39 protein-coding genes are annotated in these 40,989 nt (G+C 62.4%); 21 read left to right on the forward strand and 18 right to left on the reverse strand.

Annotated features, from left to right (window positions below; all coding sequences use genetic code 11):
- Positions 1 to 72 precede the first annotated feature (72 nt).
- Positions 73 to 1,077, forward strand: coding sequence for an LLM class flavin-dependent oxidoreductase (locus APH30_RS01250; protein WP_054911464.1), 1,005 nt, complete (start codon positions 73 to 75; stop codon positions 1,075 to 1,077).
- A gap of 37 nt (positions 1,078 to 1,114) precedes the next feature.
- Here the strand turns inward: APH30_RS01250 and APH30_RS01255 are convergent, their stop codons facing one another.
- Both APH30_RS01255 and APH30_RS01260 read right to left on the reverse strand, forming a co-directional pair.
- Complete coding sequence (locus APH30_RS01255; protein WP_029887970.1) at positions 1,115 to 1,336, reverse strand: DUF1161 domain-containing protein; 222 nt, start codon at positions 1,334 to 1,336, stop codon at positions 1,115 to 1,117.
- A 101-nt stretch (positions 1,337 to 1,437) separates the two neighbouring features.
- On the reverse strand, positions 1,438 to 1,653 hold the full coding sequence (locus APH30_RS01260) for a dodecin (protein ID WP_009682180.1): 216 nt from the start codon (positions 1,651 to 1,653) through the stop codon (positions 1,438 to 1,440).
- Between the two features lie 150 nt (positions 1,654 to 1,803).
- On the opposite strand from APH30_RS01260, the gene APH30_RS01265 reads away from it, so the two are divergent.
- Positions 1,804 to 2,127 carry a YqjD family protein gene (locus APH30_RS01265; RefSeq protein WP_009682179.1) on the forward strand — a complete coding sequence of 108 codons (324 nt, stop codon included), beginning with the start codon at positions 1,804 to 1,806 and terminating at the stop codon, positions 2,125 to 2,127.
- Here the strand turns inward: APH30_RS01265 and APH30_RS01270 are convergent.
- A complete protein-coding gene (locus tag APH30_RS01270; RefSeq protein ID WP_054911465.1) occupies positions 2,124 to 3,020 on the reverse strand; it encodes a LysR family transcriptional regulator in 897 nt (298 codons plus the stop codon). The genes APH30_RS01265 and APH30_RS01270 overlap by 4 nt on opposite strands.
- A gap of 108 nt (positions 3,021 to 3,128) precedes the next feature.
- Between APH30_RS01270 and trpB the strand changes: the two genes are divergently transcribed.
- The gene (gene trpB / locus APH30_RS01275; RefSeq protein WP_029887973.1) at positions 3,129 to 4,346 is read left to right on the forward strand and encodes a tryptophan synthase subunit beta; all 1,218 of its coding nucleotides are present in this window, start codon (positions 3,129 to 3,131) and stop codon (positions 4,344 to 4,346) included.
- Entirely contained in the window at positions 4,343 to 5,152 is an 810-nt protein-coding gene (trpA, locus tag APH30_RS01280) for a tryptophan synthase subunit alpha (protein ID WP_054911466.1), read from the forward strand. The genes trpB and trpA overlap by 4 nt, the downstream gene beginning before the upstream one ends.
- A gap of 120 nt (positions 5,153 to 5,272) precedes the next feature.
- On the opposite strand, the gene APH30_RS01285 is transcribed toward trpA, so the two are convergent.
- Together APH30_RS01285 and APH30_RS01290 are read right to left on the reverse strand one after the other, a co-directional pair.
- Positions 5,273 to 5,605: a DOPA 4,5-dioxygenase family protein gene (locus tag APH30_RS01285; RefSeq protein WP_009682330.1), complete on the reverse strand. Its 333-nt coding sequence runs from the start codon at positions 5,603 to 5,605 to the stop codon at positions 5,273 to 5,275.
- 48 nt (positions 5,606 to 5,653) lie between these two features.
- On the reverse strand, positions 5,654 to 6,553 hold the full coding sequence (locus APH30_RS01290) for a LysR family transcriptional regulator (protein WP_009682331.1): 900 nt from the start codon (positions 6,551 to 6,553) through the stop codon (positions 5,654 to 5,656).
- A 108-nt stretch (positions 6,554 to 6,661) separates the two neighbouring features.
- Between APH30_RS01290 and betC the strand changes: the two genes are divergently transcribed.
- From betC to APH30_RS01305, 3 genes are all read left to right on the forward strand, one after another.
- On the forward strand, positions 6,662 to 8,179 hold the full coding sequence (betC, locus tag APH30_RS01295) for a choline-sulfatase (protein WP_054911467.1): 1,518 nt from the start codon (positions 6,662 to 6,664) through the stop codon (positions 8,177 to 8,179).
- 12 nt (positions 8,180 to 8,191) lie between these two features.
- Positions 8,192 to 9,121, forward strand: coding sequence for a choline ABC transporter substrate-binding protein (gene choX, locus APH30_RS01300; RefSeq protein ID WP_029886703.1), 930 nt, complete (start codon positions 8,192 to 8,194; stop codon positions 9,119 to 9,121).
- 144 nt (positions 9,122 to 9,265) lie between these two features.
- Positions 9,266 to 10,831 carry a SulP family inorganic anion transporter gene (locus APH30_RS01305; RefSeq protein ID WP_054911468.1) on the forward strand — a complete coding sequence of 522 codons (1,566 nt, stop codon included), beginning with the start codon at positions 9,266 to 9,268 and terminating at the stop codon, positions 10,829 to 10,831.
- Positions 10,832 to 10,930: 99 nt separating this feature from the next.
- On the opposite strand, the gene aroE is transcribed toward APH30_RS01305, so the two are convergent.
- Positions 10,931 to 11,755, reverse strand: coding sequence for a shikimate dehydrogenase (gene aroE, locus APH30_RS01310; protein WP_054911469.1), 825 nt, complete (start codon positions 11,753 to 11,755; stop codon positions 10,931 to 10,933).
- Positions 11,756 to 11,780: 25 nt separating this feature from the next.
- Entirely contained in the window at positions 11,781 to 12,692 is a 912-nt protein-coding gene (gene hemF / locus APH30_RS01315) for an oxygen-dependent coproporphyrinogen oxidase (RefSeq protein ID WP_054911470.1), read from the reverse strand.
- A gap of 134 nt (positions 12,693 to 12,826) precedes the next feature.
- Between hemF and APH30_RS01320 the strand changes: the two genes are divergently transcribed.
- A complete protein-coding gene (locus APH30_RS01320) occupies positions 12,827 to 13,804 on the forward strand; it encodes an NADPH:quinone reductase (RefSeq protein WP_054911471.1) in 978 nt (325 codons plus the stop codon).
- 121 nt (positions 13,805 to 13,925) lie between these two features.
- Here the strand turns inward: APH30_RS01320 and APH30_RS01325 are convergent, their stop codons facing one another.
- The 4 genes from APH30_RS01325 to dprA form a co-directional block, all read right to left on the reverse strand.
- Positions 13,926 to 14,240 carry a hypothetical protein gene (locus APH30_RS01325; RefSeq protein ID WP_054911472.1) on the reverse strand — a complete coding sequence of 105 codons (315 nt, stop codon included), beginning with the start codon at positions 14,238 to 14,240 and terminating at the stop codon, positions 13,926 to 13,928.
- Positions 14,241 to 14,720: 480 nt separating this feature from the next.
- On the reverse strand, positions 14,721 to 15,224 hold the full coding sequence (locus APH30_RS01330; protein WP_256221929.1) for a hypothetical protein: 504 nt from the start codon (positions 15,222 to 15,224) through the stop codon (positions 14,721 to 14,723).
- A gap of 215 nt (positions 15,225 to 15,439) precedes the next feature.
- Positions 15,440 to 15,997 carry an L-threonylcarbamoyladenylate synthase gene (locus tag APH30_RS01335; protein WP_015268440.1) on the reverse strand — a complete coding sequence of 186 codons (558 nt, stop codon included), beginning with the start codon at positions 15,995 to 15,997 and terminating at the stop codon, positions 15,440 to 15,442.
- A gap of 41 nt (positions 15,998 to 16,038) precedes the next feature.
- Positions 16,039 to 17,136, reverse strand: a complete 1,098-nt coding sequence (gene dprA / locus APH30_RS01340) for a DNA-processing protein DprA (RefSeq protein ID WP_054911474.1) — start codon at positions 17,134 to 17,136, stop codon at positions 16,039 to 16,041.
- 1,237 nt (positions 17,137 to 18,373) lie between these two features.
- Here dprA and ltrA point away from each other — a divergent pair.
- From ltrA to APH30_RS01370, 6 genes are all read left to right on the forward strand, one after another.
- Positions 18,374 to 20,080 (forward strand): group II intron reverse transcriptase/maturase, encoded by a 1,707-nt coding sequence (gene ltrA, locus APH30_RS01345; RefSeq protein ID WP_054911475.1) that lies wholly within the window; start codon positions 18,374 to 18,376, stop codon positions 20,078 to 20,080.
- A 107-nt stretch (positions 20,081 to 20,187) separates the two neighbouring features.
- Positions 20,188 to 20,694, forward strand: coding sequence for a peptide deformylase (gene def / locus APH30_RS01350; protein ID WP_009682343.1), 507 nt, complete (start codon positions 20,188 to 20,190; stop codon positions 20,692 to 20,694).
- Positions 20,695 to 20,754: 60 nt separating this feature from the next.
- Entirely contained in the window at positions 20,755 to 21,687 is a 933-nt protein-coding gene (fmt, locus tag APH30_RS01355; RefSeq protein WP_054911476.1) for a methionyl-tRNA formyltransferase, read from the forward strand.
- A complete protein-coding gene (gene rsmB / locus APH30_RS01360) occupies positions 21,684 to 22,994 on the forward strand; it encodes a 16S rRNA (cytosine(967)-C(5))-methyltransferase RsmB (RefSeq protein ID WP_054911477.1) in 1,311 nt (436 codons plus the stop codon). Before fmt ends, rsmB begins: the two co-directional genes overlap by 4 nt.
- A gap of 23 nt (positions 22,995 to 23,017) precedes the next feature.
- Positions 23,018 to 24,391, forward strand: a complete 1,374-nt coding sequence (trkA, locus tag APH30_RS01365; RefSeq protein ID WP_009682347.1) for a Trk system potassium transporter TrkA — start codon at positions 23,018 to 23,020, stop codon at positions 24,389 to 24,391.
- Positions 24,392 to 24,402: 11 nt separating this feature from the next.
- Complete coding sequence (locus APH30_RS01370) at positions 24,403 to 24,711, forward strand: tetratricopeptide repeat protein (RefSeq protein WP_009682348.1); 309 nt, start codon at positions 24,403 to 24,405, stop codon at positions 24,709 to 24,711.
- Positions 24,712 to 24,879: 168 nt separating this feature from the next.
- Here the strand turns inward: APH30_RS01370 and APH30_RS01375 are convergent, their stop codons facing one another.
- Positions 24,880 to 25,767, reverse strand: a complete 888-nt coding sequence (locus APH30_RS01375; protein ID WP_009684691.1) for a lysophospholipid acyltransferase — start codon at positions 25,765 to 25,767, stop codon at positions 24,880 to 24,882.
- A 41-nt stretch (positions 25,768 to 25,808) separates the two neighbouring features.
- Entirely contained in the window at positions 25,809 to 26,360 is a 552-nt protein-coding gene (locus APH30_RS01380) for a DNA-3-methyladenine glycosylase I (RefSeq protein ID WP_054911478.1), read from the reverse strand.
- Between the two features lie 83 nt (positions 26,361 to 26,443).
- Here APH30_RS01380 and glyQ point away from each other — a divergent pair, with 83 nt between their 5' ends.
- From glyQ to APH30_RS01400, 4 genes are read left to right on the forward strand one after another with little or no spacing between them, the layout of a single operon-like run.
- A complete protein-coding gene (gene glyQ / locus APH30_RS01385; RefSeq protein ID WP_003253126.1) occupies positions 26,444 to 27,391 on the forward strand; it encodes a glycine--tRNA ligase subunit alpha in 948 nt (315 codons plus the stop codon).
- Positions 27,388 to 29,439, forward strand: a complete 2,052-nt coding sequence (gene glyS / locus APH30_RS01390) for a glycine--tRNA ligase subunit beta (RefSeq protein ID WP_054911479.1) — start codon at positions 27,388 to 27,390, stop codon at positions 29,437 to 29,439. The genes glyQ and glyS overlap by 4 nt, the downstream gene beginning before the upstream one ends.
- A 3-nt stretch (positions 29,440 to 29,442) precedes the next feature.
- Positions 29,443 to 29,970, forward strand: coding sequence for a D-glycero-beta-D-manno-heptose 1,7-bisphosphate 7-phosphatase (gene gmhB, locus APH30_RS01395; protein WP_009684688.1), 528 nt, complete (start codon positions 29,443 to 29,445; stop codon positions 29,968 to 29,970).
- Between the two features lie 46 nt (positions 29,971 to 30,016).
- Positions 30,017 to 30,802, forward strand: a complete 786-nt coding sequence (locus APH30_RS01400) for a 1-acyl-sn-glycerol-3-phosphate acyltransferase (RefSeq protein ID WP_054911480.1) — start codon at positions 30,017 to 30,019, stop codon at positions 30,800 to 30,802.
- Positions 30,803 to 31,125: 323 nt separating this feature from the next.
- Here APH30_RS01400 and APH30_RS01405 read toward each other — a convergent pair whose 3' ends face one another.
- Positions 31,126 to 32,745, reverse strand: coding sequence for an MFS transporter (locus APH30_RS01405; protein WP_054911481.1), 1,620 nt, complete (start codon positions 32,743 to 32,745; stop codon positions 31,126 to 31,128).
- A gap of 97 nt (positions 32,746 to 32,842) precedes the next feature.
- Positions 32,843 to 34,489 (reverse strand): GMC family oxidoreductase, encoded by a 1,647-nt coding sequence (locus APH30_RS01410; protein WP_054911482.1) that lies wholly within the window; start codon positions 34,487 to 34,489, stop codon positions 32,843 to 32,845.
- Between the two features lie 176 nt (positions 34,490 to 34,665).
- Here APH30_RS01410 and APH30_RS01415 point away from each other — a divergent pair, with 176 nt between their 5' ends.
- Positions 34,666 to 35,553, forward strand: coding sequence for a LysR family transcriptional regulator (locus APH30_RS01415; protein WP_054911483.1), 888 nt, complete (start codon positions 34,666 to 34,668; stop codon positions 35,551 to 35,553).
- On the opposite strand, the gene APH30_RS01420 is transcribed toward APH30_RS01415, so the two are convergent.
- Genes APH30_RS01420 through APH30_RS01430 form a run of 3 tightly spaced genes read right to left on the reverse strand, consistent with a single transcriptional unit; the run spans position 35,542 to position 38,552 of the window.
- Positions 35,542 to 36,360, reverse strand: coding sequence for a sulfite exporter TauE/SafE family protein (locus APH30_RS01420; protein WP_009684683.1), 819 nt, complete (start codon positions 36,358 to 36,360; stop codon positions 35,542 to 35,544). The two genes, APH30_RS01415 and APH30_RS01420, sit on opposite strands and share 12 nt — an antisense overlap.
- Entirely contained in the window at positions 36,357 to 37,628 is a 1,272-nt protein-coding gene (locus tag APH30_RS01425) for an FAD/NAD(P)-binding oxidoreductase (protein WP_054911484.1), read from the reverse strand. Before APH30_RS01425 ends, APH30_RS01420 begins: the two co-directional genes overlap by 4 nt.
- Before the next feature lie 39 nt (positions 37,629 to 37,667).
- On the reverse strand, positions 37,668 to 38,552 hold the full coding sequence (locus tag APH30_RS01430; RefSeq protein WP_054911485.1) for an MBL fold metallo-hydrolase: 885 nt from the start codon (positions 38,550 to 38,552) through the stop codon (positions 37,668 to 37,670).
- Positions 38,553 to 38,773: 221 nt separating this feature from the next.
- Between APH30_RS01430 and APH30_RS01435 the strand changes: the two genes are divergently transcribed.
- Positions 38,774 to 40,066: a sigma-54-dependent Fis family transcriptional regulator gene (locus tag APH30_RS01435; RefSeq protein ID WP_029886434.1), complete on the forward strand. Its 1,293-nt coding sequence runs from the start codon at positions 38,774 to 38,776 to the stop codon at positions 40,064 to 40,066.
- 141 nt (positions 40,067 to 40,207) lie between these two features.
- Positions 40,208 to 40,609, forward strand: a complete 402-nt coding sequence (locus tag APH30_RS01440) for an RcnB family protein (RefSeq protein ID WP_054911486.1) — start codon at positions 40,208 to 40,210, stop codon at positions 40,607 to 40,609.
- Positions 40,610 to 40,989: the final 380 nt, after the last annotated feature.

The following is a 40,989-nucleotide window of genomic DNA, read 5'->3' on the forward strand; positions in this document are numbered from 1 at the left end:
CCCATTGAATCCAACGATTACGCCCATACAGAGTCATAAAGGCCTCTGGCCAATCATTCTTGCGGAGGCCCCATGACGCAGCTAAGTGACCTGAAGATTTCCACCCTCGACCTTGTGCCCGTTCGCGCCGATGCCGGCCCGGCGCAGTCGCTGCGCAACTCGCTGGACCTGGCGCAGCACGTCGAACGCTTCGGCTACAACCGCTTCTGGGTGGCCGAACACCACAACATGGACGGCATCGCCAGCTCGGCGACCTCGGTGCTTATCGGCTACCTCGCCGGGGGCACTTCGAGCATTCGCGTAGGCTCCGGCGGGGTCATGCTGCCCAACCATGCGCCGTTGGTGATCGCCGAGCAGTTCGGCACCCTCGCCAGCCTGTACCCGGGGCGCATCGACCTCGGCCTTGGCCGTGCGCCAGGCTCCGACCAGATGACTGCATACGCCTTGCGCCGAGACCGCGCAGGTGGCCCGGACGATTTCCCGGACGACGTCGAAGAGCTGTCACGCTACCTTGGCCCCCGAACCGATGATCAAAAAGTGATCGCTGTGCCTGGGCACGACACCGATGTGCCCATGTGGCTGCTGGGCTCCAGCCTGTTCAGCGCGCAACTGGCCGGTATGCGCGGCATGCCCTATGCCTTCGCCTCGCACTTCGCGCCGCGTTACATGCACGAGGCAATCCGCGTGTATCGCAACCACTTCAAACCGTCCACCACGCTGGACAAACCCTATGTGATGCTGGGCATTCCCATGGTGGTTGCCGAAACCGATGAACAGGCCGAATACCTGGCCACTTCGGTGTACCAGCGCATTCTGGCGCTGATTCGCGGGCAGAGCCTGATGCAGAAAGCCCCGGTACCCAGCATGGACGGCTTATGGCTGCCCCATGAACGCGATGCGGTAGGCAGCTTCCTGGGGTTGGCGATGATCGGCAGCCCGCAGAAAGTACGCGCAAAAGTGGAGGTGTTGCTGGAGCAAACCGGGGCGGATGAGCTGATGTTTACCTGTGACCTGTACGAGCATGCAGACCGTATCCGCGCTTATGAGCTGCTGGCGCAGGCTTTGAAGAGCGAGTGAACCCCTTCGCGAGTGCCCCCGCGAAGGGGCCACCGCGTCAGCCGCGGCGGTAGACGATTTCCTTGGTGCCGCCTTCGCAGCTGCCGATCACCTTGCCCGCCGGGTCGCCCTTTTTGACGATCTCCAGCTTGTAGCCAACAACCCCCTTGGCATCGAGCTTGGCGGCAATTTCCGCTTTCAGCTCCTCGCAGGGTTTGCCCGCCGCCATCGCGCCACCGGCCAGCGTCATCAGGCCCAGCGCCAGTATCAGTTTGTTCATCACTTGCATTCCTTGTGCAGATGAAACCAGAAAGGGGCGCCCACCAGGGCGCACTGTTCCTAATACCCCATCAGTGCAACCTGTTCCAGCCTGGCTGTGTTTCAGCTATTGGCGATACGGAAGCCCACCTTCAACGTCACCTGGAAGTGCGCGACCTTGTTGTCGCGAATATGGCCACGGGTCTCGGCCACCTCGAACCACTCCATGTGCTTGATGCTCTGGCCGGCTTCGGCCAGGGCATTGTTGATCGCATCTTCGATACTGGTAGGCGAAGACCCCACCAGTTCGACCTTCTTGTAGGTGTGATGATCGGTCATGAGCGCTCTCCTTGGGTAACAGTGATATTCAGCCTGGCAGTGCGAGCCTGGTTTATCTGCGAGCTGTCATCAGGGGCGAAAGTTCGATCGCACTTTCGTGCAGCCCAAGGGTCGCAGTTCATAGAGTCCATACTGCAAAGGAGAGTCAACATGCCCCGCAATTCGCTGCGTAAAACATCCCTGGAAAGCATGGAAGCAGAGATCGAAAGCCTGCTGAAAAGCCTGGAAAGCCTGAAGCACGATGCCTCCGAAGAAACCCAGAAATCAGTCAAGGCCATGCGCAGCAACGCCGAGAGTGCCCTGCGCCATTCGCGCAGCCTGCTGAGCGATGCCTATGAGGAAGTCAAGGAGCGTACCCGCCAAACCGGCATCGCCACCCGCGACTATGCCCAGGAGCACCCGTACACCACTGCCGGTGTAGCCATCGGCGCTCTGGGCTTGCTGGCAGCTTACCTGCTGTGCAAGCGCAACTAAGCGCTCTGCCCTAGCAGTTCTGCCCGCAACCATTGCGCCAGTTGCTCGGCGCGCCCGTCTGCGGCGCGCCGAGGTACCCACAGCGCCAACGCCGCCGGGGTCGGTGAAAAGCCCCACGGCGCACTCAGGCGGCCCGCCCGCAGGTCATCGGCGACCAGAGGTTGCGGCGCAATCGCCACGCCCAGTCCCGCCACCGCAGCTTCCAACAGGTAATACAAGTGCTCGAAAGCCTGCCCGTAGTGCATGGCAGCCGGCTCCAGGCCCTGCTGCGCCGCCCAGGTCGGCCAAGCCTGTGGGCGCGAGGTGGTGTGCAACACGGCTTCTTCGAGCAAAGCTTTGGCTGGCGCCCCCAGCAAGCGCTGGTAACCGGCGAAGTGCGGGCTCAGCACCGGGCCGATTCGCTCCTCGGCCAACACATGCACCTGCATGTCTGCCGGCCACGGGGGCTCGGCATACACCAATAGCGCATCCAGCCCTGGCCGCCTTGGATCAAGGTCACCCTCACCGGCTGAAAGGTGCAGGCGCAGCTCTGGCAAGTCTGCCTGCAAGCGCCCCAACCGCGGGATGAACCAGCGCGCCAGCAGGCTGCCTGAACAACCCAGTACGAACGGGGCCTCGCGGGTATCGCGGCTCAGTTCGGCACATGCGCTGCGCAAGCGGTCGAACGCCTCGCCACTGGCATCGCGTAGGCGCAGGCCGGCATCTGTGAGTTTGATGCCACGCCCTTCCTTGACGAACAACGCCACCCCCAGATGCTCCTCAAGCACCTTGATCTGCCGGCTCACGGCACCATGGGTAACGTGCAACGCCTCGGCCGCCTGGCTGACACTGTTAAGCCTGGCAGTGGCCTCGAAAGCACGCAGGGCATTGAGGGGAGGGAGGTCGTGAGCCATTACCTGTGAGTTTTCCTGACAAGTTTGCGCAATCTTATCGGTTTTCAGCCGGGCCTGTCGTGGTTAGAGTAAAGCCCATCACTCATTGCCTACGCCCTGGAGCGCCCCATGACCCAGTCCCAATACCGCCCCGGCCCCGACGCCAATGGCCTGTTCGGCTCGTTCGGCGGCCGCTATGTGGCCGAAACCCTGATGCCACTGGTGCTGGACCTGGCCCGGGAATACGAAGCGGCCAAGGCCGACCCGCAATTCCTTGAAGAGCTGGCCTATTTCCAGCGCGACTACATCGGCCGCCCCAACCCGCTGTACTTCGCCGAGCGCCTGACCGAACACTGCGGCGGCGCCAAGATCTTCTTCAAGCGTGAAGAGCTCAACCACACCGGCGCGCACAAGGTGAACAACTGCATCGGCCAGGTGCTGCTGGCCAAGCGCATGGGCAAGAAACGCCTGATAGCCGAAACCGGCGCCGGCATGCACGGCGTAGCGACCGCTACCGTCGCTGCGCGCTTCGGCCTGCCCTGCGTGATCTACATGGGCGCCACCGATATCGAACGCCAGCAGGCCAACGTTTTCCGCATGAAGCTGCTGGGCGCCGAGATCGTTCCGGTTACCGCGGGCACCGGCACCCTCAAGGACGCCATGAACGAAGCGCTGCGCGACTGGGTGACCAACGTCGACGACACGTTCTACCTGATCGGCACCGTGGCGGGCCCGCACCCATACCCGGCAATGGTCCGCGACTTCCAGTCGATCATCGGCAAGGAAACCCGTGCCCAGTTGCAGGAAAAGGAAGGCCGCCTGCCGGACAGCCTGGTCGCCTGCGTGGGGGGTGGCTCCAACGCCATGGGCCTGTTCCATGAGTTCCTCGAAGAGCCAAGCGTCCAGATCATCGGCGTTGAAGCCGGCGGCCACGGTGTGCACACCGACAAGCATGCTGCCAGCCTGAACGGCGGTGTGCCCGGCGTACTGCACGGCAACCGCACCTATCTGTTGCAGGACGATGACGGCCAGATTACCGACGCTCACTCGATTTCGGCCGGCCTCGACTACCCGGGCATCGGCCCCGAGCATGCCTACCTGCATGAGGTGAAGCGCGTTGAATACGTCAGCATCACCGATGACGAAGCGCTGGATGCCTTCCACGCCACGTGCCGCCTGGAGGGCATCATCCCGGCCCTGGAAAGCGCTCACGCCCTGGCCGAGGCAATCAAGCGCGCCCCGCAGCTGCCCAAGGACCACCTGATGGTGATCTGCCTGTCGGGCCGCGGCGACAAAGACATGCAAACCGTCATGAGCCACATGGCCGCCCAGGAGAAACAGGCATGAGCCGTCTAGAACAACGCTTCGCCGAGTTGAAAGCCGAAGGCCGCTCGGCACTGGTCACCTTCGTTACCGCAGGCGACCCGGGCTATGACGCCTCGCTGCAGATCCTCAAGGGTCTGCCTGCTGCAGGCGCCGATGTGATCGAACTGGGCATGCCATTCACCGACCCGATGGCCGATGGCGTAGCCATCCAGCTCGCTACCCTGCGCGCGTTGGAAGCGGGCCAGAACCTGGTCAAGACCCTGCAGATGGTTCGTGAATTCCGTGTGGACAACCACACCACGCCGATCGTGCTGATGGGCTACTACAACCCGATCCACCGTTTTGGCGTGGAAGCGTTCGTGAATGAAGCCAAGCAGGCTGGCGTCGATGGCCTGATCATCGTCGACCTGCCGCCGGAGCACGATGCAGAACTGGCGACCCCGGCCCAGGCTGCAGGTATCGACTTCATTCGCCTGACCACCCCGACCACCGACGACGCGCGCCTGCCGCGTGTGCTGGCGCGCAGCTCCGGGTTCGTCTACTACGTGTCCGTGGCCGGTGTGACCGGGGCCGGCTCGGCGACCACCGAGCACGTGACCGAAGCCATTGCCCGCCTGCGTCGGCATACCGACCTGCCGATCAGCGTTGGCTTCGGCATTCGCACCCCAGAGCAGGCGGCGAACATCGCCCGGCTGGCCGATGGCGTGGTAGTGGGCTCGGCGCTGGTCGACAAGATTGCCCAGGCCAACACGGCCGAACAGGCGGTGAGCGATGTGTTGAGCCTGTGCTCGGCACTGGCGGAAGGGGTGCGCGGCGCCCGTCGCTGACCGGCGTCGCCTTCATCGCCGGCAAGCCAGCTCCCACAGCTACAGCGCCACCCTCAGGCCCTGTGAAATCCTTGTGGGAGCTGGCTTGCCAGCGATGAGCACAACACAAGCACTGAAGGTTCAGCCCCCAAAAACCGACAGGTTCAACGGCCTCACAGCCCCCATCCAGATCGCATGGTCCCGATGGTCCGCCAGTTCATCACCGGTCAGCGGGTGCATGAACACCACCAAACCCTGGCGATGCAGTGCCAACCAAGGCAACACCACCCCCACCACTTCCGGACCGAAAGCCAGCTGGCAGCTCCAGTCCGGGTGCGGGCCCACCGGCTTCTGGTGCATGCGCCCCATGCTCACGGGAAAGAGCCGCGCCGCTTCCTCACACAGCGCCCGAGCCTGCTCCAGGGTCGCTGCATCATAGTAAATGTGGGCGTGGTAACCCTTGATCCTCTGCACGGTACCTCCTGGGCCCAAAGCCCGCGTGACTCTGCGCCGAACTCACCCTTACCGGCTTCGCTCGTGCTCCAACCAACCTACGAATCGCTCGATCAACGCGCCCCGGCGTTTGCGCGGCGGCAACACCGCATAATAACCGCGTTCCGAGCGCAGGCTGCCCTCCAGTGGCCGGCAGAGCAAACCCTGCTCGACCAGCCCATCCACCAGGTGCCCCCAGCCAATCGCCACCCCTTGCCCGGCAATCGCCGCCTGTATCAGCAGCGTGTAGTTATCGAACCGCAGTTGCCCGGCTGGCGGTGGGCTGGCCACGCCAAACCCGCGAAATACACCCGCCCAGTCAAACCAGCGGCTGGCCTGCTCACCTTTGAGGTGCAACAACGGCAAGCGCTGCAAAGCCACGGCTGACATGGGTTTGCCATGAATCAGGCGGGGGCTGCACACCGGGAAAACCTCCTCATCGAACAACCAGCGGCTTTCGCCCTGATGAAAGCGCCCATCACCAAACAGCACGGCCACATCGATGTCCGGGCGCAACATGCCCTGGCTGCGCTCACCGGTCACCAGGCTGACATCCACGTGTGGATAAGCCTCGTGGAAGCGCTGCAGGCGCGGCATCAGCCAGAACGCCGCGAACGCGAAGTCGGTGGCCACCTGCAGCACTTCACGCTGGCCGCGCCCACTGACCTGGGCAATACCTTCGTCCATGGCCTGCAAACCTTGGTGCACATGCTCGAACAACAGCTGGCCGGCCTCGGTGAGTTCGATCCCGCGGTACACCCGATCGAACAGGCGTGTGCCCAACTGCGCCTCCAGCCGTTTTACCTGCTGGCTTACCGCAGGCTGGGTGGTGCCCAGCGCCAGGGCCGCCGCAGTGAAGCCACGCAAACGGGCCGCGGCCTCGAACACCCGCAACGTATCCAACGACAGTTCGGCAAAGCGCTCAAACATAAGCTTGGCTAATCCCAGTCATTGCCCGCCATGGGCTTTACCCATGTTATCCACAGTCGCATCTTGATAGGCAAGCGGTTCGCATAACCTTCAACGATGGAAGCCAGCATGACACGCCCGAATATCCTGTTCATCATGGCCGACCAAATGGCCGCACCCCTGCTGCCCATTTATAGGCCTTCACCCATTCAGATGCCGCACCTCAGCCGCCTGGCCGAGCAGGCCGTGGTGTTCGATTCAGCCTACTGCAACAGCCCGCTGTGTGCGCCGTCGCGCTTCACCCTGGTCAGCGGCCAGCTCCCAAGCCGCATCGGTGCCTACGACAATGCTGCCGATTTCCCCGCCGACGTACCGACCTACGCCCACTACCTGCGCCGCCTGGGCTACCGCACGGCGCTGTCGGGCAAGATGCATTTCTGCGGCCCGGACCAGCTGCATGGTTACGAGGAACGCCTGACCAGCGACATCTACCCGGCCGATTATGGCTGGGCAGTGAACTGGGATGAGCCGGATGTGCGCCCAAGCTGGTACCACAACATGTCCTCGGTACTGCAGGCAGGCCCCTGCGTGCGTACCAACCAGCTGGATTTCGACGAGGAGGTGGTGTTCAAGGCGCGCCAGTACCTCTACGACCACGTGCGCGAGAACGACGGCCGGCCGTTTTGCCTGACCGTGTCGATGACCCACCCACACGATCCGTACACCATTCCCAAGCACTACTGGGACCGCTATGAGGGTGTGGATATCCCCATGCCTGGTACCGAATTCAGCCAGGCAGAACTGGACCCGCATTCGCAGCGCCTGCTCAAGGTCTATGACCTGTGGAACAAACCGCTGCCCGTGGACAAGATCCGCGATGCACGCCGGGCCTATTTCGGCGCCTGCAGCTACATCGACGACAACATCGGCAAGCTGTTACAGACCTTGCAAGAGTGCGACCTGGCCGACGACACCCTGATCGTGTTCTCCGGCGACCACGGCGACATGCTCGGCGAGCGTGGCCTTTGGTACAAGATGCACTGGTTCGAGATGTCGGCGCGGGTGCCACTGCTGGTTCATGCACCGCAGCGCTTTGCCGCCAGCCGTGTCAGCGCCTCGGTATCGACCTGCGACCTGTTACCGACCCTGGTCGAATTGGCGGGCGGGGCTGTGGATAACACCCTGCATCTGGATGGCCGCTCACTGCTTGGCCACCTGCAAGGGCAGGGCGGCCACGACGAAGTGATCGGCGAATACATGGCCGAAGGCACTGTCGGGCCGCTGATGATGATCCGCCGCGGGCATTACAAATTCGTGTACGGCGAAGACGACCCTTGCCTACTCTATGATCTTGGCCGCGACCCGCACGAGCGGGAGAACCTCGCCAGCAGCCCGGACCACCAGGCGCTGCTGCAGGCGTTCGTCGAGGAAGCCCGACAGCGTTGGGACATGCCCAGGTTGCGCCAGCAGGTACTGGCCAGCCAGCGCCGTCGCCGCCTGGTGGCCGAAGCGCTGGCTACCGGCAAGCTGCACAGCTGGGACCATCAACCATGGGTAGATGCCAGCCAACAGTACATGCGTAACCACATTGATCTCGACGACCTCGAGCGCAAGGCACGTTACCCACAGCCCGCCCCCCTGGATTGAGAAGAGGCCGCCATGCACACGTTTTCCGCCGCCGTACTCACCCTGGCCTTGGGCCTGGGTACCACCCCGGCCCACGCCGCTGACGACGATGCACAATGCAGCACGGTAAAAATGGCCGACCCTGGCTGGAGCGACATAGCCACGACCAACGCCGTGGCCCGGCTGCTACTGGAAAGTCTGGGCTACCAGGTGAAGATCGACAGCCTGGCCGTGCCCATCATCTACGGTGGCCTGAAGGACGGCCGTGTGGATGCCTTCCTTGGCAATTGGATGCCGGCGCACCAGGGCTTTCATGACAAGTTCGTCGCCAATGGGGATGTGCAGCAGTTGTCGCGCAACCTGGAAGGCACCGAGTTCACCTTGGCCGTGCCGGACTACGTCTGGAATGCCGGGGTCAAGGATTTCGCCGACCTGCACAAGCACGCCGACCAGTTCGACAAGAAACTGTACGGCATTGGTTCCGGCGCACCGGCCAACCTGTCGCTCAAACAAATCATCGACAACAATGAGTTCGACCTTGGCCAGTGGAAACTGGTCGAATCCAGCGAGCAGGCGATGCTGACGCAGGTCGACCGCGCCGTGAAGAAGCAGCAATTCATCACCTTCCTCGGCTGGACGCCACACCCGATGAATGTGAAGCTGAAGATGCACTACCTCACGGGCGGGGAAAAATGGTTCGGTAGCAAAGGCCAGGTGTACACCCTGACGCGCAAGGGTTATCCACAAGCCTGCCCGAATGCGGCGAAGCTGCTGGGCAACCTGAAGTTCACACTGGACATGGAAAACAGCATCATGGCCCAGGTTGTGGACAAGAAGATCAGCTTCGACGACGCGGCCAGGGCTTGGGTCAAGACGCACCCCGAGTTACTGGAGGGGTGGTTGGCCGGGGTCACCACCAAAGCCGATGGCGATGCCCTGGAGGCCGTCAAAGCCAAACTATGAACTCACCAGCAATACACCTAACCTGTGGGAGCGGGCATGCCCGCGAACACCGGCAAAGCCGGTGCCATCTATAGCGGTGGCTTCTTCGCGGGCATGCCCGCTCCCACAGGTCAGGTGCATTAAATCAAGGATTGTGGATAACCCATGCATCGTATCATCCACCTGCTGCCATTCCTCGCCTGGCTCCCGCGCCAATCGGTCCGCAGCCTGCGCCAGGACCTGCTGGTGGGCCTGGGCGGTGCCATCCTCGCGCTCCCGCAGTCCATCGCCTATGCCCTGATCGCCGGCCTGCCTGCCGAATACGGCCTGTACGCCGCCATCGTGCCGGTATTGATCGCCTGCCTGTGGGGTTCGTCCTGGCACCTGATCTGCGGCCCGACCGCGGCCATCTCCATCGTGCTCTACGCCAGCATCAGCCCATTGGCCGTGGCTGGCAGTTCGGACTACATCACGCTGGTGCTGCTGCTCACCTTCCTCGGCGGGGTCTTTCAACTGCTGCTGGGGCTGCTGCGCTTCGGTGCGCTGGTCAATTTCGTCTCGCATTCCGTAGTGCTCGGCTTCACCCTTGGCGCCGCGGTCGTCATTGCCCTGGGGCAATTGCCCAACCTGCTGGGCATGGACCTGCCCAGCCAGGCCACGGCGCTGAAAACCGTACAGGACCTGGCCAACCATGCCGGCGAAATCAATGTGCCATCCTTGCTGTTGGGCCTGGCCACCGTGGTTATCGGTGTGGCGCTCAAACTCTGGCGCCCGCGTTGGCCCAGCCTGTTGATAAGCCTGATCGCGGTGAGCCTGCTGGCCTGGCTGCTGCCGGGCTGGTTTGGCCATGTGCCGAGGGTCGCGGCATTCACCGGCCAGCTTCCACCCTTGAGCCCGCTGCCCTTGCTGGACGTGGAGCTGATTCTGCGCCTGCTGCCCAGTGCCGTGGCGGTAGGTATGCTGGGGTTGGTCACCAGCCTGTCGATTGCCCGGTCGTTGTCGGCACGCTCGGAACAGCTGATCGACCCTGATCAGGAAATTCGCGCCCAGGGCGTGTCGAACATCGTTGGCGCGTTCTTCTCGGGTTACCTGTCTGCTGGCTCCTTCACCCGCTCGGGCCTGAGCTACGAAGCAGGTGCCCGCTCCCCCATGGCCGGGGTGTTTTCGGCGCTATGGGTGGCGCTGTTCGCCATCACCGGTGCTGGCTTGATCGCACAGTTGCCGATCCCCGCCATGGCCGGCAGCATACTGTTGATCTGCTGGGGGCTGGTGGACCGCCAAGCCATCCGCGCGCTGTTCCGGGTCAGCCGTTCGGAGTTCCTGGTAATGGCGCTGACGGCGGCGGCAACCTTGCTGCTGGAGTTGCAGACGGCGATCTATGCCGGGGTGCTGGCGTCGCTGTTCTTCTACCTCAAACGCACATCACGGCCACGGGTGCAGCAAAGCCGCGAGGGCGAAGCGGATGTGCTGCGGGTAGGTGGCTCAATCTTCTTTGGCGCGGCGCACTACCTGCAAGTACGTTTGCAGCTGTGCCAAGGCCCGCATGTGGTGATCGATGCGCGGCAGGTGAATTTCATCGACTACTCCGGTGTGGACATGTTGCACCGCGAGGCACGGCGCTTGCGGCGCCTGGGCGGGAGCCTGACCTTGCACCGGGCAAGGCCGCAGGTGATCGAGGAATTGCAGAAGCTGGAAGGGGCGCAGTTGTGCCCTATCCGGTTTGAGGAATGAGGTTGGGTTGAGATTAGGGGCTGCTTTGCAGCCCATCGCGACGCAAGGCCGCTCCCACAAGGGAAGGGTGTACGCCGACCCAACGCGGCCCCGGCAATTTCAGCCCCGAGCCAATTGCCGGCGCAACTCAGCCAACACCGGAGCGGTATCCGGCCGTACCCCACGCCAGATAAAGAACGCCTCAGCGGCCTGCTCAGCCAGCATCCCCAACCCATCCAGCACTTTGGCCGCGCCCAGCTTCTGCGCCCACTGGCAAAACGGCGTAGGTTCCTTGCCATACATCATGTCGTAGCAAACCGTGTGCCCTGCCTCGACCAAACTGTCGGCAATCGGCGGCAATTCCCCGGCCAAACTGGCTGAAGTGGCGTTGATGATCACATCCACCGGCTCCTGCAACCAGGCAAACCCGCTGGCCACCACCGGCCCCAGTTCATCGAACTCACGCGCCAGCTGCTCGGCCTTTTCCACGGTACGGTTGGCGATCACCAGCGATTGCGGCCTGTGCGCCAGGATCGGCTCCAGCACGCCACGCACTGCACCGCCGGCACCGAGAATCAAAATGCGCTTGCCCGTCAGCTCGACTCCGGCATTCACCGTCAGGTCACGCACCAGGCCGGCGCCATCGGTGTTGTCACCTTGCAAAGTGCCGTCAGCCAGCTTGCTCAGTGTGTTCACCGCGCCAGCGCGCTGGGCACGCGGGGTCAGGCTGTCGCACAGGCGGTAGGCCTCTTCCTTGAACGGCACGGTGACATTGCCGCCGCTGCCTTGCTTGAAGAAGCCGCGTGCGCAGTCGCTGAACTCATCCAGCGGCGCCAGCAGGGTGGCGTATTCCAGGTCCTGGCCGGTCTGCTCGGCAAACAGGCGGTGAATCAGCGGCGACTTGCTGTGGCCGATGGGGTTACCAAAAACGACGTACTGGTCCATGGCGGCTCCTTGGTTATCCACAGGCTTACTGGCCAAGCCAGTCGCGGTCTTGCAGGAAGTAGTCGGTCAGGCGCGCTTCTTCGCTGCCCGGTGCCGGCTTCCAGTCATAGCCCCAGCGCACCTGTGGCGGCAGCGACATGAGAATGGACTCGGTGCGCCCGCCCGACTGCAGGCCGAACAGGGTGCCGCGGTCGTAGACCAGGTTGAACTCCACGTAGCGGCCGCGGCGGTATTCCTGGAACTCACGCTGCTGCGGGGTATAGGGGGTGTGCTTGCGGCGCTGGACGATCGGCAGGTAGGCGTCGACATAGGCATCGCCAATGGCACGGATGAAGGCGAAGCAGGTTTCGAAGCCCCACTCGTTCAGGTCGTCGAAGAACAGCCCGCCAATGCCGCGTGGCTCGCCACGGTGCTTGAGGTGGAAGTAGCGGTCGCACCAGGCCTTGTAGCGCGGATACACATCGGCACCGAAGGGTGCACATGCCTGCTCGGCCACGCGGTGCCAGTGAATGCAGTCTTCCTCGACGCCGTAGTATGGGGTCAGGTCGAAACCGCCACCGAACCACCACACCGCCTCTTCACCTTCCTTCTCGGCAATGAAGAACCGCACATTGGCGTGCGAGGTGGGCACATGCGGGTTGTACGGGTGGATCACCAGCGACACGCCCAAGGCCTCGAAGCCCCGGCCCGCCAGCTCCGGGCGGTGGGCGCTGGCCGACGGCGGCAGGCCGGCGCCGAATACGTGGGAGAAGTTGACCCCGCCTTTCTCGATCAGCTTGCCCTCGCCGATCACCCGCGTACGCCCCCCGCCACCGGCTTCGCGCACCCAGGCATCCTCGACGAAGCGGGCACCGCCGTCTTCGTTTTCGAGGGCAGAGCAGATGCGGTCTTGCAGGTCGAGCAGGTAGGCTTTCACGGCCTCGGTGCGGCTAGTCATCGGGTCACCAGGAACGGGCAGGGAAGAATTCGCCGCGTAGCATAACACCGCCAGCGCGCGCGCCGCAGTTGACGGCGATCAAGCAAAGGCGTCCGATAGAAGGCCTTTCCCGATCCCGACTACAGGAGTACGAGATGGCCAAGCGTATCCAGTTCAGCCAGCATGGCGGCCCCGAAGTGCTGCAATTTGTGGAATTCGAACCCGCCCCGCCGGGGCCCCAGCAGGTGCGCGTGCGCAACCATGCGATCGGCCTGAACTTCATCGACACCTATTTCCGCAGCGGGCTGTATGCACCGCCATCACTGCCTTCGGGGCTGGGCACCGAAGCGGCCGGTGTGGTCGAGGCCGTGGGCGAAGGCGTGACCCGGCTGAAGGTGGGTGACCGCGTGGCCCATGCCGGCGGCCCGCTGGGCGCATACAGCGAGGTTCACACGCTGCCGGAGGCCAACCTGGTCAAGCTGCCCGACAACATCAGCTTCGAGCAGGCAGCGGCGGTGATGCTCAAGGGGTTGACCGTGCAGTACCTGCTGAAGCAAACCTACCAGGTGAAGGCGGGTGACGTGGTCCTGTTCCATGCGGCCGCCGGTGGCGTGGGTTCGCTGGCGTGCCAATGGGCGAAAGCGTTGGGTGCCAAGCTGATCGGCACTGTGAGTTCTGCCGAGAAGGCCGAGCGGGCCAAAGCGCTGGGCGCATGGGCGACCATCGATTACAGCCATGAAGACGTGGCCAAGCGGGTGCTGGAGTTGACCGACGGCAAGAAATGCCCGGTGGTGTACGACGGCGTTGGCGCCGATACCTGGCTGACCTCGCTGGACTGCCTGCAACCGCGCGGGCTGATGGTGAGCTTCGGTAATGCCTCGGGTGCGGTCAGCGGGGTGAACCTGGGAATTCTGGCGCAGAAGGGCTCGCTGTATGTGACCCGGCCGACCTTGGCAACCTATGCCAACAATGCCGAAAACACCCAGGCCATGGCCGATGACCTGTTTGCGATGATTGGCAGTGGCAAGCTGGTTGTGGATATCCAGCAGCAGTACCCGCTGAGCGAGGCGGCAAAGGCGCAGGCAGAGCTGTCGGCGCGGCGGACTGTAGGGTCGACAGTACTCATTCCCTGAGCCGTGCCCTGTGGGAGCGGGCATGCCCGCGAAGAAGCCACCGCGGTGGATGGCACCGGCTTTGCCGGTATTCGCGGGCGCGCCCGCTCCCACAGGTGCTGCGTCGGCTCTGAAAGCTGCGCTATGGCTGTGAGGGTCGGTTCGTCGGTGGCGGGGTCGACTCGATCCCATCGAGTATTGCCTCGACCACCCCCTCTGCCATTTCAATCGCATGCAGGTTCGACCAGAACATGCCACGGCCCTCTTCGCGCATGTAGTCCAGAGCTTTGTAGCCGGTTTCGTAGGCGCTGCGCAGGTACAGGGCTACATGGACCAGAGCGTCCTCGGCGAAAATGTTCGGGTTGACGGTGAAGAGTGGGTCATGGCCGGCGTCGCAGCGGCCGAACGGGCGGGTGGAGGTGCAGGGTAGGGGTGGATCGGGCACTATTTTTTTCATGGCTTGCTCCAGGCATGAGCTGGCGCCAAGCCGTTACCACACGGTTTAGGCGGCAGCTGTACGCGAGGTGGTAAACCGGGCTGGAGGCGCTCCCGGCAGGCACGAAGCCTCCCGCGCACAGCTGCCATAGCTGTGACGCCCCAAGCACATCCGGGTTACCACACCCGATCGCCAAGTTATTCGGCGACGGTTGAAGCCTAAGGGCAGAGGTTCCCACTGAGAAGGTGATGGCAGAGGACGCGGGTCGTAGGATATTTCCCAAGCCGCGAGCTGGACAGCCATTTTGGCAACAATCAGAAAACCCTGACTGCAATGGCGCGCCAGCATCAAGCGCTGCGCCGCGGGGAGGGTGAGGGGCGCCGCTTGACCATGAATGCTCGGAGGCGTAGCCTTTGCTCCTGAGGTTGTGCTGGTGCGCCGGTTGAGTTTCAAGTTATCCGGGCGAGTACATCCTTACCATTCAGGCCGCTCAAGCGGCCTTTATTTTTTGGGCTTGTTTCTATCCCCTTTAGGGATAATCGAATACAGCTCTGCCTTGGGCTTGCGAGCCGTCAGTTCAAAAATCGCCTCATCAAAAACTTCATTGCCATAGCCATCGTCACGACCAATCGTGCTGCGAAGAGCGGTCATGCGCGTGGCGTTTTTCCAGATTGATGTCGCCGCCAGTGCTGCCTCGATTTGCAAAATCATGTCATCAATGGTGTAGCCATCTCGAATCACACGGCTTCTGTAGGCATGGCTACCGATGAATACGATGCCCGGATCCTCAAGCAGCGGTAGTTCCTGCGCTTCTTTCTGCCTGTTTATCGCTTCAAATTGATCTGCGGTAAACCTGCCTATTTCCACCGATCTAACCCGGTTGTTGGACGCAAGCTGCTGCAGATCCGCCCTTATCAGATATTCGGCATTTTTGAATAGCGGCATTGCTTCGGATGCTCCCGCCGAATTGCGACGTGAGCAGGCTAGAGGCAGGGGTTCCAGCATGGAAGGTGATGACTTAGGACAGAGACAGTAGGAAGCTTCCCAATTGGCAAGATCGGGCAAATCAGAAATAGGTCTGACGATTAGTGTGGCCGCTTTGCGGCCCTTTCGCGACACAAGGCCGCTCCTACAGGCATAGCGCCAGGGCTGAAAGCTGCGCTGTACTTGTAGGAGCGGCCTTGTGTCGCGAAACGAGGGCGAAGCCCTCGCCAGCGGTATCAACCCGGCCGCACAACCTCACCGGTAGCCAGGTTGCGAATCACGCTCGGATTCTTCCGCCCCCCCAGCGCCCCACCCAGCACCAGGTCCAGCTGGCCATGGAAGTACTGCTCCACCCGCAATCGGGTCTTCGCCGCCGGGCGCCCGCCGGGGTTGCACGAGGTGGAAATCAACGGCCCCACCAGCGCGCACAGTTCGCGCACCACCGGGTGGTCACTGACCCGCAGCGCTACGGTGTCATGCTGCCCGGTCACCCACTCCGGCAACAGGTCCTGGTGCGGCACCAGCCAGGTATTGGGCCCCGGCCAGGTGCTGCCCATACGGTCGATCCAGTCCTCGGGGAAATCTTCGAACAAAAAGTCGAACTGGCGGATATTGTCGGCGACCAGGATCAGGCCTTTATCCACAGGCCGCGACTTCAGCGCCAGCAGGCGGTACACCGCGTCCTCGTTCCAGGGGTCGCAGCCCAGGCCCCAGACCGCTTCCGTTGGGTAGGCGATTACTGCGCCCGCCCGGATCTCACGTGCGGCTTGTTGCACACGAAAACTGCTTACCATTGCTGTTACTCCGCCTATGAACTTGCCTGTGCGCAGTGTACTTAGCCCGCGCGGGCAAACCAACGCCCGGCTTCATTGCTGACCCGCCCCTCCAGTTCCAGCTCGGTCAATTGCGCAAGCACTTCGGCCAGTGGCAACTCGCTGCAATGGGCCAGGCTTTCGCTGGTCTGGGGCGCCGCGTGCAGCAAGGCCAGCAGTGGGTGGTCGAACTTGTCCGCAACCGCAGGTGGCAGGTTCTGCCAGCCCTGCAGGCTTTCCATGATCTGCTCCACGGTTTCCACCAGCAGCGCGCCGTCGCGAATCAACTGGTGGCAGCCCTTGGCCCCAGGGTGGTGGATGGAGCCCGGAATGGCATACACCTCGCGGCCTTGTTCTGCCGCCAGCCGCGCCGTGATCAGCGAACCACTGGCCAGGCTGGCCTCGACCACCAGCACGCCCAGCGACAAGCCACTGATGATGCGGTTACGCCGGGGGAAGTTGCTGGGCTGTGGCCCGGCATCCAGCGGGTACTCGGAAACCAGCGCGCCGCCGCTGTCGATAATCGCCTGGGCCAGCGCGGTGTGCCGCTGTGGATAAAGTTTTTGCAGCCCTGTGCCGAGCACCGCGATCGTACCCCCACCGGCCTGTATTGCGGCCCGATGAGCGGCGCCATCGATACCCACTGCCAACCCGCTGGTAATCGTGAAACCGGCCTGTGCCAGGTAACGGGAAAACGCCGCGGCGGTATCGAGGGCTGGCGGTGAAGCGCGCCTGCTTCCCACAATTGCCAGCTGCGGGCGCTCGAGCAGGGCAGGGTCGCCGGCGACAAACAGCAATGGCGGGGCGTCATCGATTTCCCGCAGCAGCGGCGGGTAACCAGGTCCGTCAAACATCAGTAAATGCTGGCCCGGCTGCTCTAGCCAGGCCATCGCCGCCAGCGCTCCGTCGCGCACTTCGGCACTGCGCCGCGCGTCGATTGCTGCCTGGGGAATGCCCAACGCGCGCCAGGCGCCGGCGGGTGCGCACAGGGCAGAAGATGCGCTGCCAAACGCCTCCAGCAACGTGCAGAAACGCCGCAGGCCGGTGTCCGGCAAACGGTGCAGACGCAGCCGCGCCTCCAGTTCAGCCGGCGCAACAGGCGACGAATGGTGATTCGACATGGGGATCATCCTTGATCTGAAAAAGGGCCATCGGCGTGGCACAAGCTGTGGATAACTGTGTTGATAACGGTTTGACAACCTGTCTATCGAATAGCCGACAAGCAGGCCCTGAAAACCCTAGACGAGCTTTCACAGGTGCTGAAATCCACGTTTGCCTTTATTATGTGTGCTCAGGTGCGACACGCGTAGCGTGTCTCCTCCACCAAGCTGTATGGCCAGCTTGATGGGATTTCTGCAAGGAAATCGAATACTTGGGTATTCATCCCCAAGAAACAAAACCAACCCAGAAGTCCACTGCCTTCAAGGGCTTACCGCTGCGGCGGATGGCAAACCCCAAGGTCGTTCAGCTCTCGGTAGCACGACCGCAGAACCGGTACTCCCGGTTTTGGAGAGCCTCTTAGACTTAACCCACGCGGGAGTGTAGATCCCCGCAGGGGTCACCTCCTGCTCGTTTTCATTGCAGGAGGTAACAAATAACCGACCAACGGTCATTACCGTCTTGGCTCGGCTTTTCCTCAGGAGACATGAGCGGAAGCTCTGTCTGTCATTGTCCAACTGCCGCCCGCACGGAGCAGTAGCGGACTCGTTGTACGACCAACGGTAGCCTACGACGGCATGCACTACTGGCAACGGTGGTGTGTGAAGCCCGTCTGACAATGTAGCCCCCATCTCGGGTGCATTCTCTCCGCGAGGAGGGGTGCAGAGACTCGGAGCAGTGCCGGGTTAAGGCGCTAGGCTGACTGGTATGGGCAACATATGTGAACTACTGATAAACACCGTAAACATAGCCAAGCCAAAGCTGCTGACAGGCTTGAACCAAAAGGTACGTGATCGGTTATTCCCGTCTGAGCTGGGGATACGTCGTCTTCCGAGATCACCGGTGAAAAAGGTAGGTCCTAACCCAGTCGTGTGACAGACAGGGAACGTGGTAAGCCCGTATCGCTGCCCTTTGGGCAGGTGAACCGTAAGGAACACTGTTGGCGGTGCGGGTATGGGATCGCAGAGAAAGCGAACGCCAGGTTGTAATGGCTTGGATAGGGGTTGGAACATCACCCCACGGGAAACCGGGCAGACTTCTGCGTGGTCTTCTGCCGCAATGACTCTGACTGAGACCGTCTCATCAACTTCAGGGCTGGCTTCATTGGCCCTTGATCTTCCAACCCTGACGGGGTGCATACGCCCCTCAGGGGTACGTGCGCATTCCGCTCGGGTGGTATCACTTTGAGAGGAAAGCAGCATGAAAGAGCTTAGCCAGCAAGGTGAGCCTGCGCTTTCCGGCACTCCGCAACAATGGCACGACGTCGATTGGCGTCGGGTTCAACGGAATGTCCGGGAAATGCAGGTGCGAATTGCGAAGGCTTGTCGGGAAGGCAAATGGCGCAGGGTTAAATCCCTGCAACGAATGCTTACTCGCTCGAAGTCGGCCAGATACTTGGCTGTACGGAGAGTCACGGAAAATCAGGGAAGCCGTACGGCGGGAGTCGATAGGCAACTCTGGGACACACCCATCGCGAAATGGAACGCGGTTGGTCAGTTGAAGACGCGGGGTTACCGGGCTCGGCCACTACGGCGAGTCTACATCCCGAAGTCGGATGGACGGGAACGCCCATTGGGCATACCGACCATGACGGATAGGGCTATGCAAGCGCTGTATATGCTGGCCCTGTCTCCCATCGCCGAAACCCATGGCGATCCTAATAGCTACGGCTTCAGGATCGAACGTTGTACGGCGGATGCGATGGCGCAGCTCTTCCTGTGTCTTTCCAAACAGGCTTCCGCCTGTTGGGTTTTGGACGCAGACATCGAAGGGTTCTTCGACAACATCAACCACGAATGGCTGCTAAGGAATGCCCCTACGGATACCCGGATGCTTCAGCAGTGGTTAAAGGCTGGAGTCATCCACAAGGGGCAGTTGCACGCAACGGACGCAGGCACGCCACAAGGGGGAATTATCTCCCCGGTGTTGGCAAATCTGGCACTGGATGGTCTGGAAACACTCCTCAAGCAATACCTAGGAGTGGCAAGGGCGAAGAAACTGAAGGTGAATGTGGTGCGATACGCAGATGACTTCGTGATTACTGGCACCTCCTCGGAGGTGCTTGAGAACGAAGTAAAACCTTGGGTAGAACAGTTCCTCGCGACGCGAGGGCTGCGGTTGTCACTCAAGAAAACGCGTGTTGCTCACATCGACGAAGGCTTCGACTTCCTTGGATGGAGTTTCCGGAAATACGAAGGAACGTTACTGATCAAGCCGAGCAAGAAGAACGTTAAGGCGTTCTATAGCAAGGTTCGAGAGGTGATCGACTCTCACAAGACGGTGAGGCAGGACGACTTGATCCGAATGCTAAACCCGATGCTGAGAGGGTGGGCTCTGTACCACCAGCCAGTAGTTGCCAAACAAGCGTACAGCCGTATGGACAACAGAGTGTTTATCAAACTCTGGCGATGGGCAAAGAGGCGGCACCCAAACAAGTCCCTCGACTGGGTCAGGAAGAAGTATTTTCGGGCCTCAGGGGACAGGAAATGGGTGTTCGCGACCACAGTATTGGAGGAAAATGGGACGAAACGGGAGTTCGAGTTGTACTCGCTTGCGAGTACTCCGATCGAGCGGCACAGAAAGGTGAGTGGGGAATATAACCCCTACGATCCAGCCATGGAGGCCATGGGCGAGAAACTCCGGATGGACCGGATGCTGAATAAGCTGAAGTACCGGAAACAAATCGGAAATTTATTCGCCAGCCAGAACGGCCTGTGCCTGCTTTGCAAACAACCGATCACCAAGGAAACAGGGTGGCACGACCACCACATCATCCACCGGGCCGTAGACGGTGGTGACGCTTTGGCCAATCGGGTACTCTTGCATCCTAATTGTCACAACCAGCTCCACACGCGTGGTCTGCACGTGAGCAAACCGGCTTCCATTGGAAGCTTGGTGAAGGCTTGAGCCGTATGCGCTGAAAGGCGCACGTACGGTTCTTAGGGGGGAGCTGGCCAGTAATGGCCGGTTCCCACCCGACTTTTCAACCAAACGCACAGTGACTGCCTGACCTTATGGCCATCTTGAACATTCTCGAATTCCCCGACCCGCGCCTGCGCACCATCGCCAAGCCGGTGACGGTGTTCGACGACGCCCTGCGTCAGCTGATCGACGACATGTTTGAAACCATGTACGAAGCCCCCGGCATCGGCCTGGCCGCGACCCAGGTCAACGTGCACCAGCAGGTCGTGGTGATGGACCTCAGCGAAGACCGCAGCGAACCGCGGGTCTTCATCAACCCTACGGTCGAAGAGCTGACCGACGACATGGGCCAGTACCAGGAAGGTTGCCTGTCGGTGCCGGGCTTCTACGAGAACGTCGACCGCCCGCTGCGGGTACGGGTAAAAGCCCAGGACCGCGACGGCAAGCCGTTCGAGCTGGAGTGCGAAGGCTTGCTGGCGGTCTGCGTGCAGCACGAATTCGATCACCTCAACGGCAAGCTGTTCGTCGACTATCTGTCGCAGCTCAAACGCGACCGGATCAAGAAGAAACTGGAAAAGCAGCACCGCCAGCAAGCCTGATCCCCACCTTCCAGAAGGCTTGCTCCGGCAAGCCTTTTTCTTTTTTGAAGCGAGAACTCCATGCGCATCGTCTTTGCAGGCACCCCAGAGTTTGCTGCCGAACACCTCAAGGCCCTGCTCGACAGCCCTTACGAGATCGTGGCCGTCTACACCCAGCCTGACCGCCCTGCCGGCCGTGGCCAGAAGCTGATGCCCAGTGCGGTCAAGGCGCTGGCCGTGGCCCATGGCATCCCGGTACTGCAGCCGCAAACCCTGCGCAACGCCGAGGCGCAAGCTGAACTTGCCGCACTGCAGCCAGACTTGATGGTCGTGGTTGCCTACGGCCTGATTCTGCCGCAGGCGGTGCTGGATATCCCCCGCCTGGGCTGCATCAACAGCCACGCCTCCTTGCTGCCGCGCTGGCGCGGTGCAGCGCCGATCCAGCGTGCCGTGGAAGCCGGCGATACCGAAAGCGGTGTCACCGTGATGCGCATGGAAGCCGGCCTGGATACCGGCCCAATGCTGCTCAAGGTAACCACCCCGATCAGCGCCGAGGACACCGGCGGTAGCCTGCATGACCGCCTTGCGCAAATGGGCCCGCCCGCCGTCGTGCAAGCCATCGCCGGCCTGGCCGACGGGTCGCTGCAAGGCGAGGTGCAAAACGATGCCCTGGCCACTTATGCACACAAGCTGAACAAGGACGAAGCGCGCCTCGACTGGCGCCGCCCGGCCGTCGAACTGGAGCGCCTGATCCGTGCCTTCAACCCCTGGCCGGTGTGCCACAGCACCCTCGATGGCGAGAGCGTGAAGGTGTTGGCAGCCAACGCGGCAGCAGGCAAAGGTGAGCCGGGCGAGATCCTGTCCGCCAGTAAAGATGGCCTGGTGGTTGCCTGTGGTGACCAGGCACTGAGCCTGACCCGCCTGCAACTGCCCGGTGGCAAGGCGCTGAGCTTCAGCGACCTGTTCAACAGCCGCCGCGAGAAGTTCGCCGCCGGCAAGGTACTTGGCCAATGAACCCACGCCTCGCCGCCGCCCGTGCCCTTGCCGCTGTACTCAGCGGCAAGGCTTCATTGAACAGCTCGCTGCCGGCACAACTGGACAAGGTCGATGAGCGCGACCGCGGCCTGACCCAGGACCTGGCGTTCGGCACTGCACGCTGGCAGCCCCGGCTCGACCTGCTGGCCGCCCAGCTGCTGCAGAAGCCGTTCAAAGCCGCAGACGCCGATGTGCAGGCGCTGCTGCTGGTCGGCCTGTACCAGCTGTTCTACACCCGAATTCCGGCCCACGCCGCAATTGGCGAGACCGTAGGTTGTGCCGACAAACTGAAGAAACCCTGGGCCAAGGGCCTGCTCAATGCCGTGCTGCGCCGCGCCCAGCGCGAGGGCGAAGCACTGCTGGCCGGCATGGAGCGCGACCCCGTGGTACGCACCGCCCACCCGCGCTGGCTGCAAAAGGCGCTGAAGGCCTTCTGGCCAGAGCAGTGGGAGGCCATTTGCGCCGCCAACAATGCGCACCCGCCGATGATCTTGCGGGTCAACCGCCGTCATCACAGCCGTGACGCCTACCTGCGCCTGCTGGCCGACGCGGGCGTTGCCGCCAGCGCCTGCCACTACAGCCGCGATGGCATCGTGCTGGCCGAAGCCTGCGACGTACGTGGCCTGCCAGGCTTCGCCGAGGGCTGGGTGAGTGTGCAGGACGAAGCCGCGCAGTTGTCCGCTGACTTGCTGGAGCTGGCCGCCGGCCAACGCGTGCTCGACGCCTGTTGCGCGCCCGGCGGCAAAACCTGCCACCTGCTGGAAGCCGAACCAGGCCTGGCTCACCTGACAGCCATCGACCTTGAGGCCAAGCGCCTGACCCGGGTGCGCGAGAACCTCGACCGCCTGCAGCTCGATGCCGAGCTGATCGCCTGCGACGCCCGCGACACTGCCAGCTGGTGGGACGGCAAACCGTTCCAGCGCATCTTGCTGGACGCCCCCTGCTCGGCCACTGGCGTGATCCGCCGCCACCCGGATATCAAGCTGACCCGCCAGGCCGACGACATTCCGGCCCTGGCCGCCCTGCAAGGTGAACTGCTCGATGCCCTGTGGCCGACACTGGAAGTGGGCGGCATGCTGCTGTATGCCACGTGCTCCAGCCTGCCGACCGAGAACACGCAAGTGATCGAGGCCTTCCTCGCCCGCACCCCCGGCGCGCGGGAGCTGGACCTGGCCACCGAGGCCGGCCTGCGCCAGCCTTACGGCCGCCAGTTGCTGGCCCAGGAAGGCGGCCACGACGGGTTCTACTATGCCAAGCTGATCAAGATCGCCGCCTCGCGCGGGTAAGCACAAAGGGTAGGGAGTAGCGGATGAAAATCATCATCCTCGGCGCAGGGCAAGTGGGCGGTACGCTGGCAGAGCACCTGGCCAGCGAAGCCAACGACATTACCGTGGTCGATACCGACGGCGACCGCCTGCGCGACCTGGGCGACCGCCTGGACATCCGCACCGTGCAAGGCCGCGGCTCGCTGCCGACGGTGCTGCGCCAGGCCGGTGCCGACGACGCCGACATGCTGGTGGCGGTAACCAACAGCGACGAAACCAATATGGTTGCCTGCCAGGTGGCCTATTCGCTGTTCCACACCCCGACCAAGATTGCCCGGGTACGCGAGTCGGCCTACCTGACCCGTGAAGAGCTGTTCGACAATGACCACATCCCGGTCGACGTGCTGATCAGCCCCGAGCAGGTGGTGACCAACTACATCAGGCGCCTGATCGAACACCCAGGGTCGCTGCAGGTGATCGACTTCGCCGAAGGCAAGGCGCAGCTGGTGGCCGTGAAGGCTTACTACGGCGGGCCGCTGGTGGGCCAGCAACTGCGCCAGATCCGCGCGCACATGCCTAACGTGGATACCCGTGTGGCCGCCATTTTCCGCCGCGACCGGCCAATCACCCCGCGTGGCGACACGGTGATCGAAGCCGATGACGAGGTGTTCTTCATTGCCGCGAAAAAAGACATCCGGGCAGTGATGGGCGAGTTGCGTCGCATCGACCAGACCAACAAGCGCATCGTCATTGCCGGTGGTGGCCAAATTGGCGAGCGCCTGGCCGAAGCCATCGAAAGCCGCTATCAGGTGAAGATCATCGAGATGAGCCCGGCCCGCTGCCGGCACCTGTCCGATACGCTAGACAGCACCGTGGTGTTGCAGGGTAGCGCCTCGGACAGGGACCTGATGCTGGAAGAAAACATCGCCGACGCCGATATCTTCCTGGCCCTGACCAACGACGACGAAGCCAACATCATGTCGTCGCTGCTGGCCAAGCGCCTGGGTGCAGGCAAGGTGATGACCATCATCAACAACCCAGCCTACGTCGACCTGGTGCAGGGGGGTGAGATCGACATTGCCATCAGCCCGCAGCTGGCGACCATCGGCACCCTGCTGGCCCACGTGCGCCGGGGCGACATTGTCAGCGTGCACTCGCTGCGCCGTGGCGCAGCCGAAGCGATCGAGGCGGTGGCCCATGGCGATGCCAAGTCGAGCAAGGTCGTTGGCAAGGCGATAGCGGACATCAACCTGCCACCGGGTACCACGATCGGCGCGATCATCCGTGCCGAAGAGGTCATGATTGCCCACGACAACACCCTGATCGAATCGGGTGACCATGTGATCCTGTTCGTTGTGGATAAAAAGCACATTCGCGATGTGGAGAAGCTGTTCCACGTCGGCTTGAGTTTCTTCTAGGAGCAAAGGGCATGCGCGAGTCGCTGGAGAAGATGCTGGCCAAGGGTGTGGATAACCCGTTGCTGCGTTTCGGGCTGGGCAAGGCCTGGCTGGATGAAGGTAACGGGGCTGAAGCTGCGGTGCACCTGGCGCGCTGTGTAGAGCAGGACCCGAAGTACTCGGCAGCCTGGAAGCTGCTGGGCAAGGCCTGTCAGTTGCAGGGTGACCTGGCGGCGGCGCGCAAGGCCTGGGAGGATGGGATCGTGGCGGCACAGGCCCACGGGGACAAGCAGGCCGAGAAAGAGATGACCGTTTTTCTCAAGAAGCTGAACAAGGCTTGAGATAGCCGGGGCTGCTTTGCAGCCCATCGCAGGCAAGCCAGCTCCCACAGGGACCGCAGCAGGGCTGACAGCTGTTTGCCGCAAGATGTGCAGCGCCTGTAAGCCCTGATGCGATCCCTGTGGGAGCTGGCGTGCCAGCGAATGGGGCGCAGAGCGCCCCCAGAGATCTCAATACCAGCGCGGCTCGCCAGCCGGGCGCTTCTTGAAGCGCTTCATGCTCCACATGTACTGGCTCGGGTACTCGCGCACATAACGCTCGACCACCTTGCTCATCGCCGCCGCCGACTCATTCACGTCGGTGCTGTACATCGCTTGCGGCGCAGCTTCGAGAAACACCTTGAAACCCGAGCCATCCGGCAGGCGCAAGGCATGCAGGAACACCCCCACCGCCTTGCCGCCCGCCAGCATGTTCGGCACGAACTTGCTGGTCAGTGCCTGGGTACCGAGAAATGGCACGAACACGCCAGCCGATTCGGCCGGCTCCGGGTCAGCGGGGATGCCCACCTGGCCGCCCCGGCGCACCTCCTTGATCACGCTGAGAATGCCTTCCTTGGTCGAAGGCGCAACGCGGTTGCCCATCTGTACGCGCTGCTCACGCAGCAGGTCATCCACAGCCTTGAGCTTGGGCGGGCGGTAGAAAATGATCGGCTTGCACTGGTTGCAATAGAAGTGGTTGAGCACCTCCCAGTTACCCAGGTGGCTGGTGATGCCCACCACGCCCTTGCCAGAGGCCAGGGCTTGCTCCAGCACTTCCAGGCCGTGCACTTCCTTGACCAGTTCCAGCGAGCGCTGTGGCGGCCAGATCCAGGCACAGGCGCTTTCCACAAACGACTTGCCAATGTCCCGCAAGGCTTGGCCAACCAGTTGCTCACGGGCAACCGGGTCCATCTCGGGGAAACACTTGGCCAGGTTGATGCGCACCACGTTGCGTGAACCGTTGGGGATCTTCCACATCAGCCAGCCGATGCCGGCGCCCACGCGCTGTACAGCGCCCCAGGGCAGCTTGGCAAACAGGCGCAGCACCCCGACCATCAGGGCGCCCTTGAACTTTTCCACAGGCGAATTCCTTATTTCAGCAAGGCGCGCATTGTAACCCTTCAACGAACCAGGGCGGCGTAACGATCGCAATCGATGGTGTGGTCCATGACCATGCCGGTGGCTTGCATGAAGGCATAGCAGATGGTCGGGCCGACAAAGGTGAAGCCGGCTTTCTGCAGCGCCTTGCTCATGGCCTTGGCCTCATCGGTGACCGCCGGCACGTCAGCGCGGCCCTGGAAGTGATTGATCTTCGGGGCACCGCCCACGAACGACCACAGCCATTCGGCGGGGTTATCCACAGCCAGCCAGGCCTGCGCATTGCGCCGGGCAGCCTTGAGTTTGAGGCGGTTGCGGATGATCCCGGGGTCCTGCATCAGCGCTTCGATGCGTTCGTCGCTGAGGGTGGCCAGTTTGACCGGGTCGAACCCGTGCATCACCTCGCGGTAACGCTCGCGTTTGCGCAAAACGGTGATCCATGAAAGCCCGGCCTGGAACCCTTCGAGCAAAAGCATCTCGAACAGCAACGCCGGATCGCGCTGCGGCTTTCCCCATTCCTGGTCATGGTAGGCCTGGTACAACGGATCGTCGGTACACCAAAAGCAGCGTGGCATAAGGCTCCAATGAGTAGAGGGCGAGGCGAATCAGGTTATACTCCCGCTCTTTACATCCGCATCCCCAGATACAGGTGAATTTCGTGAGCCAGCCTACGCCAGCCGTGCGTACCTTCCAAGACCTGATCCTCGCCCTGCAAAACTACTGGGCAGCTCAAGGTTGTGTGGTGCTTCAGCCCTACGATATGGAAGTAGGCGCCGGCACTTTCCACACCGCAACGTTCCTGCGCGCCGTGGGTCCAGAAACCTGGAACGCCGCCTACGTGCAGCCTAGCCGTCGCCCTGCCGACGGGCGGTATGGCGAAAACCCCAACCGCCTGCAGCACTACTACCAGTTCCAGGTGGTGCTCAAGCCGAACCCGGCCAACTTCCAGGAGCTGTACCTGGGCTCGCTGAAAGCCATTGGCCTGGACCCGCTGGTGCACGACATTCGCTTTGTCGAAGACAACTGGGAATCGCCGACCCTCGGCGCCTGGGGCCTGGGCTGGGAAATCTGGCTGAACGGCATGGAAGTCACCCAGTTCACCTACTTCCAGCAGGTAGGTGGCATCGAGTGCTACCCGGTCACCGGTGAAATCACCTACGGCCTCGAACGCCTGGCCATGTACATCCAGGGCGTCGATTCGGTCTATGACCTGGTGTGGGCCGACGGCCCGTTCGGCAAGGTCACCTACGGTGACGTGTTCCACCAGAACGAGGTGGAGCAGTCGACCTATAACTTCGAACACGCCAACGTCGACAAGCTGTTCGAACTGTTCGACTTCTACGAAAGCGAAGCCAACCGCCTGATCAAGCTGGAGCTGCCGCTGCCGACCTATGAAATGGTGTTGAAGGCCTCGCATACCTTCAACCTGCTGGACGCCCGCCGCGCCATCTCGGTGACCGAGCGCCAGCGCTACATCCTGCGTGTGCGTACCCTGGCCCGGGACGTGGCGCAAAGCTATCTGCAAGCCCGCGCACGCCTGGGCTTCCCGATGGCCACCCCCGAACTGCGTGACGAAGTGTTGGCTAAGCTGGAGGCTGCACAATGAGTGCTCAAGATTTCCTGGTAGAACTGGGCACCGAAGAGCTGCCTCCCAAGGCCCTCGCCAGCCTCGGCGACGCCTTCCTGGCCGGCGTCGAAAAGGGCCTGCAGGCCGCTGGCCTGAACTACACCGGCAAGCAGGTCTATGCTGCGCCGCGTCGCCTGGCCGTGCTGATTCGCCAGCTGGACGTGCAGCAGCCTGACCGCAGCATCAACATCGACGGCCCCCCCCTGCAGGCTGCTTTCAAAGACGGCGAGCCGACCCAGGCTGCCCTGGGCTTTGCCAAGAAGTGCGGTGTAGAGCTGGCCGAAATCGACCAGAGCGGCCCCAAGCTGCGTTTCTCCCAGCACATCCCAGGCAAAGCGACCGTCGGCTTGCTGCCGACCATCGTCGAGGACTCGCTGAACGATCTGCCCATTCCCAAGCGCATGCGCTGGGCCGCCAGCCGTGAAGAGTTCGTGCGCCCGACCCAATGGCTGGTCATGCTGCTGGGCGACCAGGTGGTCGATTGCACCATCCTGTCGCAGAAGGCCGGCCGTGAATCCCGTGGCCACCGCTTCCACCACCCGGAAAACGTGCTCATCACTGCCCCCGCCAACTACGTCGAAGACCTGCGCAAAGCCTACGTGCTGGCCGACTTCGCCGAGCGCCGCGAGCTGATCAGCAAGCGTACCGCAGAGCTGGCCATGCAGCAGGAAGGTACGGCCATCGTGCCACCGGCGCTGCTGGACGAAGTGACCGCGCTGGTCGAGTGGCCGGTGCCGCTGGTGTGCTCGTTCGAGGAGCGTTTCCTCGAAGTGCCGCAGGAAGCCCTGATCACCACCATGCAGGACAACCAGAAGTACTTCTGCCTGCTGGACAGCGAAGGCAAGCTGCTGCCGCGCTTCATCACCGTGGCCAACGTTGAAAGCCGCGACCCGAAGCAGATCGTGCAAGGCAACGAGAAAGTCGTGCGCCCACGCCTGACCGACGCCGAATTCTTCTTCAAGCAGGACAAGAAGCAGCCGCTGGAAACCTTCAACGAGCGCCTCAAGAACGTGGTCTTCCAGGCTCAACTGGGCACTGTGTACGACAAGGCCGAGCGCGTTTCCAAACTGGCTGCCTTCATCGCCCCGCTGATCGGCGGCGACGCCCAGCGCGCCGGCCGGGCCGGCCTGCTGTCGAAATGCGACCTGGCCACTGAAATGGTCGGCGAATTCCCGGAGATGCAGGGTGTTGCCGGTTACTACTACGCGCTCAACGACGGTGAGCCGCAAGACGTTGCCCTGGCGCTGAACGAGCAGTACATGCCACGCGGTGCTGGTGCCGAGCTACCGCAAACCCTCACCGGTGCCGCCGTGGCCATCGCCGACAAGCTCGACACCCTGGTGGGCATCTTCGGCATCGGCATGCTGCCAACCGGCAGCAAAGACCCGTACGCCCTGCGCCGTGCAGCGCTGGGTGTGCTGCGTATCCTGATCGAGAAGCAGCTGGACCTGAACCTGACCGGTGCGGTGGAATTCGCGGTCAAGCAGTTCGGTGCCAAGGTCAAGGCTGCCGGCCTGGCCGAGCAGGTGCTGGAGTTCATCTTCGACCGCCTGCGTGCGCGTTACGAAGACGAAGGCATCGACGTGGCCACCTACCTGTCGGTACGTGCCCTGCAGCCAGGCTCGGCGCTGGACTTCGACCAGCGTGTACAGGCGGTGCAAGCGTTCCGCAAGCTGCCCGAAGCCGAGGCCCTGGCCGCGGTCAACAAGCGTGTGTCGAACCTGCTGAGCAAGGCCGAAGGCGCCATCGCCGAGCAGGTCGAGCCGAAGTACTTCGACAATGCCAACGAGTTCTCGCTGTACTCGGCCATCCAGCAGGCCGACCAGGCCGTGCAACCGATGGCTGCTGCACGGCAGTACAGCGAATCGCTGGCCCGCCTGGCAGCCCTGCGCGACCCGGTTGATGCCTTCTTCGAGGCGGTCATGGTCAACGCCGAAGACGCCAAGGTACGTGCCAACCGCTACGCCCTGCTCAGCCGCCTGCGCGGCCTGTTCCTGGGTGTGGCCGACATCTCGTTGCTGGGGTAAGCCTTGAAACTGCTGATTCTCGACCGTGACGGGGTGATCAACTACGACTCCGACGCCTACATCAAGACGCTGGAAGAGTGGGTCCCGATCCCAGGCTCGGTCGCAGCGATCGCGCAGTTGAGCAAGGCGGGCTGGACGGTGGCCGTGGCCACCAACCAGTCCGGTATCGCCCGTGGCTATTACCCGCTGGCAACCCTCGAGGCCATGCACGCGCGCCTGCGCGCGCTGGTGGCCGAGCAGGGCGGCGAGGTTGGCCACATCGTGTATTGCCCGCACGGCCCGGATGAAGGCTGCGATTGCCGCAAGCCCAAGCCAGGCATGCTGCGGGCGATCGCCGAGCATTACCAGGTCGGCCTTGAAGGCGTCTGGTTCGTTGGCGACAGCAAAGGCGACCTGGAGGCCGCCCTGGCCGTCGGTGCACAACCCGTGTTGGTGAAAACCGGCAAAGGTGAGCGGACCCTGGCAAAAGGTGTTCCGGAAACTACACTGATTTTCGACGATCTGGCAGCTATCGCCAGAGAACTAATTTAAACAGTGCGCCTGCGGGCGCATTTTTCTCAGGCGGGCATGCCCCGCAATGGTACAAGCCACTATGTCGATCCTGCAGGCGATCAGAATCTTTCTTTTTTACCTGCTGCTGGGCACCAGTTCGTTGCTGTGGTGCTCGCTGAGCTTTTTCGTCGCGCCGTTTCTGTCGTTCCCCAAGCGCTACAAGTTCATCAATGTGTACTGGTGCCGCTGCGCCTTGTTCCTCGTGCGGACGATTTTGGGCATCGACTACAAGATCACCGGTGCCGAGAACGTGCCGGCCGAGCCTTGTGTGATCCTGTCGAACCACCAAAGCACCTGGGAAACATTCTTCCTGTCGCAGTACTTCTCGCCGCTTAGCCAGGTGCTCAAGCGCGAACTGCTGTACGTGCCGTTCTTCGGCTGGGCCATGGCCATGCTGCGGCCGATCGCGATCAACCGCGACAACCCGAAGGAGGCACTGCGCCAGGTCGCGAGCAAGGGCGATGAGCTGCTCAAGCAGAAGACCTGGGTGCTGATCTTCCCGGAGGGCACCCGCGTGCCGTTCGGCACGGTCGGCAAGTTCTCGCGCGGGGGCACCGCGCTGGCAGTGAATGCCGGGCTGCCGGTACTGCCGATTGCCCACAACGCCGGCAAGTTCTGGCCGAAAACCGGTTGGGGCAAGCGCTCGGGCACCATCGAGGTGGTGATTGGCGAGCCGATGTACGCCAACGGCACCGGGCCACGGGCCATTGCCGAGCTCAACGACCGCGCTCAGGCGTGGAACGAAGCAACCCAGCGGGCCATGGGCTCGCTGCCGCCAGCAGCAGAAAAATCGCAGGAGCAGATGGCGTGATATCTGTGGATAACTTGTGAGCACTTTTTCGTTGAAATGCTTGAAGTAAGCGCTAAGTTATTGAATTGGCTGTTTATTTTTGCGTATGACATTTTTCTGAAAAGCGTGCATAAGTTTTTTCGGGGCATAAGAAAACCGGCTTTTACAGCCGGTTTTTTTTATGGGCTCCATTTGAAGTATGCAGAGCTTTGTGTAGGAGCGGCCTTGTGTCGCGATGGGCCGCAAAGCGGCCCCGGCAATGTGTGCATCAAGGCAGAAATCCTGGGGCCGCTGCGCGGCCCATCGCGACACAAGGCCGCTCCTACAAGGATCCGCGCCAGCTTTCAGATCTTGTCGATATCCACATCCTTGGTTTCTTTCAGGCAGAAAATCCCCACCACAAGGCTGATGCCGGTCACCAGGATCGGGTACCACAGCCCGTAGAAAATGTCCCCGGTGTACACCACCAGTGCAAACGACACGGTGGGCAGGAAGCCGCCGAACCAGCCGTTGCCAATGTGGTAGGGCAGCGACATCGAGGTGTAGCGAATGCGCGTCGGGAACAGCTCGACCATCACTGCGGCCAATGGGCCGTAGGTCATGGTCGCGATCAGGATCATCGCCACGATCAGCACCACGACCATCACCTGGTTGACCTGCGCGGGGTCAGCCTTGGCCGGGTAGCCTGCCTGCTCCACTGCCGCACGCATCGCGGCTTCGTCAAAGCCGTTGATGGTCTTGTCGCCCACATTCACCACTACCTCGCTGCCGGCTACGCTGACCGAGCTGTAAGGCAGGCCCTGTTTGACCAGGAAGGTCTTGACCTTGTCGCACGGGCTGTCGAAACGGGCCTTGCCGACCGGGTCGAACTGGAACGTGCAGCCTTGCGGATCAGCAGTGACCACGATCGGCGCCTGGCGGCTGGCGGCGTCAATTTGTGGGTTGGCATAGTGGCTCAAGGCCTTGAACAGCGGGAAGTACAGCACCGTGGCCAGCAGCAAGCCCAGCATCAGGATCGGTTTGCGCCCGATACGGTCCGACAGCCAGCCAAAAAACACGAAGAACGGCGCACCGATCACCACGCTGATGATCAGCAGGGTATTGGCCTGGGCCGGGTCTACCTTCAGCATCTGGGTCATGAAGAACAGCACGTAGAACTGCGCGGTGTAGAAGGTCACCGCTTGCCCGGCATTGATACTGAACAGTGCAGTCAGTACGACTTTGAGGTTCGGCCACGAGGTGAACGACTCCCGGATCGGCGACTTGCTGACCTTGCCCTGGGCCTTCATTTTCACGAAGGCTGGCGACTCATGCATGCTCATGCGGATCCAGGTGGAAATGCCCAGCAGCACGATCGACAGCAGGAACGGCAGGCGCCAGCCCCAGGTTTCGAACTGATCGCCACTGACATAGCGGCTGCCCAGTACCACCAGCAACGACAATAACAGGCCTAGGGTGGCGGTGGACTGAATGAAGCCGGTGTGGAAACCGCGCTTGCCCGGGGGGGCATGTTCGGCCACATAAGTGGCTGCACCACCGTACTCCCCGCCCAGCGCCAGGCCCTGCAGCATGCGCAGCATCACCAGAATGATCGGTGCGGCGATGCCGATGCTGGCATACGTAGGCAGCAAGCCCACGGCAAAAGTGGACAGCCCCATCAGCACGATGGTGACCAGGAAGGTGTATTTGCGCCCGATCATGTCACCCAGGCGGCCGAACACCAATGCACCGAACGGCCGCACAAGAAAGCCGGCAGCGAAGGCCATGAGGGCGAAGATGAAAGCGGTGGTGTCGTTCACACCCGCAAAGAACTGCTTGCTGATGACCGCTGCCAACGCGCCATAGAGAAAAAAGTCATACCACTCGAACACCGTCCCGAGGGATGACGCGAAAATGATCTTGCGTTCTTCACGACGGTTGGAACTGCCGGCCGCCACAGCCTGCTCTTGAATGTAATCCGACATCGTTGCTGTCCTCGGCCCGCAGGCCACAGTGATTATTCTTGTTGTTCCACTGTCGGCAGCCTTCGACCGCAAGCTGCCGCTACTGCACGCACCCGGGTCAGGGCGTCGGTAACGCGTCTTCGTTCAGGTAGGTCTGGGTAGCAGCTCCTTTGAGAATCAGTTGTGCCGCCTTTTCGGCGATCATCAGGGTGGGGGAACAGGTATTGCCTGAGGTGATCTGCGGCATGATCGAGGCATCGGCCACGCGCAGGCCGGGGATGCCATGCACGCGCAGCTGGTTATCCACAACGTCCATCGCACCATTGCCCATGCGGCAGGTACCCACCGGGTGGAAAATGGTAGTGCCGATCTTGCCGGCAGCCTCGATCAGGTCCTGTTCGCTTTGCAGGGCCGCGCCAGGCAGATATTCCTCGGGCTCGAATACGGCCAGGGCAGGGGCCTGAACGATGCGCCGGGTAAGGCGGATGGCATCGGCGGCCACCTGCAGGTCCTGGGGGTCGCTCAGGTAGTTGGGGTCGATCAGCGGCGTGCTGTGCATGTCGGTGCTGCGGATATCGATACGCCCACGGCTGGCCGGGCGCAGGTTGCAGACCGAGGCGGTAAAGGCCGGGAAGCGGTGCAACGGCTCGCCGAAGCGCTCCAGCGACAGCGGCTGCACGTGGTACTGCAGGTTGGCGGTGGCCTGGTCGGGGCTGGACCGCACGAACGCGCCCAACTGGCTCGGGGCCATGGCCAGTGGGCCGCTGCGGTCGTAGAGGTAGCGCAGGCCCATGCCCATCTTGCCCCACAGGCTGTTGGCCATCTGGTTCAAGGTGCGGGTATTGCGGATCTGGTAGATCAGCCGCAATTGCAGGTGGTCCTGCAGGTTGCCACCCACGCCAGGCATGTGGTGGCGCACGCCAATACCCAGGTTTTCCAGCAATTGCCGGGGGCCGATGCCGGAGCGTTGCAGGATGCCCGGGGAACCGACCGCCCCAGCACACAGCACGATCTCGCGGCGACCCGCAAACTCGTGCCAGGCGCCTTGCCAGAATGCTTTCACCGCACGTGCGCGGGTATTGTTGAGCAGCACCTGGTCAACCTGCACACCCGTAAGCACGGTGAGGTTGGCGCGGTGCTGAACCGGCCGCAGAAACGCCTTGGAGGCATTCCAGCGCACGCCACTGCGTTGGTTGACCTGGAAATAACCACACCCCTGGTTATCGCCGGTGTTGAAGTCATCCACCTTGGCGATGCCGCTTTGCTCGGCGGCGTCGCGGAAGGCATCCAGTATCGGCCAGCTGTAGCGCTGGCGTTCGACCCGCCACTCGCCACCGCCACCGTGGTGCTCGCTGGCGCCAGCAAAGTGGTTTTCACTGGCCTTGAACAGCGGCAGCACGTCCTTCCAGGCCCAGCCGGGGTTGCCCTGTTCGGCCCAGTGGTCGTAGTCGGCAGCCTGGCCACGCATATAGATCATGCCATTGATGGAAGAGCAGCCGCCCAGCACCTTGCCCCGCGGGTAGCCCAATGCGCGCCCACCCAGGCCGGGCTGGGCTTGGGTCTTGAAGCACCAGTCGGTGCGCGGGTTGCCAATGCAGTAGAGGTAACCCACGGGAATGTGAATCCAGGGATAGTTGTCCCGCCCGCCCGCTTCCAGCAGCAGCACGCGGCAACCAGGGTCGGCGGACAAGCGGTTGGCCAGCAGGCACCCGGCGGGGCCGGCGCCTACCACCACGTAATCGAAGACAGAATCGGCTGATGGCATGTGCAACCTCGGGCCTGATTATTATTCTTGTCCCGATCCATCTTAGTGCGTAATTTCGTGGGTGAAACACGCGATTTCGCGCAGCGGTTGTGCGTTTTAGCACAGCGGCAACTCTGTACAGGCCTCTTCGCGGGTTCACCCGCGAAAGGGGCCCACTAACAGCCACAAGGATCAGCATGTTCGACTGGAACGATCTGCGATTTTTCCTCGAGTTGCAGCGCAGCGGCCGCCTGCTTACCGCCGCCAAGCGCCTCAATACCACCCACAGCACCGTGGCCCGGCACATCGAGCGCATCGAGGAAAGCCTGGGCACGGCGTTGTTCGTGCAACACGCCCAAGGCTATGAGCTGACCCCTGCGGGCCAGGCCCTGCTCAAGCACGCCGAAGCCATGGAGAACGTCGCCCTGCTGGCCCAGGAAGAAATTACCCAGGCCATCACCCCGCTGGGCAAGATCCGCCTGGGGGTCACCGAAGGCATTGGCATCATGTTCTTCACCCCGCGCATGAACGCGCTGTTCGAGCGCTACCCCGGGCTGGAAGTGGAGCTGGTGGCAGTGCCGAGGTTCGTCAGCATCCTCAACCGCGAAGCCGAGATCAGTATTCACCTGGAGCGGCCCAACGCCGACCTGCTGATCACGCGCAAACTCACCGACTACCGCCTGGCCCTGTATGCCAGCCAGGGCTACCTCGACCGCGCACCACCCCTGCGCAACCGCGAAGATCTGGCCCGCCACAGCTGGATCGGCTACGTCGACGACCTGCTGTTCAGCCAGGAGCTGCTGTTTCTCAACAGCTTCTGCCGGGCGCCCAATGTGGTCTTCCGCAGCACCAGCGTGATTGCCCAGCAGGTGGCCGCACGTGCTGGGCTGGGCATTGCAGTGCTGCCCAACTACATGACCCGGCACGACCCGACCCTGGTCCGCGTACTGCCTGGCGAAACCATCCAGCGCAGTTACTGGATCTGTACCCGCCGCGAGCTGCACAAGTCGGTGCGCCTGCGGGTCGTATGGGATTACCTGCTGGCGCTGTGCGCAGAGCAACAGGGCGAGCTGTTAGCTCAGTAATGCCTTGCTGGCCAGCAGCAGGGCTGCGGCGCAACCTGCCACGGCAAACATCTGCTGCAGCCGTGGGCCGGCCAACCTGGCCGCCAGGGGGCGCGCCAGCAGCAAGCCAAGCACGGCGCCGACAGCGAACGGGCCACCCACTTGCCAATGCAGGACACCTGCAAGGCTGGCACTGATCACACTGCCGGCAGACACCAAGGCAATCACCGCCAGCGACGTGGATACGATCGTGGCCATGCGCAGGTTGGTATAGCGGTTGAGCGCCGGAATGATCACGAACCCGCCCCCCACACCGAGCAGGCCAGACAGCAAGCCGGACAGCGCACCGGTGAATGCCAGGGCGCGAGCGCAGGGCAGGGTCCAGCGCAAGCGGCCCTGCAGCGGGTTCAGCACACAAGGCTCGATAAAGCGATGCGCATCGTTGGCTTCGCCACGCAGCTCCCTGGCCGCCTTGCGCCAGATACGCAGACAGGCGTAGGTGAGCACACCGGCGAACACCAGTTGCAACGGCGTATTGGGCAAACGGTGCGCCAGCATCAACCCCAGTGGCGCTGCCGCCACCCCGATCAAGGCGATGAACAGTGCCGCCCGATAGCGCACCAGGCCGCGACGCAAACCCAGTACCGCGCCCACGGCTGCCGCCAGGCCAACCGCCAACAAGCCGACCGGTGCCGCCTCGACCATCGACAGGCCAAGGCCGAACACCAACAGGGGCACGGCAAGAATGCCTCCGCCGGCGCCCGTCAACGCCAGCACGGCGCCGATGATGGCCCCCAGGGCGGCGCCAAGCAGTTGAGTTTCGATCACTGCCCGCCCTCTGCTACCAACGGTTGTGGCCGTGCCAGCCACTCCCGCCCCTTGAGCATGCCTTGCCAGTACAGCGGCGGCAGGGCCTGGGCCTTGAGCAGCCAAGCCAGGCGGGTCGGCTTGCGACCGTCCAGCAACCAATTGGGGAAGCTGGGCGCCAGCTTGCCGCCATAGGTGAACTCGGCCAGCACGATCTTGCCGCGCTCGACCGTGAGCGGGCATGAGCCGTAACCGTCGTACTGGGCTAGTGTCTGCAACCGCCCCAGCGCTACCAGCACATTATTGGCCACTACCGGAGCCTGCTTGCGGGCCGCTGCAGCGGTCTTGGCGTTGCTGGTGTTGGCCACATCGCCCAAGGCGTGAACAGTGCTGTACTGGCGATGGCGCAGGGTGTGCGGGTCTACATCGACCCAGCCGGCACTGTCGGCCAATGGGCTTTCACGGATGAAGTCCGGCGCGACTTGCGGCGGAACCACATGCAGCATGTCGAAGGCCTCGACGCGGGTTTCGCTGCTGCCATCGGGCAGGCTACGCACGAAGGTGGCGCGTTGGTTGGGGCCGTCCACGGCGACCAGCCGATGGCTGAAATTGAGGTCCACGGCATATTTTTCGATGTACTGCATCAAGGCAGGCACGTAGTCGGCCACACCGAACAAGACTGCGCCGGCATTGAAGAAGCTGGCTTTGATCGCGCCCAGGTGACCGTGGCGTAGCCAATGGTCGCACGACAGGTACAGCGCCTTCTGTGGCGCGCCGGCGCACTTGATCGGCATGGGCGGCTGGCTGAACAGGGCACGGCCGTGCTTGAGCTTTTGCACCAGCTCCCAGGTATAGGGCGCCAGGTCGTAGCGGTAATTGGAGGTGACCCCGTTACGGCCCAAGGTCTCGCTGAGCCCATCAATGGCCGCCCAATCGAGCTTCAGGCCAGGGCAAACCACCAGTTGTTCATAGCCGATGGCCCGGCCATCTTCGAGCATGACCAACTGGCGCACCGGGTCGAACCCCTGGACGCGCGCCTTTACCCAGCGCACCCCGCGCGGAATCGTCGAAGCCATGGTGCGGGCAGTGCTCGCCGCGTTGAAAACACCAGCGCCGACCATGGTCCAGCCAGGTTGGTAGTAGTGCACCTCGGCTGGGTCGATCAAGGCCACATCCAGGGACGCGTCGCGGCTGATCAGGCTGGATGCAGTGGCGATCCCGGCGGCACCGGCACCGACGATGACCACTGTGTGGTGGTCGGGATAGGTAGTGGACGACAAGGCAGGCATGGCAATAAATCCTGGAAATCTGGTTATAGGGCAGGGCGCTTACAGCGTGTTCAGCGGGATCTTCAAATAACTGACGCCGTTGGCTTCCGGCTCCGGGAAGTGGCCACTGCGCATGTTCACCTGCACCGACGGCAGGATCAGCACGGGCATGTCGAGGGTTTTGTCGCGGGCCTCACGCATGGCGACGAAGCTGTCCTCGTCGATACCCTGGTGGATGTGGATATTGCTGGCGCGCTGCTCGGCAACGGTGGTGACGTACTGCATTTCGCGACCACCTGGCAGGTAGTCGTGGCACATGAACAGGCGGGTCTGGTCAGGGAACGCCAGCAAGCGCCGGATCGAGCGGTACAGCGTACGGGCGTCGGCGCCGGGGAAATCGCAACGGGCAGTACCGTAGTCAGGCATGAACAAGGTGTCGCCGACGAACACCGCGGTCTCACCCGCATCCTCGATCATGAAGCTCATGCATGCAGGCGTGTGCCCAGGGGTGTGCAATGCACGCGCATGCAGGTTGCCGATGCGGAAACCTTCTTCGTCTTCGAACAGCACATCGAACTGGCTGCCATCACGGGCAAAGCCAGGCTCGGCGTTGAACAGGCTGCCAAAAACCTTCTGCACCTGGGTGATGTGCGCACCAATAGCGGTATGGCCGCCAAGCTTCTCCTTCAGGTAGGCCGCTGCCGATAGGTGGTCGGCATGCACGTGTGTTTCAAGTATCCAGCGCACGCTGGCGTGCAATTCAGCCACGCGCTCGACCAGCCGATCTGCTGAGGCAGTACGGGTGCGCCCGGCCTTGGGGTCGTAATCCAGCACGCTGTCGATCAACGCGCACTGCCGGGTTTCACAGTCCATGACCAGGTAGCTGATGGTCGAGGTCGCCTCATCGTAAAAGGCGTCCACGTGAAGGTTGTTGCCGATGATCATCACGTTCTCCAGTTATCCGCCGCGTCTATTCAAGGCGTAGGCAGTGACAGGAGGTTTATCAAGATGCATGCCAGGCTCTTAATCGTGCCGGGCCCAACGAAACCGGAGCAGTGCTGACAGCACCTGGCTGAATTGGCAGCACGATTGGCAGTCGACTGTCAGCCAATGGCAGTGTTTGGCAGTCCTTGTTACCCTGCATCCATCATCCAAACGGTGCTGTCATGCCTGAAACCCATCCGTTTATCCTGGCGCTGGTTTCCTACCTCGAGCACGATGCCCTGCCGACCATCGTGCTGGACACCGACTACAACATCCTGGCAGCCAATGCTGCGTATCGCCGCCAGTTCGGCCAGCACGAACAAGCACCCCTCGGGGAAAAGTGCCACAGGGTGTCGCACCACTATGCCGTGCCATGCGACCAGGCTGGCGAACATTGCCCCATGCGCAAAGCCTGGGACAGCAAGGTCGCGGAGCGCGTGTTGCACATTCACCACACGCCACGCGGGCCCGAGCACGTGGATGTAGAGCTGCGGCCGATCCTGGACGAACAGGGTACGGTCGTAGCCTTTGTCGAACGCTTGACCACCATCACGCTGGCCTCGGCCCAGCCGCAAGAGCAAGGGCTGGTCGGCCGTGCGCCGGCCTTCAAGGCAGCCCTGGCCAGCCTGCAACGCGCGGCGCCAGCGCAGATCCCTGTCTTGCTGCAAGGTGAGTCAGGCACCGGCAAGGAGCTGTTCGCCCGTGCGCTGCACATGGGTAGCGCCAGGGCAAACGGCCCACTGGTGGTGGTGGACTGCACCGGCTTGACCGAGTCATTGTTCGAGAGCGAACTGTTCGGGTACGAAAAAGGCGCGTTCACCGGTGCCAACCAGCGCAAGATCGGCCTGGCCGAAGCCGCCCATGGCGGCACGCTGTTCCTTGATGAAATTGGTGAAGTGCCGCTGGCGATGCAGGTGAAGCTGTTGCGCCTGATCGAGTCTGGCAGCTTCCGCCCGGTAGGCAGCCTGCGCACAGTGCATTCGGATTTCCGCCTAGTATCGGCAACGCACAAACCCCTCAGGCAAATGGTTGCCGATGGCAGCTTCCGTGAAGACCTGTACTACCGCATCAGCGGCTTCCCGATTCGCCTGCCGGCACTGCGTGAGCGGGTAGAGGACCTTCCCTTGCTGGCGCAGAGCCTGCTGCAACGCATGGCGGGCACATCGGTCCCCAGCTTGAGTGACGATGCCTTGCAGCGCCTTGCCTTGCATCCGTTCCCGGGCAACATCCGCGAGCTGCGCAATGTTCTGGAACGGGCGCGGTTGTTCGCTGATGATGGGGTGATCAGGCCGGAGCACCTGCCTGAGGACATCGGCGCGCAAACGCCGGTGAGCCGTGGCGCAAAGCGCCGTGACCTCGGTGAACTGGCCCAGGCTCTGGAACAGTTCAAAGGTTCGCGCAGTGAGCTGGCGCTTCATTTGGGTATGAGCGAACGCACGCTGTACCGTCGCTTGAAAGCGCTTGGGCTACGCTAGCTTCGTGTTTTTGCCAGGCCACCTTTACCGGACCTTTACCTCTGTCCTGACATTAAACGACCTGGTTCATGGTCTGATTGGTTAACCGTACCCGGTAACTGAAAGATTCAGCCGGGCGTTAATACACAGAGGACCGCAACGATGAAAAAGACCCTGACCATGATTTGCGCGGCGCTGATGCTCAGCGCACCTCTGGCAAGCTTCGCGCAGCCTGGCCCACCTGACCGTCATGATGGCGGCCCAGGGCACCCAGGCAACCCGCCCCACGCTCAGCCGCAGGGCCGCCACGACAATGGCCGCGGGCCTGCTTATCGCGACCCGAACTTCCACCCGCAAAAAGGCATGCCGGTGCCCCACCAGCAGTGGCGCCGCGGCCATGTGGTCGACCCGCATTACCGTGGTGACCGTTACTGGGTAACCGACTGGAAGGCGCGGCACCTGTATGCACCTCCGCACGATCACCGCTGGTTGTACGTGAACGGTGACTACGTACTGGTCGCCATCGCCAGCGGAGTGATCGTCAACATTCTCAGCGGCTACTGATGTGTGGGAACACGCTGTTGAGTTAGTAATTGGGGCTGAACTACGCGCCAGGATGTGCTCGGGCGTGTTCGATCACCATGTGGTGTCTGCCTCGAACGCTTCGCAAAAAAAAAACGCAGTAGTGAAATGCCAGTCAGTTTAGTAATTTGGGGCCGCTGTGCGACCCTTCGCGGGCACGCCCGCTCCCACAGGAGATCGCGCATTTCTTGAGTTCAGCGCCAAACATGTGGGAGCGGGCGTGCCCGCGAAGGGCTGCAAAGCAGCCCCAGTAACGCTTAACTGACAGGCATTACGCAGTAGCGGTTTTTTTTGGTGACCGGTAGGTGTCAGACTTTGAACCCAGCCGGTCAACATTTGCGACACCGGGCCGCTCTGTCTTG

Source organism: Pseudomonas sp. NBRC 111127, from assembly GCF_001320345.1.
Taxonomy (GTDB): domain Bacteria; phylum Pseudomonadota; class Gammaproteobacteria; order Pseudomonadales; family Pseudomonadaceae; genus Aquipseudomonas; species Aquipseudomonas juntendi.

Coding starts and splice junctions, on each gene's coding strand:
- APH30_RS01250 (WP_054911464.1), top strand. CDS start 73: ATGACGCAGCTAAGTGACCTGAAGATTTCCACCCTCGACCTTGTGCCC.
- APH30_RS01255 (WP_029887970.1), bottom strand. CDS start 1,336: ATGAACAAACTGATACTGGCGCTGGGCCTGATGACGCTGGCCGGTGGC.
- APH30_RS01260 (WP_009682180.1), bottom strand. CDS start 1,653: ATGACCGATCATCACACCTACAAGAAGGTCGAACTGGTGGGGTCTTCG.
- APH30_RS01265 (WP_009682179.1), top strand. CDS start 1,804: ATGCCCCGCAATTCGCTGCGTAAAACATCCCTGGAAAGCATGGAAGCA.
- APH30_RS01270 (WP_054911465.1), bottom strand. CDS start 3,020: ATGGCTCACGACCTCCCTCCCCTCAATGCCCTGCGTGCTTTCGAGGCC.
- trpB (WP_029887973.1), top strand. CDS start 3,129: ATGACCCAGTCCCAATACCGCCCCGGCCCCGACGCCAATGGCCTGTTC.
- trpA (WP_054911466.1), top strand. CDS start 4,343: ATGAGCCGTCTAGAACAACGCTTCGCCGAGTTGAAAGCCGAAGGCCGC.
- APH30_RS01290 (WP_009682331.1), bottom strand. CDS start 6,553: ATGTTTGAGCGCTTTGCCGAACTGTCGTTGGATACGTTGCGGGTGTTC.
- betC (WP_054911467.1), top strand. CDS start 6,662: ATGACACGCCCGAATATCCTGTTCATCATGGCCGACCAAATGGCCGCA.
- choX (WP_029886703.1), top strand. CDS start 8,192: ATGCACACGTTTTCCGCCGCCGTACTCACCCTGGCCTTGGGCCTGGGT.
- APH30_RS01305 (WP_054911468.1), top strand. CDS start 9,266: ATGCATCGTATCATCCACCTGCTGCCATTCCTCGCCTGGCTCCCGCGC.
- aroE (WP_054911469.1), bottom strand. CDS start 11,755: ATGGACCAGTACGTCGTTTTTGGTAACCCCATCGGCCACAGCAAGTCG.
- hemF (WP_054911470.1), bottom strand. CDS start 12,692: ATGACTAGCCGCACCGAGGCCGTGAAAGCCTACCTGCTCGACCTGCAA.
- APH30_RS01320 (WP_054911471.1), top strand. CDS start 12,827: ATGGCCAAGCGTATCCAGTTCAGCCAGCATGGCGGCCCCGAAGTGCTG.
- APH30_RS01325 (WP_054911472.1), bottom strand. CDS start 14,240: ATGAAAAAAATAGTGCCCGATCCACCCCTACCCTGCACCTCCACCCGC.
- APH30_RS01330 (WP_256221929.1), bottom strand. CDS start 15,224: ATGCTGGAACCCCTGCCTCTAGCCTGCTCACGTCGCAATTCGGCGGGA.
- APH30_RS01335 (WP_015268440.1), bottom strand. CDS start 15,997: ATGGTAAGCAGTTTTCGTGTGCAACAAGCCGCACGTGAGATCCGGGCG.
- dprA (WP_054911474.1), bottom strand. CDS start 17,136: ATGTCGAATCACCATTCGTCGCCTGTTGCGCCGGCTGAACTGGAGGCG.
- ltrA (WP_054911475.1), top strand. CDS start 18,374: ATGAAAGAGCTTAGCCAGCAAGGTGAGCCTGCGCTTTCCGGCACTCCG.
- def (WP_009682343.1), top strand. CDS start 20,188: ATGGCCATCTTGAACATTCTCGAATTCCCCGACCCGCGCCTGCGCACC.
- fmt (WP_054911476.1), top strand. CDS start 20,755: ATGCGCATCGTCTTTGCAGGCACCCCAGAGTTTGCTGCCGAACACCTC.
- rsmB (WP_054911477.1), top strand. CDS start 21,684: ATGAACCCACGCCTCGCCGCCGCCCGTGCCCTTGCCGCTGTACTCAGC.
- trkA (WP_009682347.1), top strand. CDS start 23,018: ATGAAAATCATCATCCTCGGCGCAGGGCAAGTGGGCGGTACGCTGGCA.
- APH30_RS01370 (WP_009682348.1), top strand. CDS start 24,403: ATGCGCGAGTCGCTGGAGAAGATGCTGGCCAAGGGTGTGGATAACCCG.
- APH30_RS01380 (WP_054911478.1), bottom strand. CDS start 26,360: ATGCCACGCTGCTTTTGGTGTACCGACGATCCGTTGTACCAGGCCTAC.
- glyS (WP_054911479.1), top strand. CDS start 27,388: ATGAGTGCTCAAGATTTCCTGGTAGAACTGGGCACCGAAGAGCTGCCT.
- APH30_RS01400 (WP_054911480.1), top strand. CDS start 30,017: ATGGTACAAGCCACTATGTCGATCCTGCAGGCGATCAGAATCTTTCTT.
- APH30_RS01405 (WP_054911481.1), bottom strand. CDS start 32,745: ATGTCGGATTACATTCAAGAGCAGGCTGTGGCGGCCGGCAGTTCCAAC.
- APH30_RS01410 (WP_054911482.1), bottom strand. CDS start 34,489: ATGCCATCAGCCGATTCTGTCTTCGATTACGTGGTGGTAGGCGCCGGC.
- APH30_RS01415 (WP_054911483.1), top strand. CDS start 34,666: ATGTTCGACTGGAACGATCTGCGATTTTTCCTCGAGTTGCAGCGCAGC.
- APH30_RS01425 (WP_054911484.1), bottom strand. CDS start 37,628: ATGCCTGCCTTGTCGTCCACTACCTATCCCGACCACCACACAGTGGTC.
- APH30_RS01430 (WP_054911485.1), bottom strand. CDS start 38,552: ATGATCATCGGCAACAACCTTCACGTGGACGCCTTTTACGATGAGGCG.
- APH30_RS01435 (WP_029886434.1), top strand. CDS start 38,774: ATGCCTGAAACCCATCCGTTTATCCTGGCGCTGGTTTCCTACCTCGAG.
- APH30_RS01440 (WP_054911486.1), top strand. CDS start 40,208: ATGAAAAAGACCCTGACCATGATTTGCGCGGCGCTGATGCTCAGCGCA.